Raw genomic sequence first — 57,671 nt, forward strand, 5'->3', positions numbered from 1 at the left:
TCCGCTTTTACAGCGGCTCACTTTTGAAAAGAGCGCAAAAGTAAGCAAAACGCTCTTGCCCCACCACTCGGCACCTCGCTTTGGCTCGGTGTGCCCGTAATCCGCCATGGATTTGGGGGGCCGCCGCCACGCGCCATCCATGGCGCGGGGCGGCTAAACCGGCATCCCTGCCGGTTTACCCCCCAAATCCCTGTCGAATTCCGGCCAGCGTGGTTTGACGGGGCGCCTAAGATCAAGATCAAGAGCGGCTCGCTTCGCATCGTGGTTACGGTCGGCAGCTACAAAGTTGTGTAGATACCTATGCCCCGATAGCGGTAGTTCAGCCAAGGAATTGGATACTGACCCACCGCTATCGGGAGCAAGCCCCCTCCCACAGTTTGACCCAGATCAACTTCAGGCCTTCGCCGGGCCGTTGCCGATTTGCCACACAAACGGTGGCTCTGTCCCGTTGATCACCCAGTCGCCCACGATCCGCGCCTTGTAGATCACCGGATTGTGCGAAGACACCGTCCGTGCGTTGCGCCAATGCCGGTCCAGCGCCTTGCCTTGGCGCACATCCGAGGCCCCTAAGGCGTTGAACAATTGGCTGGTGGCACGCTGGATCAAATCCGAAACCACCACTTGCGCCGTCGCCGACTCAATCTCAGCCGCCACATTGGCTTCGCGTTCGGCCACGTCATTGCCGCCAAAGCGCGCCAGATAAGCCTGTTGCGCCGGCACTGCGGCCTTCAACGCGCTGGCCTGGGCGGCGTATACCAACGCGGCGACTTCGCCCACCACCTGTTGCACCTGCGCATCCTGGCTGACGTGCGTTGCATTGCCATGGCTGTAGATGCGCCGGCGGTTGCGCACCTGGTGGGCCACGTCGCTGAGCGCAGCGCGACCGATACCGGCCAGTGTCGCCAGCAACACCAGTTGGTAGAACGCAGTCTGGTATTTGAAGCGGGTGGCAAAGTCGATCAGGTTTTCAGTTTCCACCACCGCGTCGGTAAACCGAGAGGTGCCGCTGCCGGTGGTGCGCTGGCCAAAACCGTCCCAGTCATCGCTCTGCACCACGCCTGGCTGATGGGTGCGGGTGGCGGCAATCACGGCGGCGCCGGTGTCGCTGCGTTGGGCGTAAACATCGATCCAGTCCGAGAACAGGCTGCCGGTGCTGTAGAACTTTTCGCCGTTGAGTTTCCAGCGGTCGCCGTCGGGGCTGACCTGGGTTACCACCTCACCGATGGCCACCGAGCCGATTTCGGTCCAGGCGCAGCCGACGATATCGCCATCGACAAAACGCTTGAACCACAGATCACGGCTTGCGCCGGGTGGCGCATTCAGGCGGTCTTCGGCAAATGCGAAGTGCCCGCGCAGGGCCTGGGGCACGTTGGAATCAGCCGCCGCCAGTTCAATCAGCAGTTCAAACAACTGCGGCAGTGACGCGCCATCGCCGCCGTATTCCACCGGCACGCGCACCGCGCCAAAGCCAGCGTCCTTGAGCCATTTAATGGGTTGGTGGGGCAGTGTGCGGCTATGCTCGCGCTCAACCGCACCCTCGGCGATGCGCTGGAAGATCGGCCGAAAACGTGCGGCCAGCGCAGGGTAATCGGCGCCGGTAGACAGCGGGTTGATGACCTGATGTTCAGTCATGGGTAGGGCTCCTGGCAGTGATCGAATGTGCTGGAGATTGCACAGTTCGTGCCGGGACTTTGCTCCCCTGTTTGCGGTGCGAGAGGGTGATTGGGTGTTGCTCCTGCAACAGCAGATCGACAAACCGCTGCGATCGGTGACATTGCCGGCAGGCTGATCAGATATCCGATTTTTTAACGCAGCGCCCATGGCGCGGGCATTTGCGGGTGACTGGCACGCTTGCTGCGTAAGCTACATGACATCCATTTGTGCGAGGTACCGTCCGATGAGTCAGCAAGCCGTGAAATTTGCCTATTGGGTGCCCAACGTCAGCGGTGGGCTGGTGGTCAGCAAGATCGAACAGCGCACTCACTGGGGCATCGACTACAACCGCAAACTGGCGCAGTTGGCCGAAGCCGCAGGCTTTGAATACGGCCTGACCCAGATTCGCTTCACCGCCGGTTATGGCGCCGAAAACCAGCATGAGTCCGTGGCGTTCAGCCATGCTTTGCTGGCGGCGACCACCACGCTCAAAGTGATCGCGGCGATCCTGCCAGGTCCCTGGCAACCGGCGTTGGCGGCCAAGCAATTGGCGACCATCGACCAGCTCACCAACGGCCGTATTGCGGTGAATATCGTCAGTGGCTGGTTCAAGGGCGAGTTCCAGGCCATTGGCGAACCCTGGCTGGAGCACGATGAGCGCTACCGTCGTTCAGAAGAATTCATCCGCGCCCTCAAAGGCATCTGGACCCAGGACGATTTCACCTTCAAGGGCGATTTCTATCGTTTCAACAACTACACCCTCAAGCCCAAGCCATTGGGCCAGCCAGAGGTTTTCCAGGGGGGTAGTTCACGGGCGGCACGGGACATGGCGGCGCGGGTCTCGGACTGGTACTTCACTAACGGCAACACCCCCGAAGGCATCAAGGCCCAGGTCGATGATATCCGCGCCAAGGCCGCTGCCAATCACCATTCGGTTAAGGTCGGCGTGAACGCCTTTGTGATCGCCCGCGACACCGAAGAAGAAGCCCGGGCCGTGCTGGCGGAAATCATCGACCAGGCCGACCCGGAAGCGGTCAACGCCTTTGGTGATGCCGCCAAGCAGGCGGGCAAGGCTTCGCCGGAAGGCGAGGGCAACTGGGCCAAGTCCAGCTTCGAAGACCTGGTGCAGTACAACGATGGCTTCAAGACCAACCTGATTGGCACCCCGCGGCAGATCGCCGAACGCATTGTCGCGCTCAAGGCCGTGGGCGTGGACCTGGTGCTCGCGGGCTTTCTGCATTTTCAGGAGGAGGTGGAGTACTTCGGCAAACGTGTTTTGCCGCTGGTGCGTGAGCTGGAAGCCACGGCCGATGCAGGCGCGAGCGGTTTTTCCAGGCACAAGGCAGCTGTGTGATCTTCGTAGTAGTCGTCGACCCAGGCAAAGCGCCGATAGCCATTGCGCTCATACAGGGAGAGTGCGCCGGGGTTGTCGGTGCGCACTTGCAGACGCAGGTACGCGCAATCGTTGGCCAGGGCGCAGGCTTCGATGTGCTCCAGTAACTGATGGCCCAGACCGATGCCTCGAGCGTGCTCGGCAATGGCGATGGAATACAAGCGCGCCAGCCGGGCGCCACGACGAAACAGCACCAGCCCATAGCCGAGCAGTTCACCGTGCTGTTGCACAAGCCACAACTGGCCATTGGCCCGGCTGATCATCCAGCGCAGACTGCGCGAAGACAGCCGATCACTGCTGAAACACTGCTGCTCCAACGCCACTAATGCAGGCACATCGTCGAGGGTTGCAACGCGAAAGAAAAGAGCCATAAGACCACCGTAAAAGTTGCGTAACGAAACGGGACTTCCCTAAAAGATCGTGCTTAATAGAAAAGGTCGAGTTCTCTAAAGCGGATCAACTATTATGTCGGCGGTACAAGGTCATTGGCGTCAAGTATCCGAGCAAACAGTTGCGGCGACAATAACGTCCAACGGTTATTTTTCCGCGCCACCCCGAAGTTCGAGCCAAGTGGTGATTATTGTCGAGCGCAAGGAAGATTGGGCCTCCTATTTTCCCAGCGAGGATATCGTCACCGCCCAGGAGTACCTGGAGCAGACCCGGGAAAACGAAACAGGCAAGCGCGTACAGGTAATCAACCTGTGCCGCAGCTACAAGTACCTGGGGCACGGCTACTACTGCTCGTTGCTGGCCGAGGCGCGTGGGCACAAGGTGATTCCATCGGTGCGCACCATCAGCGAACTGACCAGGAAAGCCCTGTATGGCCTGTCTCTGGATGATCTGGACAAAAGCCTGGAAAAGGCCCTGAGTCATCATCTCTACAGCAATACCGAAGGCTTTACCCTGACACTGTATTTCGGTCGGACCACGATAGAACCTTTGCAGGAGTTAGCGCGCCAGTTGTTTGAAACCTTTCCCTGTCCGATCTTGTTAGTTGAATTCCGTCAACATAACGGCTGGCATATCGAAGGCGTTAAGTCTGGCGTATTGCACAAGTTACGCGACGATCAGGAAGACCAATTCGCCCACGCCCTCGACAACTTCAGTCGCAAGGTCTGGCGTCAGCCGCGCTCACGTCGGTTGGCCCGTTATGACCTGGCAATTCTTCACGATCCTCAGGAGCAACTGCCTCCGTCCAACCCCCGCGCCCTGGAAAATTTCATACGGGTCGGCAAGGGCCTGGGCATTGATGTGGAGTTGATCGAGCGCAAGGATTACGCGCGCCTGGCCGAGTACGACGCCTTGCTCATCCGTGAGACTACCAGCGTCGATAACCATACCTACCGTTTCGCCAAGAAAGCCGAAAGCGAGGGGCTGGTGGTGATGGATGACCCCGCATCGATCCTGCGCTGCACCAACAAGGTCTATCTCACCGACCTGCTGAACAGCCATCAACTGGGCATGCCGGCCACCGAGATTCTTTACAAGGAGCGGCCGCAAGATTTCGAGCGCGTCGGCGAGCGCCTGGGTTTCCCACTGGTGTTGAAGATCCCCGATGGCTGTTTCTCCCGAGGGGTGATAAAGGTCGAAAGCCAGGCGGCGTTGCTCAAGGCCACGGCCGAGCTGTTCGAGCATTCGGTACTGCTGCTGGCCCAAGAGTTCTTCTACACCGAATACGACTGGCGCATCGGCGTGCTCAACCGTAAACCGATTTTCGCCTGCCAGTACTTCATGTCCAAGGGGCATTGGCAGATCTACAACCACAAGGCCATTGGCCAGGCCGTCAACGGTGAGTGTCGCACCCTGGCGGTCCACGAAGCGCCAAAAGCCGTGGTGGAACTGGCAGTGAAGACTGCCAACCTGATCGGCGACGGCCTCTATGGCGTGGACCTCAAGCAGTCCGGCGACAAAGTGGTGGTGATTGAGGTCAACGACAACCCCAACCTGGATGCGGGCATCGAAGATGCCTACCTGCAGGACGATCTGTATGGCTTGGTGCTGGAGGAGTTTGTGCGCCGCCTGGAGCTTAAACGCCAGGGTCAGGTGTGGTAACAATCAAGCAGACCGCTGAAACTCGCGGTTGCCAGGGCAGGAAGGCGAGCAACCTTTACCTGCCGTCGGACGGTTGATTCGATGCCAGTTAAACCGACATCCGGTTATGTTCAGGTTGTCCGCCGGAGTCTATAAATACCGTTCCCAGATGGGAATATAACGACGTTCATGATTCAGGCTCGCAACGTTGGGCCTGAAGCAGTTCCGTTGATGGAGCAGTTCAGCGTCACATTTGTGAGTGCACGTCTCTTTAATGGATTTAAGGAGACACGACATGACTGACTTAATAACTTTTGCCCTGCCTGAAGCTGTAACTGATAGCAAGGCCGATCGCCAATTGGGCCGAGCGCTCATAGATGCTTGGCGCAAAGACGGTATTTTTCAGATCAGCATCCATGACGAACAGGACCAGAAGGTCAAGCGCGCCATGGCAGCCAGCAAGGCTTTTTTCAAACTGCCCCGGGAAGAGAAGTCGCGCTTAGTCAGCAGTCTTACCTATGCAGGGTATGTTGCTTCTGGCGAAGAGGTCACGGCTGGCGAGCAGGATCAATCGGAAATTTTCACCATTTGCAAAGATCTGCCACTGGAGGATCAGCGCGTCGTAGACGGCTGGCCGTGCCACGGTCCCGTGCCATGGCCCAATGACGAATACCGCGACAGCATGAAAGCCTTCCTGGAGGAATTGGGTGACACGGGCGAAAAGTTGTTGAAGCTGGTGGCACTCGGACTGGGATTGGAAATAAATGCTTTGACGCAGCTTAGCCAGGATGGCTGGCACCATATGCGTGTTCTGCGTTTCCCTGCCGAGTCGGCGCAAACCTGCCGAGGTATTGGGGCCCATACCGACTACGGCATGCTGGTGATCGCTACTCAGGATGAGGTGGGAGGTTTGTATATTCGGCCTCCGGTCGACGGCGAACATCGCAAGCGCAACTGGTTGCCTGACGAAAGCACTGCAGGTTTATTCGAAAACGACGAGCCCTGGACGTTCGTGAAACCGGTACCGCGCGTGTTCACAGTGTTTCCGGGTGATATTTTGCAATTCATGACCGATGGACTTCTGCTCTCGACGCCTCACAAGGTCAAGCTAAACTCACGTGAGCGTTTTGCCATGGCCTACTTTCACGAGCCGAGTTTCAGCGTTTCAGCCAAGCCATTATTCAGTCAGAGCTGTACTGAACGTATTCATTACGGCACACATTTCACCAACATGTTTATGCGTTGCTATCCGCAACGGATAACGACCCAGTGCATTCTCAAGGAGAATCGCTTGAGCCACTTGGAAGGTATTAGTCTGGCCCACGCGCACCCTTGAGTTCGTTACGCTCCCGAGCGGGTAGGCCGCTCGGGAGACTTTTCAATGGCCGATCAGCGCCCATTGCTCAAGGTAGTGATTCCACCGGTTCTGCATCAGTTTGTTTTTGCAACGTGAGCACCTCAAACCCGTCCGCCGTCACTGCCACAGTATGTTCCCACTGCGCCGACAGACTGTTGTCCTTGGTCACCACCGTCCAGCCATCCTTGAGACTGCGCGTCTTGGCGCCGCCCTGGTTGAGCATGGGCTCCACGGTAAACACCATACCTTCGCGCAGAACGAGGCCGGTGCCAGGGCGGCCGAAGTGCAGGATCTGTGGCTCTTCATGCATCTGTTTGCCGATGCCATGGCCGCAGTATTCACGCACCACGCTGTAGCCGTTGGCCTGGGCGTGACTCTGAATCGCATGACCGATATCACCCAGGCGAGCGCCGGGCTTGACCTGGCGGATGCCAGCCCACATCGCCTCGAAGGTCATTTCCACCAGGCGTTTGGCCTTGGGCGCCACGTTACCGATCATGTACATCTTGCTGGAGTCGGCAATGAAACCGCCTTTTTCCAGGGTGATGTCGATGTTGATGATGTCGCCGTCCTTGAGGAACTGCGTGGCGCTTGGCATGCCATGGCACACCACTTCGTTGATCGAGGTGTTGATGCAAAAGGGGTAGTCGTACTGACCCAGGCTGGCGGGGCGGGCCTTGAGTTCGTGGCGGATGAAGGCTTCGACGGCGCTGTCCAGCTCAAGAGTGGAGAGGCCGGCGGCGACATAACCGTCGAGCATGTCGAACACCTGGGCCAGCAGGCGCCCCGACTCTCGCATCACGGCCAGTTGGGCGGCAGTCTTGATCATCAGCTGCGCCCCCGGATCAGGTCGGGCTTGTCCAGCAACAACTTGTTGATCAGCTCGTTGTAGGGCAGGTGCGGGTTGAGCTCGGCGAGCAGGCCGATCTTGATCCAGAACTCGGCCTGGGCGTTGATGGAGCGGTCCATGGCGGCGCTGGCCAGGCGAAGCTGTTCGTGCAGTTGGTCGGTGATTTTGACGATGCCCATGAGGTTCACTGTGTAGGTTTGATATACAAAGCGTATACGTTTCGTATGCTTTGCGTAAACCCCTGGTTCAAATGAGGCGCGCGATAGTTGCGACATGTTGCCGAAAAGAGCGTCGACACAGGTTGCTGTTTGAACTGACATGCAGGGTTAAACGTTTAATCGCAGTGGTTCGACGATTATTTAAAGGCTGCAATCGGCTTCATATTAATCGGCAGGTCGCTTATGAAGAAAAGTTACAACAATGCTGAGATTTGCCGAGTAGGCTGGGTGAGTACAGGCGTCTGCCAGGGTTGGCAAGACGGGGCAGGCTAGCGCCTGCCAGCCCATAAAAACTGATTGGCAGTCTCAAAAAAGGAGAGGTTGGCCATGCTTTCGGAACTGGAACTTCGCAGCATTATTGAAGGAAGTTTTCTGCCTAAACGGTGCGAATGCACCAAAGCCGAGGATGCTTCGTTGACGATCAAGGTGTATGACGACCGCGACCGTGACCGGGTGGACTTGGAAGTCAAAGGTATAAACGCCGACAAACTCGACAGCAGTCGAGCCATTTGCAACCTGATCGCCGGTTTGCGTGAAGACCTCAAGCACACCCAGACCCACACCCTGCGTCGAGCAGGAGGGCGCGGTTATTTCTAGTTAAGCCTTGAATTCAAGTTGACCCAGGGCCTGGCATTCGCCAGGCCCATTGTTATGCGCGTCAGCCCAGCTGATGACGGTACGGCAGGTCGGGGCCGGTCTTGGTACAGGTCAACGCGGCAGCCCGAATCGCAAAGCCGAGCATGTTATCAATCTGCACGCGCGTGAGCTGTTGCAGGCCAGTCACTGAGTCAAGCTGATGCTCGGTCAGCCAGGCAATCAACGCGGCCTGGAAGGTGTCGCCGGCGCCCACAGTGTCAGCCATCACCACCTTGACTGCCGGCGCCGACCAGTTGCCGTGCTGACGGCTGAATACGCTGGCGCCATCGCCGCCGCGGGTGAGGAACACCAGTTGGCAGCGGTGTTGCAGCCAACCGTGCAGCACACTTTCGGGTGACTGGTCGGGGTAGAGCAGGTGCAGGTCCTCATCGCTGACCTTGATCAGGTCGGCATGTGTGACCAGTTCGGCGACGCGATCACGCCATAGTTGGATGTCCGGCTGCGGGTTAAGGCGCACGTTAGGGTCCAGGCTGATCAGGCGCTTGCCGCTTTCGCGCTTGACCAGCGCCAGCAGGGTGTCCCCAATCGGTTGCACCACCAGTGAGAACGAGCCGATATGCAGCCCGCGCACCTCATCGCCGAGTACCGGCAAATGCGCGACTTCCAGCAACCGATCCGCACAGCCTTCGCCACGGAAGTTGTACTGCGGTGAGCCATTGGCGCCCACAGCGACCATCGACAACGTGGTCGGCGCGGCAAATTCCACCAGGAACTGCTCGCTGACCCCTTCATCTTTCAGCACCTGCAACAAGCGCCGGCCGAGGAAGTCGCTGGACAGGCCGCCGAACAACCCGGCTTCAATACCCAGGCGGCGCAGGCCCACGGCCACATTGAATGGCGAGCCCCCGGCAATCGCCTTGTAATTGACTTTGGCGGCCTGCCCGCTGGCATCCTCCTCGCTGAAAAAATCAAACAGCGCCTCACCACACACCAGATACATAGTCGTTCGCTCTTAAAGGGATGCCACGTGCTGTTGATAACGCTCATACGCCTGTTGATAGGCGCTGACACTCTCGGTTGCCGGCAAGGTACGGCTGGCCGGGTCGACGCTCACACATTTGTCGCACAGGCTGGCCAAGGGTTCGCCGCTCTGGCACCAGGCGGCCTGGATTGCCGCGCCCAGGGCGGCGGCTTCGCTCTGTTCGGTGCACACCACTTCGGTGTGCATGATATCGGCGACCATCTGCCGCCACACCGGGCTTTTCGAGCCGCCGCCGATCAGGCGGATGCTCTGGCTTTGCAGGCCGGTCTGGCGCAGCAGGTCAAGGCCATAGCGCAGGCCGAAGGTGGTGCCCTCAACCACGGCGCGGCACAGGTTGGCGCGGGTCAGGTTGGTCATGGTCAGGCCGTGCAGGCTGCCGGTGGCGTGGGGCAGGGCAGGCACGCGTTCGCCATTGAGAAACGGCAGCATGCAAACCCCGTCGGCGCCAATGGGGGCTTGTTCGACCAAGGCGTTGAACGCCTGCAAGTCGAGTTCGAACAGCTCGCGAATTACCCCGGTAGCGTTGGTCAGGTTCATGGTGCAGATCAGCGGCAGCCAGCCGCCACTGGACGAGCAAAAGGTCGCTACCGACGCCTGCGGGCTGACGTTGGGCTGGTCGGCAAACGCATACACGGTGCCTGATGAGCCCAGGCTCATGGTGATCACGCCGGGAGCGATATTGCCGGTGCCGATGGCGCCCATCATATTGTCGCCGCCGCCGCTGGACACCACGGCGTTGGGGTTGATGCCCAGGCGCTCGGCAATGGCCGGCAGGATCGTGCCCACCGCCTGGTCGGCTTCGATCAACTGCGGCAGCGCTGCCTCCAGGCGGCCGCCGGGGTCGATGTGCCTGAGCAGCGCCACATCCCAGGTGCGGCTGCGCACGTCAAAGTAACCGGTGCCCGAGGCGTCGCCGTACTCGGCGCAGGCGCGACCGGTGAGCCAGTAGTTGAGGTAGTCGTGGGGCAGCAGGATATGGGCGATGCGGGCAAATACGTCCGGGTGCTGTTCACGGGTCCAGAGCAGTTTGGAGACGGTGTAGCCCGGCGCGATGGCTACGCCCAGGCGTTCCAGGGAGCCGCTTTCGCCGCCCAGGTGTGCCAGCAGGCGCTCGTTCTCCGGCGCGGTTTCGGTGTCGCACCATAACTTGGCCGGGCGCAGCACTTCACCTTGTTCGTCCAGCAGCACCAGGCCGTGCTGCTGGCCGGAAACGCCGATGCCAAGGATGTCCTGGCCGTCCACCCCGGCTTGTTGCAGGGCGCGGTGGGTGGCTTCGGTGAAGGCGTCCAGCCATTCCTGGGTGTGTTGCTCGCGCCGGCCGTTGGCGCCGCTGATCAAGGTATGCGCGGCGGCGCCTAGGCCCAGCACCTTGCCGCTGGAGGCGTCGAGGACGATGGCCTTGGTGCCTTGAGTGCCGCAGTCGATTCCGAGGAACAGGTTTTGCTGGGTCATGATGGAGTGCTCAGCAGTATTATTTTTGGATTGGTAACCCGGTCAAGTGTGGGAGGGGGCTTGCTCCCGATGAGGGAGTGTCAGTCAAATACCTTTCTCTGACCTACCGCTATCGGGAGCAAGCCCCCTCCCACAGTTTTAATCCGGTTTGTTCAGGAGTTGTTGCAGGGTTTGGGTGACGCCTTTGTCGCGCAGGCTTGCATAGCACCGCTCAAACGCTGCCACAAACTCAGCGGACTTGGGAATAGCCGTGCCAAAAATCTCCTCTACCCCCAGCAACCGCTGGCTGATCAGTGTGTCATCACTCACCAGCCCCTGGCAGAACTCGGCCCTTGGATCGGGGATCTTGTAGCTCACGCCATTCTCATCCACCCCTTTCAAATACAAGGCCCAGGCCGCCACTACCAGCGCTGCACGCTCAGTCTCGCGGCCATCGGCAATCAAGCGATTGATGGTCGGCACGGTGAACTTGGGAAACTTCGACGAACCATCGGAACACACCCGTTCCAACTGGTCGGCAATCGCCTGGTTGGAAAAGCGCTCCACCAGCGTCTGCTTGTACGCCGTCAGGTCGATGCCCGGCACCGGCGCCAGGTTCGGCGTAACGTCCAGGTCCATGTACGCACGCATATACGCCACAAACAGCGGGTCGTTCATGGTCTCGTGGACAAACCGATAACCCTTGAGAAACCCCAGGTACGTGAGGGCCAGGTGGCTGCCGTTAAGCAGGCCGATCTTCATCTCTTCGTAAGGCGTGACGTCATCGGTGAACTGCACGCCGACCTTCTCCCAGGCCGGGCGACCGTTGACGAACTTGTCTTCCAGTACCCACTGCACAAACGGTTCGCACACCACCGGCCAGGCATCGTCGACGCCATGTTCATCATGCAGTTGCAGGCGGTGGGCGGTGCTGGTCATTGGCGTGATGCGGTCGACCATGGCGTTCGGGAAGCTCACGTTGGTTTTGATCCAGTCATGCAGCTCGGCGTTGTGTAGCGCGGCGAAGGCCAGCAGTGCCTTGCGCGTGACGGCGCCGTTGTGCGGCAGGTTATCGCAGGACATGACGGTAAATGCCGCAGTGCCGGCGGCGCGGCGTTGGGTGAGCGCTGCGCAGATAAAACCGAACACGGTTTTGGGTGTCTTGGGGTGCGCCAGGTCATGCTGGATCTGTGGCAGGTGGGCCATGAATTCGCCGTTGCTGTCATCAATGCAGTAGCCGCCCTCGGTGATGGTCAACGAGACGATGCGGATAGCCGGGTCAGCCAGTTTGTCGATCAACGCCTGGGCGCCGTCTTCGGCCAGCAGCATATCGCTGAGAGCGCCGATGACGCGTACTTCGGTGTCGTCGGTGTCACCTAGCTCATACAGGGTAAACAAGTAATCCTGGCCGGCCAGGTCGTCGCGAGCCTTGCGGTCCTCGGCGCGCAGGCCCACGCCACAAATGCCCCAGTCCAGGCCCTCGCCGGTATTCATCAAGGCGTCGGTGTAATACGCCTGGTGTGCGCGGTGAAAGCCACCGACGCCGATATGGGCGATGCCCTGGCGGGTGTCGGCAAGCGCATAAGCCGGGATTTTCACTTGCGGCGCCAACTGCGTGAGATTGTGTTTATTCAGTTTCATCTAAAAATACTCGCGGAGTCAGGCGGCTGCGCGCAGTGGGCGGGCCACCGCTACGCCGTCAGTGTCGAACAGATGGCAGTGCGCCGGGTCCAGGTGCAGGTGCAACGTCTCGCCGTACTGGCTGGCCATGTCGCCGCGAATCCGCATGGTCAGCGGTTCGCCATTGGCGGTGATGACGTGGCAGAAGGTGTCGCTGCCCAGGCGCTCGCCAACGTCAGCGGTGACGGTCAGGGTGGTTTGCCCTGGCGCGGCGATTTCCAGATGCTCGGGACGAATGCCCAGGGTCACCGCGCTGCCGACGCTCAAGGTCGCGCCACTCAACGGCAGGCTGATCAGGGTGCCAGCGTCCAATTGCACGTCGCAGCCATGGCGTTCGACACGCGTGACCTTGCCCTTGAGAAAGCCCATCTTCGGCGTGCCGAGAAAGCCGGCCACAAACAGGTTGGCCGGTTGGTGATACAGCTCCAACGGCGAGCCGACCTGCTCGATACGGCCACTGTTGAGCACCACCACCTTGTCGGCCAGGGTCATGGCTTCGACCTGGTCGTGGGTCACGTAGATCATGGTGGCTTGCAGTTCTTTATGCAGGCGCGCCAGTTCCAGGCGCATCTGCACGCGCAGCGCCGCGTCGAGGTTGGACAGCGGCTCGTCGAACAGGAAGATTTTCGGGTTACGCACAATCGCCCGGCCAATCGCCACGCGCTGGCGCTGGCCGCCGGACAGTTGCTTGGGCTTGCGCTCCAGCAGCGGCCCCAGTTCCAGGATGCGCGCCGCTTCGCTGACCTTGCTCTCGACCAGCTTCTTGTCGACACCGGCCAGGTCCAGGGCAAACGACATGTTCTTGCGCACGCTCATGTGCGGGTACAGCGCGTAGGTCTGGAACACCATGGCCAGGTCGCGCTTGGCCGGGGTCACTTCGGTGATGTCGCGGCCATCCAGTTCGATGGTGCCTTCCGTGACTTCTTCCAGGCCGGCGATCAGGCGTAGCAGGGTGGATTTGCCGCAGCCCGACGGGCCGACGAACACCACGAATTCCTTGTCGTTCACTTCAAGGTCAATGCCCTTGATGATCGAGAAACCTTCGAAGCCTTTTTGCAGATTCTTGATTTTCAGGTTGGCCATGATGGGCCTCCTTATCGAATTATTATTTGACGGCGCCGAAGGACAAACCGCGCACCAGCTGTTTCTGGCTGATCCAGCCAAAGATCAGGATCGGCGCGCAGGCCAGGGTCGAGACGGCGGACAACTTGGCCCAGAACAAACCTTCGGGGCTGGAGTAGGAGGCGATCAGTGCGGTCAACGGCGCAGCGCTCGACGAGGTCAGGTTCAGCGACCAGAACGCCTCGTTCCAGCACAGGATCAGCGACAGCAACACCGTGGAGGCCAGGCCACCCTTGGCGATCGGCAACAGCACGCGGACCATTTCCTGCCACAGGGTGGCGCCGTCCAGGCGGGCGGCTTCGAGGATGTCCTTGGGGATGTCCTTGAAGTAGGTGTACACCATCCACACCACGATCGGCAGGTTGATCAGGGTGTAGATGATGATCAGCGCGATACGCGTGTCCAACAGGCCAAGGCTCTTGGCCAACAGATAGATCGGCATCAGCACGCCCACCGGTGGCAGCATCTTGGTCGACAGCATCCACAGCAGCGTGCCCTTGGTGCGCTGGGTTTCGTAGAACGCCATGGAGTAGGCGGCCGGCACCGAGATCAGTAGGCACAGGGCAGTGGCGCTGAACGAAATCACCACCGAGTTCCAGGCGTAGGCGAAGTAGTTGTTGCGTTCGTTGATGTGCAGGTAGTTCTCCAGCGTCGGCGTGAAGATGAACTGCGGCGGGGTGGCGAACGCATCGATTTCAGTCTTGAAGCTGGTCAGCACCATCCAGAAGATCGGGAAGAAAATCAGGATCGCGATCGCCCAGGCCAACGTACCGAGTAGCAGGCTTTGCAGGCGGCGGGATTGTTGAAGTGTCATGGCGCGGCCCTCAAGGCTTGTCAGTCAGGTTTTTGCCGATCATCCGCACCAGGATGATCGCCGCGATATTGGCGATGACCACGGCAATCAAGCCACCGGCCGAGGCCATGCCCACGTCGAACTGCACCAGCGCCTGGTTGTAGATCAGGTAGGCGAGGTTGGTCGAGGCGTAACCCGGGCCACCGTTGGTGGTGGTGAAGATTTCGGCGAACACCGAGAGCAGGAAGATGGTTTCGATCATCACCACCACGGCAATCGGGCGGGCCAGATGGGGCAGGGTCAGGTGCCAGAAGATCGCAATGGCGCCGGCACCGTCCAGACGTGCAGCTTCCTTTTGCTCCTGGTCCAGGGACTGCATGGCGGTCATCAGCAGCAGGATCGCGAAGGGCAGCCACTGCCACGACACAATGATGATGATCGACAGCAGCGGGTAGTGCGCCAGCCAATCCACCGGCTCGGCGCCGAAGAACTTCCACACGGCGGCGAGGATCCCCGACACCGGGTGGAAAATCAGGTTTTTCCAGATCAGCGCGCCGACGGTGGGCATGATGAAGAATGGCGAAATCAACAGCACCCGCACGATGCCACGCCCCAGGAACTCACTGGCCTCCAGCAGCGCGCTGATCAACACGCCGAACACCACACTGATCAGCAACACGCTGCCCACCAGCAACAGGGTATTGGTAGCGCCGGGCAGGAAACCCGAGTCGGTGATGAAGTAGCTGAAGTTTTCCAACCCCACGAATTGGTTTTCGCCGGGGTAGAGCAGGTTGTAGCGGATCAGCGAAAAGTACAGGGTCATGCCCAGAGGCACGATCATCCACAGCAGCAACAAGGCCACCGAGGGGCTGACAAGGAACCAGCCGGGGTTGGCCAGGCGGTTTTTGGCGGGTGTATTCATTAGAATCAAGACCAGTCAGATACGAATCGGAGCGCGGTCAGTGTGGGAGGGGGCTTGCTCCCGATAGCGGTGTATCAGTCACACAATCATCAACTGGTAGATTGCTATCGGGAGCAAGCTCCCTCCCACATTTGACGGTGGTGAGGCAGGGGTTACTTGGGATAACCAGCCCGCTTCATTTCCCGCTCGGTGGTGGTCTGCGCGGCGGTCAATGCGGCATCCACCGTCTGCTGACCGGTCAACGCACCCGAGAAGAACTTGCCGACCTGGGTACCAATCGCCTGGAACTCCGGAATGGTCACCAACTGGATACCGATATACGGCACCGGCTTCTCGGTCGGCTTGGTCGGGTCGGCCACTTTCAGTGATTCCAGGGTCACCTTGGCGAACGGCGCGGCCTTCATGTACTCGTCGCTGTAGGTGGATTGGCGCGTACCCGGCGGCACATTGGCGATGCCATCGGTCTTGGCCACAAGCTGGCCGTACTCCTTGGAGGTGGCCCAACTGGTGAACACCTTGGCGGCGTCCTTGGCCTTGGAACTGGTCGGAATCGCCAGGCTCCAGGAGTACAGCCACGAGGTGCCCTTGTCGGTCTTCTCGTGTGGCGCAAAAGTGAAACCGACATGCTCGGCGACCTTGCTCTGGCTCTTGTCGGTGACAAACGAACCGGCGACGCTGGCGTCTACCCAGATCGCGCATTTGCCGCTGTTGAACAGCGCCAGGTTCTCGTTGAAACCGTTGCTGGACGCACCCGGCGGGCCGGATTTCTTCATGTTGTCGACGTAGAAGTTCAGCGCGTCCTTCCACTCGGGGCCATTGAATTGCGGTTGCCACTTCTCATCGAACCAGCGCGCACCGAAGCCGTTGGCCAGGGTGGTGATCAGCGCCATGTTCTCACCCCAACCGGCTTTGCCGCGCAGGCACAGGCCGTATTGCTCTTTGGACTTATCAGTAAGTTTGGCCGCGTATTCGCCGATCTGGCTCCAGGTCGGGTGCTCGGGCATGGTCAGCCCGGCGTCTTTGAACAGGTCGGTGCGGTAATAGGTGATCGAGCTTTCGGCGTAGAACGGCAGGGCGTACAGCGAACCCTTGACGGACAAGCCATCACGTACCGAAGGGAACACATCATCAAGGTCGTAGGAGGCCGGCAGGTCCTTCATCGGCTCCAGCCAACCCTTGGCGCCCCACAGTGCGGCTTCGTACATGCCGATGGTCAACACGTCGAACTGCCCGCCCTGGGTAGCAATGTCGGTGGTGAGGCGTTGGCGCAACACGTTTTCTTCGAGCACCACCCAGTTCAACTTGATCTCTGGGTGCTCGGCCTCGAAGGTTTTCGAGAGCTTCTGCATACGGATCATGTCGCTGTTGTTGACGGTGGCAATGGTCAGGGTTTGCGCGCCAAGGCTGACGGCGCTGAGGGTCATGCATGCAGTCATGCAGGAACAGGCAAGCAGAGCTTTTGCTGTGAACTTCATCGCGCACTCCATTTCCGCGCCCAGGGGGCTACAGAAGGACGGTTATTGTTGTTGTGTCTTCCTACAGGTAGCCAGGAAGAGTGTGCGTCGATTACAGCCTTGAAATGGGGTTGTGACAAATCCTTGGGCGCACGCGCACTGATACTTTTTTGCACTCGATGATCGTCCCCGTGGTGCGTGGGGACGATCGATGCCGTATTTAACGCTCGATATCAGCCAGTGCTCGCTCAGCCAGCAAGCGAGATACCTCGATCAACTGGGCAATCCCCAGCGCGCCTTCGCGCCGTGAGCCGTCGAGATCAAAGGCGAAATCGCAGGTGAGGGCGTGGGCAGAGGCGAGGGATTCGCTGAGGTTGACCAGTAGGTCTTGCGTGGAGATGCCGTCTTTTACGGTGAACAGCACGCTGGGTGTTGGATCGATTGGGGGATTTGGGGTGGGCTTGATCATGGTGGAACTCCTGATTTAAGTGGAGCTACCACTGATCGCCGCGACGCGATCGGGTGGTAGCTGTACGCAGGTTCGCGGACCGGAATCAGGAAACCGGCATACCCGAAGGTATCCCGCGCACAGCCACCATAAGGGCGCACAGTAGACGATAAAAAGACGTCAACTGAAAGCGGAAATGGCACTTTGCGTCTGATTAAACCGGGCCGCGACGCCCGACCGCTGCGTGTGCAGCGGTGTACGGAGACTAGAGATTGAGTGTCCTAGGGACAACCTCAAAACCTTGTAAGACGTTTCTGTTTCTCGACGCCTGCCGAGCGATCAACCTCAAGCCAAATTCTGCTCAGTCAGGCGCTGTACCGCCAATCGCCGGTAGTGGGACGGCGTCATCCCCTTAAGCTGCTGAAACCGCCGGTTGAAGTTGGAAATATTGTTGAACCCCGACTCAAAACACACATCCGTCACCGCCTTGTCCCCATCGGCCAGCAACTCGCAGGACTTGCTGATGCGCAGCCGATTGACGAATTCAATAAAAGTCCGCCCGGTGGCCTGCTTGAATACACGGGAAAAATACGTCGGTTTCATCCCCAGGTACTCCGCGACTTCCTCCAGCGGCAGCTCGCGCGCGTAGTGGGCAAAGATGTAGTCCACCGCACGGTTGGTGCGGTCGATGCTGTGTTCATCGGCTTGCTGTGGCGTGGTTACGCCGGACAGCAGCTGGTAGTCCTCACAGGCGCTCAATACCTCCAGCAGGATAAAGAAATGCCCCAGGCGCGCCATGCCGTGGGCGTCTTCAATGTGCTGCATGAGGGTCATGGCGTGGGCAATGGTCTTTTTGCAGCGGAATTCGATGCCGTACTGCGCGCGTTCGAGCAGCGGCGCCAGGCGTTTGAGTTCGGTGAAGATGTGGCTGCCGTGTTCGAACAACTCGTCGGTGAAGTTCACCAGCATGTCGCGCTTGGGGACCACTTCGCCTTCTTCCACCTGGCTGATCCAGTTGTGGGGCAGGTTGGGGCCGGTGAGGAACAGGCTTTGCGGGTAGAAGTTGCCGATGTAGTCACCGATAAACACCTTGCCGGAGCTGGCGACGATCAGGTGCAGCTCGTATTCCTTGTGGAAGTGCCAGCGCACCAGCGGGCAGGGGAAGCCGTGCTGGCGATAGATGATGGACAGACCGTTGTGATCGTCCATCAGCTCGTAGGAGGGATCGGTGATGCGCGTTGCTCGGGTCATGCTGCCGTCGCTTTATTGTGGTCGCTGCGTAGGATAATGCCCCGTCGCGCACGACCTCGCCAGCAGCAGTGTTTACAGGTTGCGGTTTTTTGCCTCGATCCACTGGGACATGTACTGGGTACTCTTGTGCGCGTGATGGCGCAGCATACTGCCGGTGAAGTTGTCCCGGCGATGGGCAGCGAGGTTGCGGCGGCATTGCTCCAGGCAGTCCACCAAGGCTGGCCCGTGCAGAGTCTGGTCATAGCGCCGGGCCAGCAGTTGGCGCCCGTGTTCCTGGGCCTGGGTCCAGCGCTCGTGGTCCTGGTAGAGGGCCACAGCAGCGGCGGCCAGGGCCGGGGCGTCGTGTTCGATCACGCCGGGCCAGGGTTGATCATCGCCCATGGCCTCGGCGCCGATCGGGGTGGTGACATTGGGGGTGCCGCAGAGCATGGCGTCGATCAACTTGCCCTTGATGCCCGCGCCAAAGCGCAACGGTGCCAGGCAGATGCGTGCGGCGGTCATGACTTGCAGCGCGTCTTCGGCCCAGTTCATCACATGAAAACCCTGTGCCGGGTTGTGCAGGGCGGTGGCCTTGGGTGGGGTGTAGGCGCCATAGATATGCAGCTGCGCGCCCGGCAACTGTTGGCGAATCAGCGGCCACAGGCTTTGCTTCATCCACAGCACCGCATCCCAGTTGGGCGCGTGGCGGAAGTTGCCGATGCTGAGAAAGTGCGCACGGTCTTCAAACGGCGCAAACGCGGCGTTGGGCGGTTGCAACATCAGCGGGCACCAATGGAGCAGAGCGGCGGGCACCTTGAACTGCTCGGTGAGCAGGCGGATTTCCACGTCGGAGATCATCAGGCTGATGTCACAGCGGTAAATCGCGGCGATTTCGCGCTTGGCCAGGTCGGTATCGGCCATGCGCTGGAACTCGTCCTCCAGCGCCGGCGCGAACAGGGCGCTGAAGTCGTCGCTGTCGGGGTTTGCTTTCACCTGCTCCTTGAAACGCTGGTGGCGGGCATCGCGCAGGCTTTGCAGGTCGGAGGTTTCCAGCACGCGCAGGGCGTTGGGGCAGCATTGCTCCACGCGCCAGCCGAATTGCTCCTCCATCATGAAACGGTCGAACAGTACGATATCCGGGGCCAGTTCGCGGATAAAGTCATCGAAACTGCTGTTATTCAGTTCGATGGCGCATTCGGCGATGCCAAGTGCCGGCAAGTCGGCCTTGTGTTCGCCGATGGTCGCAGGGCTGCTGAAGGTAATGTCCCAACCTTGCGTAAGAAAACTCTCAAGGATCTGCATCATATGCCCCCCCGCAGCCGAGGAGCGGGGCTCTGGCCAGACGTAACCAATGACCAGAACTTTGGTGGCAGGCTGATTCATCGACGACGGTTTCCTTGAAGGGCAGGCGAAAAGCGCGCAATTAAACCACAACCTGGCGACATGACAATTTGTGTCTGGCGGTAGGTAGCATCGGCACTTTGTGGTTAACTTCGGCCTCTCGAATTCGTTTAACCAAAAACCAGCATAAGGATTCCGTTCATGGCTCAAGTCACCCTCAAAGGCAACACGGTCCAGGTTGAAGGCGAACTGCCGAAAGTCGGCGCCAAAGCCGCAGATTTCACCCTGACCGCCGGCGACCTGTCCGACGCCACCCTGGCCACCTTTGCCGGCAAGCGCAAAGTGCTGAACATCTTCCCAAGCGTTGATACCCCAACCTGCGCCACTTCCGTGCGCAAGTTCAATGCCCAGGCCAACGATGTGGCCAACACCGTGGTGCTGTGCATCTCCACCGACCTGCCATTCGCCCAGGCGCGTTTCTGCGGCTCCGAAGGCCTGGAAAACGTGAAGAACCTCTCGGACTTCCGTGATTCGGATTTCGCCGTTGATTATGGTGTGGCGATTGCCGACGGCCCGCTCAAAGGCCTGACCGCTCGCGCTGTCGTGGTACTGGACGAAAACGACAATGTGCTGCACAGCGAGTTGGTCAAGGAAATCGCTGAAGAGCCAAACTACGATGCGGCCCTGGCTGTATTGAAGTAACTGTTTCTGCGCGTAACTGTCGTTTGGCAGTAACACGTATGATGCATGATTGCGGCCTGGCCTAGTCCAGGCCGTTTTTATTTGAGTGTCAGCGGTTTAGCGAAATAGCTGGCGGACTAAGATCAGACGTTAAAAGTTGTAAGCCCAAGGTAAATAGCCGGTAAAGGTGCTTTTCTAAACGCCCCCCAGTGCTTATCTTTCAGCCTCCCGAAGAAGAAGCTCTCATCCCCAATGGTTGATCACTCCATGCAATCCTCCTCCCGCAACTCCCGCCGCTGGCTGTTTGGCCTGCTTGTGCTGCTGGTTATCGCCGGCCTGTGCTGGAAATTCTGGCCCGGCGGCGCGGCTCACAAGGACGTTCCTGCGGGGCACACCGGCAAGACCGGCATGGCGCGCCCGGGCTTTGGCGGTTCCACCGGCCCGGTGCCGGTGCGCGTGGCGCCGGTGGTGCAGGGGGAGTTTGCGGTGTACTACAAGGCGCTGGGCACGGTCACCGCGCTCAACACCATTAATGTGCGCAGCCGGGTGGGCGGTGAGCTGGTGAAGATCGCCTTTGAAGAAGGCCAGATGGTCAAGGCCGGCGACCTGCTGGCAGAAATCGACCCGCGCAGCTACCAGAACGCCTTGCTCCAGGCCCAGGGCACATTGCTGCAGAACCAGGCGCAGTTGAAAAACGCCCAGGTCGATGTGGAGCGTTATCGCGGCCTGTACGCCCAGGACAGTATCGCCAAGCAGACCCTGGACACCGCCGAAGCGCTGGTCCTGCAATACCAGGGCACGGTCAAGACCAACCAGGGCGCGGTCGACGATGCCAAGCTCAACCTTGAATTCACCAGGATCCGTGCGCCGATCAGCGGCCGCGTTGGCCTGCGCCAGCTCGATGTCGGCAACCTGGTCGCAGCCAATGACACCACCGCCCTGGCGGTCATCACCCAGACCCAGCCGATCAGCGTGGCGTTCACCCTGCCGGAAAATACCCTGGAAACCGTACTGGCCCGTTACCACGCCGGCAACAAACTGCCCGTGGAAGCCTGGGACCGTAGCGACGTGAAAAAACAGGCGATCGGCGTGTTGCAGAGCCTGGACAACCAGATCGACGTCACCACCGGTACTTTGAAGTTCAAGGCGCGCTTTGATAACAAGGACCAGGCGCTGTTCCCCAACCAGTTCGTCAATGTGCACTTGCTTGCCGACACCTTGCATAACGTGGTGTTGGCGCCGTCGGCGGCGGTCCAGTTCGGCAACACCGGCACCTTTGTCTACAAGCTTGACGGTGACAACAAGGTCAAGGTCCAGCCCCTGGTGCTGGGTGACACCGACGGTGAGAACACCGTGGTCAAGGAGGGCCTGGTCGCAGGCGATCGCGTGGTGCTGGAAGGCACTGACCGTCTCAAGGACGGCAGCGAAATCGAAGTGGTCAACGAAAGCAAGGAAGTGCCGACCACGCCGACCGAACACCTGCAAGGCAAGCCCGCGGCAAAAGGGGAGACCGGCGCTGACGCCGGCAAGGCGCAAAAGGTCGGTTCATGAACCTGTCACGCCTGTTTATCCTGCGCCCGGTCGCCACCACGCTGAGTATGCTGGCGATTGTATTGGCCGGGATCATTTCGTACCGATTGTTGCCGGTATCGGCCTTGCCCCAGGTGGACTACCCGACGATCCGGGTGATGACCCTGTACCCCGGCGCCAGCCCAGACGTGATGACCAGTGCGGTCACTGCGCCGCTGGAGCGTCAGTTCGGGCAGATGCCCGGGCTGACCCAGATGGCGTCCACCAGCTCGGGCGGTGCGTCGGTGCTGACCCTGCGTTTCAACCTCGACGTCAATATGGATGTCGCCGAGCAACAGGTGCAGGCCGCAATCAACGCCGCCACCAACCTGTTGCCCAAGGATTTGCCGGCGCCGCCGGTGTACAACAAGGTCAACCCTGCCGACACCCCGGTGCTGACCCTGGCGATTACTTCCAAGACCATGCTGCTGCCCAAGCTCAATGACCTGGTCGATACGCGCATGGCGCAGAAAATCGCCCAGATCAGCGGCGTCGGCATGGTCAGTATTGCCGGTGGCCAGCGCCAGGCCGTGCGTATCAAGGTCAACCCCGAGGCCCTGGCGGCCAATGGCTTGAACCTGTCGGATGTGCGTGCGCTGATCGCCGCCTCCAACGTCAACCAGCCCAAGGGTAACTTCGACGGCCCCACCCGCGTGTCGATGCTCGATGCCAACGACCAGTTGGTCTCACCCCAGCAATATGCCGAGCTGATCCTGGCCTACAACAATGGCGCACCGTTGCGCCTCAAGGATGTGGCGCAGATCGTCGACGGCGCCGAAAACGAACGCCTCGCGGCCTGGGCCAACGAAAACCAGGCGGTACTGCTCAACATCCAGCGCCAGCCGGGCGCCAACGTGATCGAGGTAGTCGACCGTATCAAGGCGCTGCTGCCGAGCATCACCGACAACCTGCCGGCCGGCCTGGACGTAACGGTGCTTACCGACCGTACCCAGACCATCCGCGCCTCGGTGAAAGACGTACAACACGAGCTTCTGATTGCCATCGCCCTGGTGGTGATGGTGACGTTCCTGTTCCTGCGTCGGGTCAGCGCCACGATCATTCCGTCCATCGCCGTGCCGCTGTCTCTGGTGGGTACCTTTGGCGTGATGTACCTGGCGGGGTTCTCCATCAATAACCTGACGCTGATGGCCCTGACCATCGCCACGGGGTTCGTGGTGGATGACGCCATCGTTATGCTGGAGAACATTTCTCGCTATATCGAGGAGGGCGAGACGCCGATGGCGGCGGCGCTCAAGGGCGCCAAGCAGATCGGCTTCACCCTGATTTCCCTGACCTTGTCGCTGATTGCGGTACTGATCCCACTGCTGTTCATGGCTGACGTGGTCGGGCGGCTGTTCCGCGAGTTCGCCATCACCCTGGCGGTGGCGATCCTGATTTCGCTGGTTGTGTCCCTGACCCTTACGCCGATGATGTGCGCGCGCTTGCTCAAGCGCGAACCGAAGGAAGAAGAGCAGGGACGTTTCTACAAGGCCAGCGGCGCCTGGATCGATTGGCTGATCCAGGCCTATGGCCGCAAGTTGCAGTGGGTGCTCAAGCACCAGCCGCTGACCCTGCTGGTGGCCATCGCTACCCTGGGGCTTACGGTGGTGCTGTACCTGGTGGTGCCCAAGGGCTTTTTTCCGGTGCAGGACACCGGGGTGATCCAGGGTATTTCCGAAGCGCCGCAGTCGATTTCCTTTGCGGCGATGAGCCAGCGTCAGCAGGAGCTGGCGAAGATCATCCTTGCTGATCCCGCGGTCCAGAGCCTGTCGTCCTACATCGGTGTGGACGGCGATAACGCCACCCTCAATAGTGGCCGCTTGCTGATCAACCTCAAGGCCCACGGCCAGCGCGACTTGAGCGCAGCCGAGGTGATCACCCGCTTGCAACCGCAAATCGACAAGCTGGTGGGCATCCGCCTGTTCATGCAGCCGGTGCAGGACCTCACCATCGAGGACCGCGTCAGCCGTACCCAGTACCAGTTCAGCATGTCGTCGCCGGACGCCGAGTTGCTGGCACTGTGGAGTGGCAAGCTGGTGCACGCCCTCAGTCAACAGCCGGAACTCACCGACGTTGCCAGCGACTTGCAGGACAAAGGCTTGCAGGTGTACCTGGTGATCGACCGCGACGCGGCCTCGCGCCTGGGTGTGAGTGTCTCGACCATTACCGACGCGTTGTATGACGCCTTTGGCCAACGGCAGATCTCTACCATCTATACCCAGGCCAGCCAATATCGCGTGGTGCTGCAGGCTCAGTCCGGCGAAACCCTCGGCCCGGCCGCGCTCAACCAGATCCATGTGAAGACCACCGACGGCGGCCAGGTGCGGCTGTCGAGCCTGGCCCATGTCGAGCAGCGCCAGGCGCAGTTGGCGATTGCCCATATCGGCCAGTTCCCGGCGGTGATGATGTCGTTCAACCTGGCCCCCGGCGTCGCCCTGGGCAAGGGTGTGGAGCTGATCAACCAGACCCAGAAGGACATTGGCATGCCGGTGGGCGTGCAAACCCAGTTCCAGGGTGCCGCCCAGGCGTTCGAGGCGTCCCTGTCGAGCACCTTGCTGCTGATCCTGGCCGCGGTGGTCACCATGTACATCGTGCTGGGCGTGCTTTACGAGAGCTATATCCACCCGATCACTATCCTTTCGACCTTGCCGTCGGCGGCGGTGGGGGCCTTGCTGGCCCTGCTGCTCAGTGGCAATGACCTGGGCATGATCGCGATCATCGGCATCATCCTGCTGATCGGTATCGTGAAGAAGAACGCGATCATGATGATCGACTTCGCCCTCGACGCCGAGCGTAATCAGGGCCTGGACCCACAGACGGCGATTTACCAGGCGGCGCTGTTGCGTTTCCGGCCGATCCTGATGACCACCCTGGCCGCGTTGTTCGGTGCGGTACCGCTGATGCTTGCCAGCGGTTCCGGCGCGGAGTTGCGCCAACCGCTGGGTTTGGTGATGGTCGGTGGCTTGCTGGTGAGCCAGGTGTTGACGCTGTTCACCACGCCGGTGATCTACCTGTACTTTGATCGCCTTGGCCGGCGCTGGCGCAAAGAGCCGCAACGCCTGGAGCCGGTTGAGCCATGAACCTGTCCGGACCTTTCATTCGCCGGCCGGTAGCGACCATGCTGCTGAGCCTGGCGATCATGCTGCTCGGTGGCGTCAGCTTCAACCTGTTGCCGGTGTCGCCGCTGCCGCAGATCGACTTTCCGGTGATCGTGGTGTCGGCCAGCCTGCCCGGCGCCAGCCCCGAGGTGATGGCGTCCAGCGTGGCGACGCCATTGGAGCGTTCATTCGGTTCGATTGCCGGTATCACCACCATGAGCAGTTCGTCGAGCCAGGGCTCGACTCGGGTGATCCTGGCCTTTGATTCCGACCGCGATATCAACGGTGCGGCGCGGGAAGTGCAGGCGGCGATCAATGCCTCGCGCAACCTGTTGCCCAGCGGTATGCGCAGCATGCCCACCTACAAGAAGATCAACCCGTCCCAGGCACCGATCATGGTGTTGTCGCTGACCTCCGACGTGCTGCAGAAGGGCCAGCTGTATGACCTGGCGTCGACCATCTTGTCCCAGAGCCTGTCCCAGGTGCCAGGCGTGGGTGAAGTGCAGATCGGCGGCAGCTCCCTGCCGGCAGTGCGCATCGAGTTGGAACCCAAGGCCCTCGACCAGTACGGCGTGGCCCTGGACGATGTGCGCAATACCATCGCCAATGCCAACCAGCGCCGGCCCAAGGGCTCCCTGGAAGACGCTGAGCGCAATTGGCAGATCCAGGCCAACGACCAGCTGGAAAAAGCCAAGGACTACGCGCCGCTATTGATCCGCTACCAGGACGGTGCGGCCCTGCGCCTGGGCGATGTGGCGAAGATCACCGATGGTGTGGAAGACCGCTACAACAGTGGCTTCTTCAATAATGATTCGGCGGTGCTGCTGGTGATCAACCGCCAGTCCGGCGCCAACATCATTGAAACGGTCAGGCAGATAAAGGCCCAGTTGCCGGCGTTGCAGGCAGTGCTGCCGTCCAGCGTCAAGCTCAGCCTGGCGATGGACCGCTCGCCAGTGATCACTGCCACCCTGCATGAAGCGGAAATGACCCTGCTGATTGCCGTGGGCCTGGTGATCCTGGTGGTGTACCTGTTCCTGGGCAACTTCCGTGCTTCGCTGATCCCGACCCTGGCGGTGCCGGTGTCGCTGGTGGGCACCTTTGCGGTGATGTACCTGTACGGGTTTTCGCTGAACAACTTTTCGTTGATGGCGCTGATCCTGGCCACCGGGCTGGTGGTGGACGATGCCATCGTGGTGCTGGAGAACATTTCCCGGCACATCGACGAGGGTGTGCCGCCGATGAAGGCGGCGTACCTGGGGGCCGAAGAGGTCGGCTTTACCTTGTTGTCGATGAACGTGTCGCTGGTGGCGGTGTTCCTGTCGATCCTGTTCATGGGCGGGATTGTCACCAACCTGTTTCGCGAGTTTTCCATCACCTTGTCGGCGGCGATCATCGTCTCGCTGATTGTCTCGCTGACCTTGACGCCGATGCTCTGCGCCCGCTGGCTCAAGCCTCATGACAAGACCCGGCAGACCGGTTTGCAGCGCTGGAGCCAGAAGGTCAACGACCGCATGGTCGCCGGCTATGCCACCAGCCTGGACTGGGTGTTGCGGCACCGGCGCCTGACCTTGCTCAGCCTGTTGATTACCGTGGGGGTGAATGTCGCGCTGTATGTGGTGGTGCCAAAAACCTTCATGCCTCAGCAGGACACCGGCCAATTGATCGGGTTTGTGCGCGGTGACGATGGCCTGTCGTTCAGCGTGATGCAGCCGAAGATGGAAGTCTTCCGCCAGGCGGTGCTCAAGGACCCGGCGGTGCTCAGCGTGGCGGGCTTTATCGGTGGCAACCAAGGCACTAACAACGCAGTGATGCTGGTGCGCCTAAAACCCATCAGTGAACGCAAGATCTCTGCCCAGGCGGTGATCGAGCGTCTGCGCAAAGAGGTGCCGTTGGTACCGGGCGGGCGCCTGTTCCTGATGGCCGACCAGGACCTGCAGTTCGGCGGCAGCCGCGACCAGACCAGCGCGCAATATTCCTACATCCTGCAAAGCGGCGACCTGGCCGCGTTGCGCCTGTGGTACCCGAAAGTGGTCGCGGCGATGCGTGAGTTGCCCGAGCTGACTGCCATCGACGCTCGCGAAGGCCGGGGCGCGGCGCAGGTCACGCTGATCGTCGATCGGGACCAGGCCAAGCGTCTGGGCATCGACATGGACATGGTCACGTCGGTACTCAACAACGCCTACAGCCAGCGGCAGATTTCCACCATCTACGATAGCCTCAACCAGTATCAGGTGGTGATGGAGGTCAACCCCAAGTATGCCCAGGACCCGATCACCCTGAACCAGGTCCAGGTGATTACTGCCGATGGTGCGCGGGTGCCGTTGTCGACCATTGCCCATTACGAGAACAGCCTGGCCGACGATCGCGTCAGCCATGAAGGCCAGTTCGCTTCCGAAAACATCGCCTTCGATATGGCGCCCGGGGTGACGGTAGAGCAGGGCACCGCGGCCATCGAGCGAGCGATTGCCAAGGTCGGCCTGCCTGAAGATGTGATCGCCAAGATGGCCGGCACCGCCGACGCCTTTGCGGCCACGCAGAAGGGCCAGCCGTTCATGATTCTCGGTGCGCTGGTGGCGGTGTACCTGGTGCTGGGCATTCTGTATGAAAGCTATATCCACCCGCTGACCATTCTCTCGACCCTGCCGTCGGCGGGTGTTGGCGCGTTGCTGGCGATCTACCTGCTGGGCGGCGAGTTCAGTCTGATTTCGTTGCTGGGCTTGTTCCTGCTGATCGGTGTGGTGAAGAAAAACGCGATCCTGATGATCGACCTGGCGCTGCAACTGGAGCGCAACGACGGCATGAGCCCGCTGGAATCGATCCGCAGCGCCTGTCTGCTGCGCCTGCGACCCATTTTGATGACCACCCTGGCCGCCATCCTCGGCGCCTTGCCGTTGCTGCTCGGCACCGGCGATGGCGCGGAAATGCGCCATCCGTTGGGCCTGACCATTATTGGTGGCCTGGTCTTCAGCCAGATCCTGACCCTTTACACCACCCCGGTGGTCTACCTCTATCTCGACCGCGCGCGCCACCGCTTCAATGCCTGGCGCGGCGTGCGTACCGATGCTGCCCTGGACACTGCGCTATGACCGATTCAACCAAATTATTGTGGCGAGGGAGCAAGCACCCTCGCCACAACAACACAATGAAGTTATTGGCCGTGATGATGTGTGGGGTGTTGCTCAGCGCCTGCGCCATTGGCCCTGACTACAAGCGCCCGGAGGTCATCGAACCGGTGCAGTTCAAAGAAGCCCAGGGCTGGCGCCAGGCCAACCCCAGCGATTCCCTGGCCCGTGGCGCCTGGTGGGAGCTGTATGGCGACCGCCAACTCAATGAGCTGGTAGAGCGCCTCAACACGTCCAACCAGACCGTTGCCCAGGCCGAAGCGCGCTTTCGCCAGGCCAAGGCGCTGGTGCGCAGTTCCCGCGGGGCGTTTTACCCCAGCGTCGACCTGAGCGTGGGTAAAACCCGCGCCAGCCAGGGTACCGGCAGCAGCAGCGCCAGCCTCAGCAGTTCCAGCAGTGGTATCCGCGACACCCTCAATGCGCAGTTGGGCGTGAGTTGGGAAGCCGATATCTGGGGCAAGTTGCGCCGTGGACTAGAGGCCAATGAAGCCAGCGCCGAGGCCAGCTCGGCAGACCTGGCCGCGATGCGCCTGAGCCAACAGTCGGAACTGGTGCAGAGCTACCTGCAACTGCGGGTCATGGACGAACAGACGCGCCTGTTGCAAGCCACCCTGGACACCTACCAGCGTTCATTGAAAATGACCGAAAACCAGTACCGTGCCGGGGTGGCCGGCAAGGATGCCATCGCCCAGGCGCAAACTCAGCTCAAGACCACTCAGGCCAGCCTGATCGACCTGATCTGGCAGCGCGCCCAACTGGAAAACGCCATTGCCGTGCTGATCGGCGAAGCCCCGGCCAACTTCAACCTGGCGGTGAGCAAAGACATTCCGGCGCTGCCGCAAATACCAGTGAGCCTGCCGTCCCAGTTGCTGGAACGTCGCCCCGATATTGCCTCGGCCGAACGCTCGGTGATCGCCGCCAACGCCAACATCGGCGTGGCCAAGGCGGCCTATTACCCGGATCTCAGCCTGAGCTTGCAGGGCGGCTACTCCAGCAGCACGTATGAAGATTGGATCAGCCTGCCGAACCGCTTCTGGTCGGTGGGGCCGAAACTGGCGATGACCCTGTTCGATGGCGGCCAGCGCTCGGCGGAAGTCGACCGCACCGTGGCCAGCTATGACGAGACCGTGGCCAAGTACCGCCAGACCGTACTGGATGGGTTCCGTGAAGTGGAAAACTACATGGTGCAACTCAAGGTGCTGGCGGACGAAGCTGTGGTCAGCAATGAAGCGCTGGAATCGGCGCGTGAGTCGTTGCGCTTGACCGAGAACCAGTACAAGGCGGGTCTGATCGCTTACCTGGATGTGGTGACTGTGCAGGCGACGGCCTTGAGCAACGAGCGCACCGTGTTGACCTTGTTGCAGTCGCGGCTGGTGGCGAGTGTGCAGTTGATTGCGGCGTTGGGTGGTGGCTGGGACGGCCAGACGTCTCTGGCCGAGAAGGAGTGAGCGAATACCTGGGCATCCTGTAGGAGCGAGCTTGCTCGCGAAGAACACACAGACACCGCGTTTCCCCCGGTTTCGCACGTCATCGTTGACGATCTTCGCGAGCAAGCTCGCTCCTACAGTGGGGAGGCCCCTTTCCACAGGTATTGAAAAATACCCGCATTAAGCCAGCAGATTGACGCCAAAAAATGACTAATGGCTATCTGCTTAATTAATCACCTGCCCCAGAATCATTCTCGCTACAATCGCCCGCTTTGCCACCCGGCATGGGCTTTTACGCCCTGTTGCCTGCGAGAAGCCCCATGTTGATCGGTAGCTATTCAACCTCCCTGGTCGTGATTTCCCTGTGCGTTGCAATGCTGGCGTCCTACACCGCGTTGGACCTGGCCGGGCGTATCGCTACGACGAAGGGGCGTGCCGTTTACCTATGGATTACCGGCGGCGCAGCAGCCATGGGCGTGGGCATCTGGTCCATGCACTTTATCGGCATGTTGGCCCTGCGCCTGCCGTTTGCCCTCGGGTTTGACCTGGGCATCACTGCGCTGTCGCTGTTGATCGCTGTGTTATCCAGTGGCTTCGCCTTATGGCTGGTCAGCCAGCCACGTCTGCCGGCCTGGCAACTGGCGTTCGGTGCGCTGGTGATGGGTGCCGGTATCGCCAGCATGCACTACACCGGCATGGCAGCGATGCGCATGACCCCGGGTATCGACTACGACCCGACCTTGTTCGGCGCTTCGTTGTTGATCGCGGTAATGGCCTCCGGCGCCGCGCTGTGGATCGCCTTCAACCTGCGTCGCAATACGCCTTACGTGCGCCTGGCGCGGGGTGCGGCGGCGGTGGTGATGGGCGTGGCCATTGTCGGCATGCACTACACCGGGATGGCCGCGGCGCAGTTTGCCGATGACAGTTTCTGCGGTGCCGCGCTAACGGGCTTGAGCGGCAAGGGCCTGGATAACCTGGTCTTGGTGACCTCCCTTGCGGTGTTGGTCATAGCGTTGTTGACCTCCTTGCTGGATGCCCGCCTGGAGGCGCGCACCGCTGTACTCGCCGATTCCTTGACCCTGGCCAACCAGGAACTGACCCACCTGGCACTGCACGACATGCTCACCGGCTTGCCCAATCGCACACTGCTGGCGGATCGCATTCAACAAGGCATTCAGGCGGTGTACGAGCAGGGCGGTTGCTTTGCGCTGATGTTTATCGACCTGGACGGCTTCAAGCCGGTCAACGATGCCTTCGGTCATCACATGGGCGATCAACTGCTGCGCGAGGTTGGCCTGCGTCTGCGCGAGGACTTGCGCAGCCAGGACACCCTGGCCCGTATTGGCGGTGACGAGTTCGTGTTGCTGGTGCAATTGACCCAGCCGGACGATGCCATGGGCCTGGCCGAGCGTCAGGTCGGTCTGATCAACCGCGCTTTCACGGTGGCCGAGCATGAGCTGAAAATCTCCGCGAGTATCGGTATCGCCATGTTCCCGGGCAACGGTAATAACCCCCAGGAGCTGTTGATGAACGCCGACGCGGCGATGTATCACGCCAAGGGCATGGGCAAGAACGGCTACAGCTTCTTCGATGCGTCAATGAACACCAATGCGCGCAAGCAACTGCAATTGTTGCAGGACCTGCGCAATGCCCTTGAACTCGGCGAGTTTCGCTTGTATTACCAACCAAAGTTCGATGCGGTGAGCGGTATTGCCGTGGGGGCCGAGGCGTTGTTGCGCTGGGAGCATCCGCAACAGGGCTTGTTGCTGCCGGCAGCTTTTATCGCGCTGGCGGAGAAAACCGGGCTGATCATTGCCATCGGTGAATGGGTACTCGACGAAGCCTGCCGCCAGATGAGCCTGTGGTACGCACAGGGTTATCAGAGCTGGCGCATCGCCGTGAATCTTTCGGCGCTGCAGTTCTGTCATGCCGGGTTGGTCAACAGTGTTGCGGCTGCTCTGGAGCGCCACCAATTACCCGCCAACAGCCTCACGCTGGAGATCACCGAGACCACTGCCATGAGCGATGCCGATGCGAGCATGACGGTATTGCAGCAGCTCTCGGACATGGGCGTGGACCTGTCCATCGATGACTTTGGCACCGGTTACTCCAGCCTGATGTACCTCAAGCGCCTGCCGGCCAACGAGTTGAAGATCGACCGCGGCTTTGTACGCGACCTGGAGCACGACAGCGACGACGCCGCCATCGTCTCGGCCATTGTCGCCCTCGGCCAGGCCCTGGACTTGCGGATCGTTGCCGAAGGCGTGGAAACCGATGCGCAGCAAAATTTCCTTACCCGCCTGGGGTGTGATTCCTTGCAAGGCTATTTGTTGGGGCATCCATTGCCGGCCGACAATTTCATGGCAAACATCCTCGCCGGCGAAGATGCGCCAGCGCCTGACAAAAGCCATCAGTGACGGGTATTCTTGGATCCAACCCTAACCATCAGGTTGAATCAGGAGACCGTAGCCATGGACAAAGTCGTCATCATCACCGGAGGCAGCCGCGGGATTGGCGCCGAGACGGCCTTGCTGGCTGCTCGCGAAGGTTATCGCATCTGCATTAACTATCAGTCGGACGAGAAGGCTGCCCATGCCGTGCTTGAACAAGTGCGCGGCCTCGGCGCCCAGGCCATTGCGGTGCGCGCTGATGTCAGCATCGAAGATGAAGTGATAGCGCTGTTCAATCGCGTGGATGCCGAATTGGGGCGTGTCACGGCGCTGGTCAACAACGCCGGTACTGTGGGGCAAAAGTCGCGGGTCGACGAGATGTCCGAGTTTCGTATCCTGAAGATCATGAAGACCAACGTGCTGGGCCCGATCCTGTGCGCCAAGCACGCGGTGCTGCGTATGTCGCCTCGGCATGGCGGGCAGGGTGGCAGTATCGTCAACGTGTCCTCGGTGGCGGCGCGGCTGGGGTCGCCAGGTGAGTATGTGGACTACGCTGCGTCCAAGGGCGCTCTGGATACCTTCACCCTCGGTCTGTCCAAAGAAGTCGCAGGTGAAGGCATTCGAGTCAACGCGGTACGCCCTGGTTATATCTTTACCGATTTCCACGCCCTGAGCGGCGACCCGGACCGCGTCAGCAAGTTGGAGTCCGGTATCCCCATGGCGCGTGGCGGGCGTCCGGATGAAGTGGCTGAGGCGATTATCTGGTTGCTGTCGGACAAGGCCTCATACGCCACCGGCACCTTTTTAGACCTAGGGGGCGGACGCTGAAAAGCAGCTTACTGCCCGAGGTTTTGCAGCACGTCGTAGCCGTTTTCCGCGAATGCTACAAGTAGACGGGCTTCTGAGTTCTTTCGGGTGGAATAGCCGGCGTTGTGAAAGCCATTGATCTTGCCGTCGTGTCGTTCGCTGTTACCGACGCGGCGATCATTCACATTGTCGAGGACGTTAATCACTCTCGCCAGGTTATAGGCCGCGTGGGCCCTGGCCTTGGCATCAGGGTTGGCGAATGTCCAGTCCCCCAGTCGGCGCTTGAGCAAGTCTGTCACCGGGTAGCTATCGCGGCGCTTGAACAGGTGCTTGAGCGCAGGATTGGCGTTGATGATCTGCCGGGTGGTACGACGGTCACCGACGGGAGGTTCTTCGGGCGCAGTCGGCGCAATAAGCCAGTTATTTTCAGGGCGACCTTCGCCAAGCCGATAGGCGGTCGATGCCGCAAGAGGGTTGATGCGCATGACGATCTCGACATGAGGATAGGCATAGCTAGGTGGTTCCTGATGGCACACGGTTCCACGGGCTGTGTTTCTCGCCGTTAAAAAGACCGCACTATCCGCCCCAGCGTCTCCATGGCCTTTTCCGAGGCTTCGTTCCATGGGCTGCCATAGTTCAAGCGTATGCAGTTTCTGAAGCGCTGGGTCGCTGAAAAAATCGGCCCCGGTGCGATGCTGATGCCTTGGGCCAGGGCCATCTGGAACAATTTCAGCGAGTCGGTTTGCTCCGGCAATTCCAACCACAGAAAATAACCGCCCGCTGGCTGGCTGACCCGTGTCTGGGCCGGGAAGTAGCGGGCGATGGCCGCCAGCATGGCGCTTTGCTGTTCTTCCAGGGCATAGCGCAATTTGCGCAGATGCCGGTCATAACCGCCGTGTTGCAGGTAGTCGGCAATCGCCGCCTGGGCCGGCATCGACGGGCACAGCGAGGTCATCAGTTTCAGGCGCTCGACCTTCTGCGCAAAGCGCCCGGCCGCGACCCAGCCGACGCGGTAGCCCGGTGCCAGGCTCTTGGCAAAGGAACCGCAGTGCATCACCAGCCCTTCGGTATCAAACGCCTTGGCCGGTTTTGGCGCGTGTTGCCCGTAGTACAACTCGGCATAGACATCATCTTCGATCAACGGCACCTGATGGCTGCGCAACAGCTCTACCAGCGCCTGTTTTTTTGCTTCGGGCAGGGTGGCGCCCATGGGGTTCTGGAAGCTGGTCATGGTCCAGCAGGCCTTGATTGGGTAGCGCTCAAGACTTTGTGCCAAGGCGTTCAGGTCAATACCATCGCGCGGGTGCACCGGGATTTCCACGGCCTTGAGTTTCAGGCGTTCCAGCACTTGCAGGCAGGCGTAGAACGCCGGTGCCTCGATCGCAACCAGGTCGCCCGGTTCAGTCACGGCTTGCAGGCACAGGTTCAGCGCTTCGAGGGCACCGTTGGTAATCAGCAGCTCCTCCATGGGCAGCATCAGGCCGCCGACCATGTAGCGCAGGGCAATCTGTCGGCGCAGTTGCGGGTTGCCCGGCGACATGTCGGTGACCACCAGGCGCGGGTCCATTTCGCGGCTGGCGCTGGCCAGGGAGCGGGCCAGGCGCGGCAACGGGAACAGCATCGGGCTGGGGAAGGCCGAGCCGAAGGGCACTGTATTAGGGTCTTTGATGGAGTCGAGTACCGAAAACACCAATTCACTGACGTCCACATGGGTGGACTCATGCACCTGCTCGCTCACCACTGGCTCGGAAAACGGGCTCGGCGCATGGGTGTTGACGAAGTAGCCCGAACGCGGCCGCGCGCGAATCAGGCCACGGCGTTCCAGCAAGTAATACGCTTGGAACACGGTAGACGGGCTGACGCCGTAGGTCTGGCTGGCATAGCGCACCGACGGTACGCGCTGACCTGGGCCAAGGACGCCGGAGCGGATCAGTTCTGCGATGTCATCGGCGAATTTTTCGTAGCGTTTCATGGCAGCCTTAAACAGTTTTCAGTCTGTACGCCGGGTAAGTGTGTGTGGGAGCTTGCCCGCGATTAGCATAGGTATCTACACATTTTTGGTACGGCGCTGTACCTGTGGCGAGGGAGCTTGCTCCCGTGACGACCAGTCAGCCAGCGCATATCTATCTGATGCTCCGAGATCCAAATGTGGGAGCGGGCTTGCTCGCGAAGGCGGCCAGGCAGCCGACACAGTTATACCGAGTACATATCCATTGCTGCGGTAACGGCCACTTATGGTTCCGCTCTTACAGCGGGTCACTTTCGAAAAGCCGGAATGCCGGCCCAGAATCCCTGTCGAATTCCGGCCAGCGCGGTTTGACGGGGCGCTTAAGATCAAAAACAGATCAAGATCAAGAGCGGCTCGCTCCGCATCGTAGTTACCGTCGGCTTCTACAACCTAAAAAATTGTGTAGATACCTATGTCCCGATGAGGGGGGGTCAGTAACCAAAACTGTTCTGACCCACCGCTATCGGGAGCAAGCCCCCTCCCACATTGGCGGATTGTCAGCGGTTCAACGGCGCGACGAAGCGACTGTCTGCGGCGCTGTAGATCCAGGGCTCATCCACATCTGTCACCTTGAAGCGCAGGCTCTGCGAGCTGCTCGCCGGCTTCTCGGCCAGCAGTGCCACTGACACCGGCATATCGACGATTTCTCCGGGCGCCAGGCTGATCCGGGTCTTGCCTTGCAACTGGAACCCGTCGGCATCCACCAGTTCCACCCGGTAGTCCTGGCGTTGCTGGGTCTTGTTGATGACCTTGAGGCTGTAGATGTTCTCGATCAAACCCTGGCTGTTTTCGCGAAACATGCCGCGGTCCTTGGTGACATCCAGCGACACCATCGGCCGTTCAATCAAGGCCACCACCAACGCGGCAATCATTACCAGCAGTACGGCACTGTAGCCGATCAGGCGTGGCCTGAGCAGATGAGTCTTGCCACCCTGCAGTTGGTGTTCACTGGTGTAGCTGACCAAACCCCGGGCATAGCCCATTTTGTCCATGATCGAGTCGCAGGCATCGATGCAGGCCGCACAGCCGATACATTCCATTTGCAGGCCGTCGCGGATATCGATGCCGGTAGGGCAAACCTGCACGCACAGCTGGCAATCAATGCAATCACCAAGCCCTGCATCGGCTGGCTGCACTTCGCGTTTGCGCGGGCCACGGCGTTCGCCGCGGGCGGTATCGTAGGAAATGGTCAGGGTGTCTTTATCAAACATTACGCTTTGGAATCGCGCATACGGGCACATATGCATGCACACCGCTTCGCGTAACCAGCCGGCATTGATGTAGGTAGCGCCCGTGAAAAACAGCACCCAGAACAAGCTCACCCCGCCGATTTGCCAGGTCAGCAGTTCGACGGCGAGAGGGCGGATGGGCGTGAAGTAGCCGACAAAGGTCAGCCCGGTCAGCACGCTGATGCCCAGCCACAGCGTATGTTTGGCTGAGCGTCGCGCGAGTTTGTTCAGGCTCCACGGGGCCGCCTGCAGCTTGATACGCTGGTTGCGCTCGCCCTCGGTGATCTTTTCACACCACATGAACAGCCACGTGAACGAGCTTTGCGGGCAGGTATAACCGCACCAGACGCGGCCGGCAAACACCGTGATCGCAAACAGGCCGAAGGCACAGATGATCAGCAGCGCCGAGAGCAGGATAAAGTCCTGCGGCCAGAAGGTGGCGCCGAAAATGTGGAACTTGCTGTGCGCCAGGTCCCACAGCACGGCCTGGCGCCCACCCCAGTTCAGCCATACGGTGCCGAAAAAGGCCAGGAACAGCAAAGCCGCTCCACTGACACGCAAGGTGCGGAACAGGCCGGTAAAGCTGCGGGTATGGATCAGGTTATCGCTGGATTTGGCCTTCACCTTCTTTGGGTGTATGGGCTCAAAGGTTTCCAAGGTTGGGATTCGTTCGCTCATGGTCGTTCGCTCATCAGCCTCCATCAGGCCAATGCACTATGGGCGACAGGCTGTTTGCATAACAGACTCAGGTATGGCGATATAAAGCGGATCAGATGGGCTGGATGTACCCATCTGCGTCAATGTGCTGAACCCCAGCGTCAATAAGGTGCAGCGATCGATCGAAGGGGCTGACGCAGATCAATTAAATCACCGAACCCGGTTCGTCGGCCTTCACATGCTGACGGCCATCGGTGGCGCCTTCAACCGTCAGGGCGTCCGCCTCGGCTTCGGTGATGTAGATGCGAGAACCCGCCAATTCCAGATAAGACATGGCTTTGTCGTGATCGGTAAGGATGGTCACCCGGGTGGCGGGCAGGCTTTGTTCCTGGCCGTTTTCGTCGAGCGTGAAGTAGCACAGATGATTTTCGATGCGTACGGTCATGACGATCTCCGTTTTGTGAACTGTGCAGCGTTAGGCGACTGCCATGCGCACGGGTTCCGGGCAACTGACTGGCGGTCTGTGCGGTCTATTCTTTACTCATAATAAAAGGAGCGCATCCATGGACGTCTGGTGGCAACAAGTGTGGCAAACCCTGCAAGCCGAGTTCGCCGACATCACCGATGCCCGGCAACTCACTCAAGTGACTGTGCGCCTGCTGATCGCTGCGATCCTGGGTGGCATCCTGGGTTTTGAGCGTGAACACAAGGGCAAGGCGGCGGGCGTGCGCACTCATATGCTGGTGGCGCTTGGCGCGGCGCTGTTCGTGCTGGTGCCGCAGATGTCCGGCAACCAGGCAGACGCCATGAGCCGGGTGGTTCAAGGGGTGATTGCGGGCATCGGCTTCCTTGGCGCCGGCACTATCCTCAAGGGCAAGGAAGATGAAGAGGGCCAGCATGTGAAGGGCCTGACCACGGCTGCCGGGTTGTGGATGACCGCCGCCATCGGGGTGGCGGCGGGCATGGGGCGCGAATCGACGGCAGTACTCAGTACGTTGCTGGCCCTGGCGGTGTTCAGCATCATGCCGAGAATCGTCAAGTTAGTGGAAAAGTGATACCCAGCCATCAGGTCACGATGTTGCTTTGGCGCACCTCACCAAACACCTTCAGTGCAAAGGGTGGCTTGCCTGGAGCATCAGCAATGACTACCACGCTGACTTTGTTATTGGGCGAATATTGAATCTGTATCTCCCCGATCGACTCTGGGCGGCGCTCAACCCATCGCAGCGGGGTGTTCAACTGTTTCTGAATGCCGGTCAGGTTCAGTTTGTCTTGGGATTTGAAATTCCGGATCTCTTGAGGAGACTCGAGTGTGGATTCACTGGCAGAGCGGAAGCTGTAGGTTGCAGAGCTGTCGTGGCCAGTGTCGGAGGCCGATGGCGGTGGCGTGGCATCTGCTTGTGACGCGTCGAGCTTTTCCTTGGCCAGCGAATCGCAGGTATTGCTTAAGGTTTTATAGGTCGAGTCCATCCTGGAATAGTGTTGTTTGATTTTGGCTAACTCTGCGAGTGAGTTATCGAGACGGCCAAAAGAGCTCGAGGCGTCGCCGTCAAATGCCCCGAGCAGGGCCTCGATATTTTTAAAGGCGAATTTATTCATTACCTCTTCTGTTGTTTTGTGCTTGGCTGAGTTCAGGTTCCTGGCACCGGCATTGAGCACGACGCTCATCTCTTCAAATTTTTTGCGGTTCGCTTTGGCGTCGGGCCCACGTAACGCTGCGCGCCTGTTTTCTGGCTGAAAAATCCATTCGAGTTCGGACTTGATCGCACGAGATTGGGCAGAGTCCGGATTGCCCTGTAGCGCGTTGATTGTTTCCGGGGTCAATAGTGTATGAGTATCGCTCACGCGTTTCGTCGCGTCTGCGTGTTGCTCAGGAGAGGTCTGATTGGAACGCGTGTCAGGCGATTGCTGTGCACGGTCCGGTGCCTTGGGCGTAACGGACCAGTTCGGGCCAGCGTTGAGCAACGCGTCCACCTGCTGCTGTGTGGGCCGGCCCTGAGCTTGGGCGCCGCTGGAGTGTCCAGGTGGCGATGGCTGCGTGCGGGAAAAGTGCTGAGGGTTGATAGTCGACATGGTGTCCTCGCGATAGGATCAGAACTTCCCATCGGAAGATGGGTTGAGTGCGAGGTAAATATATAAACCTGCAGTCACGCGAGCATTCAGGCTTGTTCCCAGTGTCTGTAGGAGAGTTCGATTTTTTGCGGCTCGCTCGAGTTGAAGAACAGCCTGGCCCCTCCCGAGCGAACCTCCATCATTGTGACTCAGACGATGACCGGCGGCGTGGTCGTGGGCGGTTCTTGCGCTGCGGGTGGCTCATCTTCAGGGGGTTCCTGCTTTGGCGCTGGCGTCGGCTCCGAAGGCGGCAAGGGCGGGGCATCGATATTCGGATCTTCGGGCTCAGGGGGTATTGGGATATTCATCAGTGTGGCCTCCTTTGTGCTTGGCTCTATGGGTGGACCATTGCCTTGGGGAATTGATTCCCCGCCCGGCGGCCACATATCCACCTGAACTTTTGCCGCGCGCCCAGGCTCGGACTTTAAACGGCTCTGCTCAGGGAGAGCGTCGCCGTACTTGAATTCGGATCAAGCAAAGAGCGTCCACGGGGCGTAAGGGGAAGATGCTCGATGACTGCTGAAATACTGGCTCCAGAGGGCTGCGCACTGCCGTTGTCGCAAGCGCTGTTGTTACCCAGGATCGCTATCGAAAGCACCATGCCGGTGATCGACAAAGGGGAATTTGCCGTCAAGGCCGTGGTCGGCCAGCGCGTCAATGTCACCAGTAAGGTGTTCGCCGATGGCCACGACAAACTGGCGGTGCTGATCCGCTGGCACGCGCTGGAGGATGAAAGCTGGCACAGCGTGGTCATGACCGATGTCGGTAACAATGGCTGGGAGGGCGCGTTCACCGTCGCCCACCTCGGTCCGCATGAATACTGCATCGAGGCATGGATCGATACCTTCGCCAGCTTCTGCTATGAACTGCGCAAGAAACACGAGGCCGGGGTGCCGGTCAGCCTTGAATTGCAGGAGGGCCGTAGCCTGGTGTTGCAGGCCGCCGAGCGCAGTGACAACGAATTGCGCGATCGCTTGATGTTGCTGCACCACGAATTGTCGGGCCTGCTGGAAACCGAGCAGGTGGCGTTGTTCCTGCACGAAGACAGTGCACACCTGATGACCCAGGCCGATCATCGCGCTTATCTGAGCATCAGCCCCGCCTACCCGATTGACGTAGAGCGTGAGGCGGCGCAGTTCGCCAGTTGGTATGAGCTGTTTCCCCGCTCGATCACCGACGATCCGGCCCGCCACGGCACATTCAATGACGTGCACTCGCGCTTGTCGATGATCCACGACATGGGCTTTGACGTGCTGTATTTCCCGCCGATCCATCCCATCGGCCGCAGCCATCGCAAGGGTAAGAACAACTCACTCACCGCCGGCCCCGATGATCCGGGCAGCCCCTATGCCATCGGCAGCGAGGAGGGCGGGCACGAGGCGATTCACCCGCAACTGGGCAGTCGTGAGGATTTCCGTCGCCTGGTGAAAGCCGCTGCCGACTACGGCCTGGAAATTGCGCTGGACTTTGCCATCCAATGCTCCCAGGACCATCCGTGGCTTGAACAGCACCCTGGCTGGTTCAACTGGCGCCCCGATGGCACGATTAAATACGCAGAGAACCCGCCGAAAAAGTACCAGGACATCGTTAACGTCGATTTTTATGCGGCGGATGCGATTCCGGGCTTATGGACAGAGCTGCGCGATATTGTGGTGGGTTGGGTGGAAGAGGGCGTGAAGACCTTTCGCGTCGATAATCCCCACACCAAGCCGCTGCCATTCTGGCAATGGCTGATCAGTGATGTCAGGTCCAGATACCCTGAGGTGATCTTCCTCGCCGAGGCCTTTACGACTCCGGCGATGATGGCGCGCCTGGGCAAGGTCGGCTATTCCCAGAGCTACACCTACTTCACCTGGCGCAATACCAAGGCCGAGTTGAGCGAGTACCTGACGCAATTGAACCAGTCGCCGTGGCGCGAATGCTACCGGCCGAACTTCTTCGTCAATACACCTGATATCAACCCAGGCTTTTTGCACCAGTCCGGGCGCGCCGGCTTCTTGATTCGTGCCGCGCTGGCGGCCATGGGCTCGGGCCTGTGGGGCATGTATTCAGGCTTTGAACTGTGCGAAGCCGCGCCAGTGCCGGGCAAGGAGGAATACCTGGATTCGGAGAAGTACGAAATCCGCCCGCGGGACTTCACCGCCCCCGGCAACATCATTGCCGAGATCGCCCAACTCAACCGTATCCGTCGGCAGAACCCGGCCCTGCACACACACCTGGGGCTCAAGCTCTACAACGCCTGGAACGACAACATCCTGTATTTCGGCAAGCGCAGCGAAGATGGCAGCAACTTCATTCTGGTGGCAGTCAACCTCGATCCCTTTAACGCTCAGGAAGCCCATTTTGAACTACCGCTGTGGGAGCTGGGCCTGCCGGATGACGCCCAGACCCAGGGTGAAGACTTGATGAACGGCCACCGTTGGACCTGGTACGGCAAGACCCAATGGACACGGCTTGAACCGCAGATGCCCTTTGGAATCTGGCGCATCACCCATTCCCCAGGCTGATGGAGTTCCCCTGTGGGAGCTGGCTTGCCTGCGATAGCGATTTGTCAGCCACCATTTCAGGTACTGACAGACCGTTATCGCAGGCAAGCCAGCTCCCACACTGGATCGCATTCCGTCTGCAGAACTTTAGTGTTTTCAGGAGTTCCCGATGGCGAAGAAACCCAAGACAGCCACCTTCATCAAAGACCCGCTCTGGTACAAGGATGCGGTGATTTACCAGGTTCACGTCAAATCCTACTTTGACTCCAACAATGATGGCATCGGTGACTTCCCCGGGCTGATTGCCAAGCTCGACTATATTGCCGACCTTGGCGTGAACACCATCTGGCTATTGCCGTTCTACCCCTCGCCACGTCGCGATGACGGCTACGATATTGCCGAATACCGTGGCGTGCACAGCGACTACGGGACCATGGCCGATGCCAAACGCTTCATCGCCGAGGCGCATAAACGCGGGCTGCGGGTAATTACCGAGCTGGTGATCAACCACACCTCCGACCAGCACCCCTGGTTCCAGCGTGCGCGCAAGGCCAAGCCGGGTTCGGCCGCGCGGGACTTCTACGTGTGGTCGGACGATGACCAGAAGTACGACGGCACGCGCATCATTTTTCTCGATACCGAAAAATCCAACTGGACCTGGGACCCGGTCGCCGGCCAGTACTTCTGGCACCGCTTCTACTCCCACCAGCCCGACCTCAACTTCGATAACCCGCAAGTCATGAAGGCCGTACTGTCGGTGATGCGCTATTGGCTGGACCTGGGCATTGACGGCCTGCGTCTGGACGCCATCCCCTACCTGATCGAACGCGACGGCACCAACAACGAAAACCTGGCTGAAACCCACGACGTCCTCAAGCAGATTCGCGCCGAAATAGATGCCCATTATCCCGACCGAATGCTGCTGGCTGAAGCTAACCAATGGCCCGAAGACACGCAGCTGTATTTCGGTGAGCGCAAAGGCGATGACGGCGATGAATGCCATATGGCCTTCCACTTCCCGCTGATGCCGCGCATGTATATGGCGCTGGCCCAGGAAGACCGCTTTCCCATCACCGATATTCTGCGCCAGACCCCGGAGATTCCCGCCAATTGCCAATGGGCGATCTTCCTGCGCAACCATGATGAGCTGACCCTGGAGATGGTCACCGACAAAGAACGAGACTACCTGTGGAACTACTACGCCGCAGACCGCCGCGCCCGAATCAACCTGGGTATTCGTCGACGCCTGGCGCCGCTGATGGAGCGTGATCGTCGCCGTGTCGAGTTGCTCAACAGCCTGTTGTTGTCGATGCCGGGCACACCGACTTTGTATTACGGCGATGAGATCGGCATGGGTGACAACATCTACTTGGGCGACCGCGACGGTGTGCGTACGCCGATGCAGTGGTCTATCGACCGCAATGGCGGCTTCTCCCGTGCCAACCCGGCCAGCCTTGTATTGCCGCCGATCATGGACCCGCAATACGGTTATCAATCGGTCAACGTCGAGACCCAGGCCCAGGACCCGCATTCGTTGCTGAACTGGACCCGGCGCATGCTCGCGGTGCGCAAGCAGTCCAAGGCCTTTGGCCGTGGCAGCCTGAAAATGCTCTCGCCGACCAATCGGCGCATCCTGGCTTACACCCGTGAATACACGGGGGAAGACGGCCACACCGAAATCATCCTGTGCGTGGCCAATGTGTCGCGCAGCGCCCAGGCGGCGGAGCTGGACTTGTCTGCCTTCGCCGGCATGGTGCCGGTGGAGATGCTCGGCGGTAATGCCTTTCCACCGATTGGCCAGCTGAATTTCCTGCTGACCCTGGCGCCCTATGGCTTTTATTGGTTTGTGCTGGCGACGGAAAACCAGATGCCAAGCTGGCATGTGGAACCGGCGCAGAGCATGCCCGACTTCACCACTCTGGTACTGAAAAAACGCATGGAAGAATTACTCGAAGAGCCTTGCCGCACCAGCCTGGAACAAACCTCATTGCCAGCCTGGTTGCCCAAACGTCGCTGGTTTGCCGGCAAAGACACGGCGATCGACAGCGTGCGCATCGCTTACGGCGTACGTTTTGGCGACCCACAGCACCCGGTATTGCTCAGTGAAGTCGAGGTCAGCAGCGGCGGTCAGGTCAGCCGTTATCAACTGCCGTTGGGCTTTCTCGGCGAAGATCAGGTGAGCAGCGCCTTGCCCCAGCAATTGGCCCTGGCCCGGGTGCGACGTACCCGCCAGGTAGGGTTGGTGACCGATGCCTTCAGCCTTGAGCCTTTCATCCGTGAAGTCATCCAGGCCATGGAGGCAGGGACCGTGCTCAACTCCAGTGAGGGCGATCTGCGGTTTGAGGCGACCGGACACCTGGCCGGGCTGCAACTGACTCACGAATCGCCGGTGCGTTACTTGTCTGCCGAGCAGTCCAACAGTTCGGTGGTGGTGGGCGAAAGCCTGGTGCTCAAGCTGATTCGCAAAGTCAGCGCCGGGGTACACCCGGAGCTGGAAATGAGCGCCTACCTGACCGCCGCCGGCTACCCGAATATCTCGCCTTTGCTGGGCTTTATGAGCCGCCGCGACGCGCAGGGGCAGGACAACCTGCTGATGATTGCCCAGGGCTACCTGAGCAACCAGGGCGATGCCTGGAGCTGGACCCAGAACAACCTGGAACGGGCGATCCGCGACGAGTTGGCCGAGGCCATTTCTGAACAGGAGCAGCACTACAACGCACTTGGCGAACTGGCGGATTTCGCCGCGGCGCTCGGCCAGCGCCTGGGGGAAATGCATGGGGTGCTGGGTGCGCCAACGGATGACAAGGACTTCCAACCGCAAGTCACCACCGCCAAGGATACTCAGGCCTGGGCCAAGGATGTCGGCGCGCAGATCGAGCGTGCGCTGCAATTGCTCAAGCTTCATCAAAGCCAGTTGAACCCCGCTGACCAGGCGTTGGTCAGTGAGTTACTGGTACACAAAAAAGCCATCGCCGGGCATGTCCAGGCGTTGGCGAAGGCCACGGTCGGCGGGCTGCGGATTCGTGTCCACGGTGACTTGCACCTGGGCCAGGTGCTGGTGGTCAAGGGCGACGCGTACCTGATCGACTTTGAAGGCGAACCTGCGCGGCCGTTGCATGAGCGGCGCGGCAAGCACAGCCCCTATAAAGATGTGAGCGGGGTGCTGCGCTCCTTTGACTACGCGGCGGCCATGGCCCTGAATGTGCAAGCAGTGGATCAGACACCGCAAGCCAACACTGCGCGCAAGCGCGTCACCGATCGCTATCTGAGTGAAGCCCGCGAGGCATTTACTCAGGCTTATCAGACGGCGACGTCTACACTGGCGCATGATTGGCAGGATGCCAACGGCCAGGACGCAGCGCTGACGTTGTTCAGCCTGGAAAAGGCCGCGTACGAAGTGGCCTACGAAGCGGAAAATCGCCCGACCTGGTTGCCGGTGCCCTTGCAAGGGCTGCATGGCTTGCTGAGCGGGCTTACACCTAAATCGAAACCTGTACGCGGTGGGGAGACGTCATGAGTTTTACACATAAAGAACCGCTGCAGCCCAAGTTGACTGCATTGCCGGCGTCCAAGGACGTCGAAGCGCTGGTACGCGCCGAACACCCGGATCCGTTCTCGATCCTGGGCCCGCATGACGACGAGCAGGGCGGGCAGTTTATTCGCGCCTTTCTGCCAGAGGCGCTCAGCGTTCAGGTACTCAGCCGGGATGGCGGTGAAGTGCTGGGTAGCCTCGAGGCAACCCAGGTGCCAGGCTTGTTTGTCGGGCAGTTCAGCACGCGCCAACCGTACCTGTTGAAAATCCAGTGGGCGGGCGGTGAACAGATTACCGAAGACCCCTACAGCTTCAGTCAATTGCTGTTGGGGGAAATGGACCTTTACCTGTTTGCCGAAGGCAATCACCGCGACCTGGGCAGTTGCCTGGGGGCCCAGGTGACCAGTGTCGATGGCGTGCAAGGTGTGCGCTTTGCGGTGTGGGCACCGAATGCGCGGCGGGTTTCGGTAGTGGGCGATTTCAATATCTGGGACGGTCGCCGCCATCCGATGCGCCTGCGTCACCCCTCCGGTGTGTGGGAGATTTTTATCCCGCGTTTGCAGCCGGGCGCTGCCTACAAATACGAAATCCTCGGGGCCCATGGGATCCTGCCGCTCAAGGCCGACCCGGTGGCGCTGGCCACCCAACTGCCGCCCGACACGGCCTCCAAGGTCGCCGCACCGTTGCAGGTGGACTGGCAAGACCATGAGTGGATGCAAGCCCGGGGTGACAAGCAGAAATCCACGGCGCCGTTGTCGATCTACGAGCTGCACGTGGGCTCCTGGCAGTGCGAGCTGGACGAGACCGGCGAGGTCGCCCGTCAATACGGCTGGCGTGAACTGGCGGAGCGCTTGATCCCCTACGTGCAGCAACTGGGCTTCACCCATATCGAGCTGATGCCGATCATGGAGCACCCCTTTGGTGGTTCCTGGGGCTATCAGGCTTTGTCGCAATTCGCCCCGAGTGCACGCTTTGGATCGCCCGAGGATTTCGCCTGGTTCGTCAATGCCTGTCACCAGGCGGATATCGGCGTGATTCTCGATTGGGTGCCGGCGCATTTCCCCACCGATACCCACGGCCTGGCGCAGTTCGACGGCACGGCGCTGTACGAGTACGCCAACCCGCTGGAGGGCTTTCACCAGGACTGGGACACGCTGATCTACAACCTGGGCCGTACGGAAGTGCACGGCTTCATGCTGGCCTCGGCCCTGCACTGGCTCAAGCATTTTCATGTGGATGGGCTACGGGTGGATGCGGTGGCTTCGATGTTGTACCGCGATTATTCGCGCAAGGCCGGCGAGTGGGTGCCCAACCGCCATGGCGGGCGCGAGAACCTGGAAGCCATCGATTTTCTGCGGCATTTGAACGACGTGGTCGCCCTTGAAGCGCCCGGCGCGCTGGTGATCGCCGAGGAATCGACGGCATGGCCGGGGGTCAGCCAGCCTACCCAGCAAGGTGGCCTGGGGTTCAATTACAAGTGGAACATGGGCTGGATGCATGACTCGCTGCACTACATCCAGCAAGACCCGGTCTACCGTGCCCATCATCACAACGAGCTGAGCTTCGGCCTGGTATATGCCTGGTCCGAGCGGTTTATCTTGCCGATCTCACACGACGAAGTGGTGCACGGCAAGCACTCGCTGATCGACAAGATGCCGGGAGATCGCTGGCAGAAGTTTGCCAATCTGCGCGCCTATCTGAGTTTCATGTGGATGCACCCGGGCAAGAAGCTGTTGTTCATGGGCTGCGAATTTGGCCAGTGGCGCGAATGGAACCACGACCAGCAACTGGACTGGTATCTGCTGCAATACCCTGAGCACCGTGGTGTGCAGAAGCTGGTGGGCGATTTGAACCGCCTGTACCGCGAGGAGCCGGCGCTGCATGAACAGGATGATGCTCCCCAAGGCTTCCAGTGGCTGATTGGCGATGATGCGATCAACAGTGTTTACGCCTGGCTGCGCTGGAGCAAGGACGGCCGGCCGGTGCTGGTGGTTGCTAACTTCACCCCGGTGCCGCGTGAAGGCTACGCGGTTGGGGTGCCGTTCGGCGGGCGTTGGAGTGAGGTGATCAACAGTGATGCGGACACTTACGCCGGTTCCAACTTTGGCAATGGGGGAGAGGTGTTCACCCAGGATGAGCCGCGTCATGGGCAACCGATGTCGCTGTCGTTGAACCTGCCGCCGCTGGGCGTGTTGATTCTGCGTCCGCAGGAGCTGTAAGGGCACTGGATTGGCGGATGCAGTTGTTCCCGATACTGGCAGGGTGCCACAATGGCGCCTTTGCCGTCGCAATCGACACAGGCGCATTGCATGAACAGCCTTGGGCATGGGCAAGATCAGGATCCCATCATCGAGCAGCAAGTGCGAACCGACCGGTTGCACCAACTGTTTCGCCAGTCGTTCTCGGCCGTCTTCGGTAGTTATCTGGGCGCCGCCATGCTCTGCTGGCTGTGCTGGGATCGCTTCGATCATCGAATCATTCTGGTATGGCTGGTGCTGCTGGGTTGCTCGTCACTGCTGCGCCTGCACATGTTCGTGCAGTGGTTTCGCTGCCCTGACAGCGAGCGCACCCCAAAGCGTTGGGAGCGGCGTTACTGGATCACGCTGATGTTGTCGGCTGGCATCTGGGGAGGTGGGGCGCTGGCGGTGATGCCGGTTGATGACCGAGTGTCCCAGGTACTGGTGATGCTCTTTACCGTAGGAATGTCAGTCAGTGCGGTGTCCTGCTACTCGGCCTTTCGCTACATGACCTTGAGTTCGATGGCGTTGGTGCTGTTGCCCTGTACGCTGTGGCTGTTGTTCCAGCCGGCGCCGATGCAAGTGGGTGTGGCCCTGGCGGTGCTGGTGTTTTCATCTTTTGTGGTGACGGCCACCTGCAAACTGTCCGATGCGCTGGAAAAAGCCTTCCGCCTGACTCGGCAAATGGAGCGTACACACCGTCTTTCAACCCGCGCGGCCCAAACCGATGAGCGCGACGGGTTTGAAGACCTGCACCGCTAAGGCTCAAGGTCTTGATCAGGTGGCCGTAGCGGTCTGATCCTTGGACATCGCCCTCACCAACGCCCTGGCGACCTGTTCGGCGGAGTAGGGTTTGGCGAGGAACTCAAACCCCTCATAACCGCTGTCCGCCAGCTCTTCGCTGTAGCCTGAGACAAGTACCACCGGCAGGTCCAGACGCCGCTCACGCAGCAGTCTGGCCATCGCAACGCCGGTCATCCCCGGCATGACCACATCCGAAAAAATCGCGTCGAAGGCTCGGGCGTCGTTGCCAGCGAGGGCCAGTGCCTGCTCGGCATTGGTCGCCCAAGTGGTCTTGTAGCCCAGGTCCTTGAGGATCTGGCTGGCGAAACGTCCCACTTCCAGGTTGTCTTCTACGATCAGAACATGCCGTTGGGCAGCCTCCTGCGGCGGTACAAGTTGCTCCTGTTCGTCCTGCTGCGGGGCGGGTTCGCCTTCCACTTGGGGCAAATACAAGGTGAACACAGTGCCCTGGCCGAGGGTACTTGCCACATCGATGTTGCCGCCCGATTGTTTGGCAAAGCCGAAGACTTGCGACAGGCCCAGTCCGGTGCCTTTGCCAACGGCCTTGGTGGTGAAGAACGGCTCGAAGATACGGTCGATGGTGTCGCCGGCAATACCGGTGCCGGTGTCGGTCAGAGAGATGCTGATGTACGGCAGGCGCGACTCGGCGTCACCGCGGATGCGCGGCAGCGCTTGCTGTGTGGCGACCTTGAGGGTCAGGGTGCCCTGGCCGTCCATTGCGTCGCGAGCATTGAGTGCGATGTTGAGCAGCGCGGTTTCGAGCTGGCTGGGGTCAATGCGTGCGTAGCACGGCTGATCGGGCAACTGCACCTGTACATGAATGCGGGCGCCGGTGACACTTTCAAGCATCTCGCCGATGTTGCGTACCCGCTGGCTGACATCCAATACCTGCGGGTTCAACGGCTGGCGACGGGCGAAGGCAAGCAATTGGCTGGTGAGTTTACTGGCCCGCTCCACGGTGTCGGAGACGACGCTCATGTAGCGCTGGCGACGCTCTTGCGACAAGTTCGGTTGGCGCAGGAAGTCCACTGACGAGCGAATGATGGTCAGCAGGTTGTTGAAGTCATGGGCGACGCCGCCGGTCAGTTGGCCGATGGCTTCAAGCTTCTGTGACTGGCGCAGCGCGGCCTCGGCCTGGGCCAGCGCGAGGGTGCGTTCTTCCACGCGCTGCTCCAGTGTGGCGTTGAGTTCGGTGTAGGCCGCCAAACCCTCGCGTACGGCGGCATCGGCGCGCACGCGTTCGATGTGCGCCCAGGACCGTTCGGTCACTTCACCCAACAACGCCAGATCGTAGGGCGACCAGTAGCGGGGCTGTTTGTCATGCACGGCCATCAGCGCCGTGAGACGTCCATCCTTGATCAGCGGCACGCAGATGGTAGCCGTGACGCCCAGCGCCTGGAAGGTTGCCGACTCATCGGCGGGCAGTTCGATCAGGTTATCGCGGATCACCAGGGGCTGACCGGCCCGCAGAGCCCTCACCGCGCGTTCGCCGAACGCCGCCAGGCTGTAGTGGCCGATGATGCTGGGTGAGCCCTGCGCCGCCCAGTCGCCACGGATAGTGAAGCCATCTTCATCCTCATCCATATCGGCATAGGCGCAAATCGACACTTGCAGGTGTTGCGCCAGCAGTTGGGTGGTCGATGTCATGATGGCTTCGGCGTCGGTGGCGCTGGCCACGGCGTTGCCGATGGCATCCAGCACCGCCAGGCGACGGGCGAGGAATACGGTGGAGGTGGTCTCGGTCACCGTATCGAGCATGCCCACCACGTTGCCTCGGGAGTCGCGGATAGGGCTGTAGCAAAAAGTGAAATACGCCTGTTCCGGCGCGCCATTGCGCTTGAGCATCAGCGGGAAGTTTTCAATATAGGTGGCATGACCGTCGAACGCCGCGCTGGCGATGGGGCTTATCTCGCTCCAGGCCTCGTGCCACACCTCGCTGAAAGGGCGGCCCAGTGCCTCCGGCTTGTTGCCCAGAATCGGCCGGAATGCATCGTTGTAGAGCGTAATCAACTCAGGCCCCCAAACAATGGCCTGGGGAAACCTGGAAGCGAAGCACAGCGCGACGGTGGTCTTCAATACATCGGACCACTGCTCCAGCGGGCCGAGGGGCGTACTGGCCCAATCATGCTGGCGGACCCGCTCGGCCATGTCGCCGTTGCCTTGCAGCCAATTCATCATGGGGTCAACACCTTATCTGCCGCGGTTCGACTATTGCCTGAAACCTCAGGTTGCCAAGCAACAGACCTGAATGACTGCTCCCAGTTCAGCGCGAATATCCAGGTTATTGAGCGGCGAATACACCTGTCCAATAGATGCCCGCATCGCTTTTTGGGTCCATCGCGTAGGCCGCGCCCAATTCGCGAAATTGCGGGTTCATCAGGTTGGCGCAATGGCCGGGGCTGGCGAGCCAACCGTCCACGACCTTGCGAGGGGTATCGAGGCCGGCGGCGATATTTTCGCCGATGTTCTTCGCGATATACCCGGCCAGTTCGGCGCGGTCACCGGGAGTACGACCGTCGTGGTCCAGGTGGTCGAAGAAGTTGCCGTTGGCCATGTTGCGCGTGTGGCTGTTGGCCGCGCTGGCCAGGGTGTCGTTCCACGACAGCGGCGTGGTCGCGCTGAACGCCTGGGTGCCGCATTGATGTGGTTCGGCGCGCGCAGCGTTGACCAGGTTCAGCAGTTGCTTGCCTTCGGTCTGCCAGTCGCCCAGGCCACTGGTCAGCAGCGGGCGGGCCAGCACGATGCGCCAATCCTGGCCGCTGTTGCTGACGCCGATGTCGACATATTGCGGGTCCAGTACGACCCGGCAGAAGCTTTCGCGCACTGCTTTCATGGCGGCGTCGGCATCCTTGGGCCCGGACAGGCTGATGGCCTGCACGTTGACCATAGGGTACGCAGCCCGCGCCAGCGACTGCTGCAAGTCGCCGACATTGGAGGCCGGCAGCACCAGCCGTGTGTCGCTGGTCAGCGGTGGCAGTTCCTGTGAACCCTGGTCACCGCAGCGTTGCACCTGGCTGCGGTATTGGTTGATCTGTTGGACTAACTGACTTTCTTCATTCGCCATCGCGCTGGCGCAGAACACCGTAGTGGCGGCCAGCGTCGTAAGACCCATCATCAATGACAGAACGCGCATGGACGTTACCCTTGAGCTTGAAAGTGCCCATGATGCGCGATCCAGGTGCATCCATGCACCCGTTGGTCCGAACTTTTTTCTTCAGTTCTTGAATGTCGAGTGTTTTGCACCCTGATCGCAGAGGGCGAACACCACCACCAGCAGGGCGGAAATCGCGAGGATAACCACCACGCCATCGGTGGAATGAGTGGCCGAGGCCGCCACCATCGACAGCGCGCCCAGCGGTGCCAGGCCACCGGCAATCGCGGTGCCGATTTCGCGCCCGGTGCCGAAGCCCGATGAGCGCGTCTGGGTCGGGAATTGCCGGCTCAGGAACGAGCCCTGGGGCGCAAACATCATCGGCGCAAGGATACCGGTGCCCACACCGATGGCCAGATAGATCATCAGGCTTTCACCACTGTTGAGCAGGGCCAGGAACGGGTAGGCGAACAGCAGCGAGCACAGACCGCCGAGCATCAACACAATCTTGCTGCTCCACTTGTCGCACAGCCAGCCAAAGCAAGGCACGGCCACGATGGCCACCAGGCTGGCGATGGTCACCGACAGGGAGGTGACGTGTACATCCACACCTTTGAATTGGGTCAGGTACGCCAGGGAGAAGGTCTTGAAGATATAGCTCAGGGCGTTGTAGCCAATCGCGACAAAGAACACCACGGCGAGGCCCTTGAGGTCGTTCTTGAACAACGCTTTAAGGGGCGACGGCTTGGCCTTGGCTTTTTCCTTGCTCAGTTCCTCGAACTGCGGGGTTTCCGGAATGCTGTTACGCACCCACAGACCCACGCCCACCAGCACGATGCTGCAGATAAACGGGATGCGCCAACCGCCGGCCAGCAAGAACTCGTTACCGTTGATGGTCAGCAGGTAAATGGTCAGTGAGGACAGCAACAGGCCCAGGTTCAGCCCCAGTGCCGGCCAGGCACCTTGGCTGCCGCGCTTGCCATGGGAGGCGTGTTCGTAGGAAGTTACCGCGGCGCCCGACAGTTCAGCACCCGCGCCCAGCCCCTGGATGATGCGGATGAACACCAGCAGGATCGGCGCCCAGATACCAATGGAGGCATAGCTGGGGATCAGGCCGATCAGCGTGGTGCACACGCCCATCAGGCAGAAGGTCAGCACCAGCACCTGCTTGCGTCCGAACTTGTCACCCAGGTAGCCGAACAGAATGCCGCCGAAAGGGCGGGCGATAAAGCCGATGGCAAAGGTGGAAAAGGCCATCAGCGTGGCCGTTTTCGGGTCGCTGTTATCGAAGAAGATCTTCGAAAACACAATGGCCGCCATGGTGGCGTACAGGTAAAAGTCGTACCACTCCAGCATCGAGCCAAAGATGGTGGCGGCGGCCACTTTGCGCAGGCGCTTGCGGGTTTGTTCGGGCGTTTCGGTGCCGGGGATGGAGGCGGATGCCGACATGCTGGATTTCCTTCTGGTCTTTGTAGTTATTTTTGGGTGAACGGGCAGTACGGGTATTACTGAGGCTGGAACAGACGGTCGGCGATCATCGCGCCGATGGGCATGGCCGAGGTGGCGGCCGGTGAAGGTGCGTTGCACACGTGGAGCATTCGCGGGGTTTGGGCGAACAGGAAATCGTGTACCAGGCTGCCGTCGCGCATGACTGCCTGGGCACGGATACCGGCCTCGTAGGGCAGCAAGTCGTCGAGGGTCAGAGAAGGGCAGTACTTGCGGCACTGCTCCAGGTAGCCGGACTTGAACAAAGAGTTTTTCATCTCGGTGGTGCCGGAGCCGAGGTTCTGCCAGAGGGTTTTCCAGAAACCCGGGAAGCTGGCGTATTGCGCCACATCGCGCCAGTTCACCGAGAACTTGCGGTAGTTCTCGCGGCCCAGGCCCAGCACGGCATTCGGGCCGACGGTGACACTGCCGTCGATCATGCGTGTCAGGTGCACGCCGAGAAACGGCAACTGCGGGTCGGGGATCGGGTAGATCAGGTGGTTGACGATGTTGTTCTTTGCCGCCGGCAAGCGGAAGTACTCGCCGCGAAACGGGATGATCTGATGGTCGATACTGATCCCGGCCAGGCGAGCCAGGCGGTCCGATTGCAAACCGGCGCACACCACCAGGTGCCGCGCCTGCCAGGTTTCGCCCTGGGTATGGACCGTGACTTTATCGGTGTCTTCGTGGATCGCAGTGACCGTGCGTTCCAGGCAGATCTGCCCGTCGTTGCGGCGAATCACCTGGGCCATGGTCTCGCACACCTGGCGGTAATCGACAATGCCGGTGGCATCGAGAAACAAGCCGCCCAGGCCGACGATGTTTGGTTCACGCTCGCGCAGTTGCTCGGCATCCAGGCGCTCGACCTGCATACCGTTGAGCTGGGCGCGGGCGTGCAGGGCTTCCATGCGTTGCATTTCCAGGGGGCTGGAGGCCACCAGCAGCTTGCCGCACACCTCGAACTTGATCCCGTGTTCGCGGCAGAACTGCTTGGTGGCTTCGGCACCGCGCTTGCACAGGTCGGCCTTGAGGCTGCCGGGGGCGTAGTAAATGCCGGCGTGGATCACGCCGCTGTTGTGGCCGGTCTGGTGCTTGGCCAGCACCGGCTCCTTTTCCAGGATCACCAGTGATGCGCCGGGTTGGCGCTTGAGCAGTTCCATGGCAGTGGCGAGGCCGACGATGCCGCCGCCGATAATGCAAAAGTCGTGAATCATTGCTGGGAGTACCTAAGGTTAGACATTTTGGTCTGCTTATCAGGTTGTCAGACTAATGTTTTTGTTAAAAAAATGGCGTGTCCGGGGACACGCTTTAAAAAGTCGATCAGTTGATGGGAGGCAGTTCCAGTTGCAAGCGCCGTGCGGATGCACGCAGATGGGCCTCTGCACTGGCAGCGGCGCGTTGGGCATCACCGTCGGCGATGGCCTGATAGAGCTGCTGGTGTTCCTGGGTCGCATCGGCCGAGCCGGTGGCGAAGCGCGAGGCAGAGTTTTCCCAGGCGGTCTTGCGTGCGCTCGCCAGCTGGCTTCTGAGGAAGTCATGGAAGGCCACGAAGTAGTCATTCTTGCTGGCGTCGGCAATGGCGCGGTGGAATTCCACATCGGCCAGGGCTGCGGCTTCAAATTCGTCGCGATGGTCCTGCATGGCCTGCAAGGCGCTTTCCATGCGTTGCAGGTCGGCGGCGTCACGGCGCTGGGCGGCAATCGAGGCGGCTTGGGTTTCGATCCACAGGCGCACTTCGAACATCTGCGCCAGGTCAGGCCGTCGCCCATTTTGCTGCGGGAAACGGAACACCGTGCCGGCCGGGGTCTGCGAAATGAACGACCCCAACCCCCGGCGGGCGGTGAGAACACCGTCGGCCTTGAGCTGGGCAATGGCCTCGCGCACCACAGAGCGGCTGACGTTGAGCTGTTCAGCCAATTGCTGTTCGGTAGGCAGGCGCGACTCCGGAGCCAGTTGGCCGGATTCGATTTCTGCGCGAATGGCGCTGACAACCCGTACGACAAGCGAGTCGGGGCGCTGGAGCTCAAGCATGATGAAACCTTGGTAATCAGGTTGTCAGACAATAGTCGTTACGAATTTAGCTTGTCAATATGTGTGCAACACGATCAGTGCAGCAAGATAGGCGGCAAGGCCCGTTACCTGCGTTCACTGTGCGGGCCATGAGCGGCCTACAACAGGTACAATCGCCGCTGCCTTGACGCGAAACTCCAGGAATTTGCATGTTCAGCCTTACCCGTTACACCACGCCGTGCCCCGAATCGGTCAATAGCCAGATCCTGCAGATGGTGGTGGACAACCTCACCGACATCAGCAGTGTCGCGCTGGCGCCAAGTAACTTGCTCTACAACATCTACCAGTACGCCATCGGGTTTGAGGTGCACTTGTACCTTGAGGCGTTGAATGGCGAGAAGGGCATCGCCGTCGAGCTGGTCGTGGCGATGCAGGACGAAACCGTTGTCGGTTTTTGCCTGTATCTGCCGGTCAAGAACGACCCTCAAGCCTGCGGCATTGCCTTTATGGCGGTGCAGGCCGGCTTTCGTCGCCAAGGCGTGGCGAAGCTAATGCTAGGCGATGTGCTGGCGCGCTATCCCCACGCCGAACTGGCCTGTGCGGTGGAGAAGGTGCCAGCATTCGAGGCCATGGGGTTTCAGGTGCGCGGCGCACGTGGCACCCAAGTGCTGATGAACACCCGGGACTACGGCACCGATGGCTTGATGGGGGTGTTGGATGTGGCAGCGATCTATCGTTCGCTGGAAGTGCGCCAGATTCATACCTACCTGCTGCAAAAGCACGGCAAGCGCGCCATGGTCGACGCTGAAAAACAGCGTGACCGGCATCTGGATCAGTTGACGCGCAAGGTGCAGCTGTACATCCAGCAGCGGTTTCCTACGATTTGACCCGCTGGACCATCCCCAGGATGGTCGCCAGCAATTCCTGCTGGGCCTCCTCACGGCTGATCTCGCCATTGGCTGCCGCATGAGACAGGGCTTCCGCCGCACCGAGCATAGCGCGCAAGCCGGCCTTGGAAACACCGCCGCCCGAGGCGAACGGTGACAGTGCGTTGGAGCACTTTTCCAGGAAGATCGCCTCATATTCGCGCTTGAGCACCGCCAGCTCCGGCGAGCCGCTCAGCGCGGCAATCACTCCGGGGATTTCCCGGCCCTGCAACAGCACGCAATCGACATACGCCGAAGCGATCACCCATGACCGGTCCTCTAGCGTCGCCTTACTGGTGTCGATGGCCTCGGTAAAGACCTGGTCCTGGCGCGCATCGAAATCGGCATACAAAGCAGCCAGCAATCCCGCACGCGTGGTGAAGTGGTCGTAGACCACCGGCTTGGTCACACCTGCCAGCTCCGCCAGGCGGCCCAGGGTCAGGGCGTCGGTGCCTTCCTCGCGCACCAATTGCCACGCCACATCGAGTAATTGGCGCTGGCGATCTTCACGGGACAAGCGCCGACGTGGGGCAGGGGATTCACTGCTTGACATGCTTATATACCAAAAGTAACTTAAGGGGGCGTAACTTACTAAACGTAGCTTAATCCTGTCAGGAGTTAAAGTCATGCACGCCTTGATCGTAGTTGCTCATCACGACCGGAAATCGCTCACCCATAGCGTAGCGGCTCAGGTAGGCGCCGGTTTGACCGCCGCCGGCCACACCTTCGAAATCGCCGACCTTGCCGCCGAAGGGTTCGATCCACGCTACACCGCCGCCGACCATCAGGTGCACCGCGCTCATGCAACTCCGCCGGCCGATGTGCTGGCCGAACAGGCGCGTATCGAGCGCGCCGACGCGCTGGTGGTGGCTTTCCCGATCTACTGGTGGTCGATGCCGGCGTTGCTCAAAGGCTGGGTCGACCGCGTGTTCGTCAACGGCTGGGCGATTGATTATGGCCCCGACACACCCGTCGTGAAAAAACTGCGCCACTTGCAGGTGCACCTGCTGGCCCTCGGGGGCGCGGATGACAGCGCTTTCGATCGGCACGGCTATGCCAAGGCCATGCACACCCAGATCGATTACGGCATCTTTGATTACTGCGGGGCGCAGGTGCTGACGTCCAAGCTGCTGCTGGATTCGGAGAGCGGGGGCGCCCAGGCGCACTTGCACACGGCCAAAGCTGTGGGGCAGGGGATGTTCCAGCGCGAGACAGTCGCGGGGTGATTCAGGTGTCGCGAAACAGGTCGTGGGCATCGAGCAAGCGGTAGGCAATCTCGGGGCGTTTTTCCAGGCCGCGGCGGATCGACGCCGGGATCGATTGACGAGTCTTGCGGCACATGCCCGGCAACTCGTCGATAACGATCTGGATCCCGCGCATACTCTTGACCTCGGTATGCCCAGGCGCAATGTGCACGCGGATGCCCAGTTGCTCGTACATCCGCTGCTGCATGTGTTCAAGGTCTTGCAGACTCTTGAGGTTTTCAAGGCGTTCGAGCAGGATTTTTTCCTGCTGTCGCGTCAACTGGAGGATGCGCAGGTCCGCGCCGGGCGCCTCCAGCAGTTGTTCACGCTCGCACACACAGGCGCCGGGAGGGCAGGGTTGGCGAATGGTCATTGACGCTCCCGGCGAAGTTTCACGATCGGCGTGTCAGTAGGTCAATTGAACGCCCAGGCTGCCCAAGGCTTTCCAGTACTCAGGGTAGGTCTTGGCCACGCAGTCCGGGTCCTGGATGCGAATCCCCGAAACTTTCAGCCCGGCCAGGGCAAAGCACATGGCGATGCGGTGGTCGGCGTGGGTGTCGATCAGCGCCGTGCACGCGGTGCCGGCCAGGGCTGGGTCGCTCGCCACCAGCAGGTCGTCGCCCTCAATGCTCGCCAGGCCTGGGCGGATCTCATTGAGGCCGTCGTGCAGTGCCTGTACACGGTCACATTCCTTGACGCGCAGGTTCGCCAGTTCAGTAAAACGCACCGGGGTGTTGTTGAAAGCGGCGAGCACGGCCAGGGTCGGGATTGCGTCCTGCATTTGCGAACCGACCACCGTGGCTTGCATGTTCGGGAACTGGGCGATCACAGCCTGGGCCTGGGCGTCCGGCTGGGTGAAATCCCGGGCTGCGACACCGATGTCGATACGGCCAGCGGTCAGCACTTCGGCGGCCCACAGGTAGGTAGCGGCCGAGGCGTCGGGTTCGATCAGGTAATCCTGGGCGGTGTAGCCGGTCGGGGCGACGCGCCAGGTGGTATCGTCCACGGCTTCAACCTGGGCGCCAAAGGCGCGCATGCAATCCAGGGTCAGGTCTACGTAGCCACGGGCGCCGATGTCTTTGCCGGTCAACGCCACTTCAATCGGCGCCTCACCACAGGCCGCGAGCATCAGCAGGGCCGATACATACTGGCTGGACAAGCCGCCATCGATCTCAAAGCGCCTGGCTTGTACCT

At 60.4% G+C, this 57,671-nt stretch carries 44 protein-coding genes and 2 pseudogenes (1 of these 46 running past the window's edge); 18 read left to right on the forward strand and 28 right to left on the reverse strand.

What is annotated here, in order from left to right; genetic code table 11:
* Positions 1–393: 393 nt before the first annotated feature.
* Positions 394–1,632 carry an acyl-CoA dehydrogenase family protein gene (locus E3O56_RS20055; protein ID WP_248128877.1) on the reverse strand — a complete coding sequence of 413 codons (1,239 nt, stop codon included), beginning with the start codon at positions 1,630–1,632 and terminating at the stop codon, positions 394–396.
* Between the two features lie 265 nt (positions 1,633–1,897).
* Here E3O56_RS20055 and sfnG point away from each other — a divergent pair, with 265 nt between their 5' ends.
* Positions 1,898–3,007 (forward strand): dimethylsulfone monooxygenase SfnG, encoded by a 1,110-nt coding sequence (gene sfnG / locus E3O56_RS20060; RefSeq protein ID WP_032875795.1) that lies wholly within the window; start codon positions 1,898–1,900, stop codon positions 3,005–3,007.
* On the opposite strand, the pseudogene E3O56_RS20065 reads toward sfnG, so the two are convergent.
* Positions 2,980–3,417, reverse strand: a pseudogene (locus tag E3O56_RS20065) (GNAT family N-acetyltransferase); the annotation flags it as partial. The gene sfnG and the pseudogene E3O56_RS20065 sit on opposite strands and share 28 nt — an antisense overlap.
* 94 nt (positions 3,418–3,511) lie before the next feature.
* Here E3O56_RS20065 and E3O56_RS20070 point away from each other — a divergent pair.
* Together E3O56_RS20070 and E3O56_RS20075 are read left to right on the forward strand one after the other, a co-directional pair.
* Positions 3,512–5,098 carry a RimK family protein gene (locus E3O56_RS20070; protein ID WP_148854500.1) on the forward strand — a complete coding sequence of 529 codons (1,587 nt, stop codon included), beginning with the start codon at positions 3,512–3,514 and terminating at the stop codon, positions 5,096–5,098.
* A gap of 274 nt (positions 5,099–5,372) precedes the next feature.
* A complete protein-coding gene (locus E3O56_RS20075; protein ID WP_032875787.1) occupies positions 5,373–6,413 on the forward strand; it encodes a 2-oxoglutarate and iron-dependent oxygenase domain-containing protein in 1,041 nt (346 codons plus the stop codon).
* Positions 6,414–6,480: 67 nt separating this feature from the next.
* On the opposite strand, the gene map is transcribed toward E3O56_RS20075, so the two are convergent.
* Both map and E3O56_RS20085 read right to left on the reverse strand, forming a co-directional pair.
* Positions 6,481–7,263 (reverse strand): type I methionyl aminopeptidase, encoded by a 783-nt coding sequence (map, locus tag E3O56_RS20080; protein WP_032875785.1) that lies wholly within the window; start codon positions 7,261–7,263, stop codon positions 6,481–6,483.
* A complete protein-coding gene (locus E3O56_RS20085) occupies positions 7,263–7,463 on the reverse strand; it encodes a ParD-like family protein (protein ID WP_003190946.1) in 201 nt (66 codons plus the stop codon). Before E3O56_RS20085 ends, map begins: the two co-directional genes overlap by 1 nt.
* 366 nt (positions 7,464–7,829) lie before the next feature.
* Between E3O56_RS20085 and E3O56_RS20090 the strand changes: the two genes are divergently transcribed.
* Positions 7,830–8,099: a DUF1652 domain-containing protein gene (locus tag E3O56_RS20090; RefSeq protein WP_032875782.1), complete on the forward strand. Its 270-nt coding sequence runs from the start codon at positions 7,830–7,832 to the stop codon at positions 8,097–8,099.
* A 61-nt stretch (positions 8,100–8,160) separates the two neighbouring features.
* On the opposite strand, the gene E3O56_RS20095 is transcribed toward E3O56_RS20090, so the two are convergent.
* The 10 genes from E3O56_RS20095 to E3O56_RS20140 form a co-directional block, all read right to left on the reverse strand.
* Positions 8,161–9,099: a carbohydrate kinase gene (locus tag E3O56_RS20095; RefSeq protein WP_248128878.1), complete on the reverse strand. Its 939-nt coding sequence runs from the start codon at positions 9,097–9,099 to the stop codon at positions 8,161–8,163.
* A gap of 12 nt (positions 9,100–9,111) precedes the next feature.
* Positions 9,112–10,593, reverse strand: coding sequence for a xylulokinase (xylB, locus tag E3O56_RS20100; RefSeq protein WP_103734295.1), 1,482 nt, complete (start codon positions 10,591–10,593; stop codon positions 9,112–9,114).
* A gap of 138 nt (positions 10,594–10,731) precedes the next feature.
* Positions 10,732–12,213: a mannitol dehydrogenase family protein gene (locus E3O56_RS20105; protein WP_103734294.1), complete on the reverse strand. Its 1,482-nt coding sequence runs from the start codon at positions 12,211–12,213 to the stop codon at positions 10,732–10,734.
* An 18-nt stretch (positions 12,214–12,231) separates the two neighbouring features.
* Positions 12,232–13,335 carry a sn-glycerol-3-phosphate ABC transporter ATP-binding protein UgpC gene (gene ugpC, locus E3O56_RS20110; protein WP_248128879.1) on the reverse strand — a complete coding sequence of 368 codons (1,104 nt, stop codon included), beginning with the start codon at positions 13,333–13,335 and terminating at the stop codon, positions 12,232–12,234.
* A gap of 22 nt (positions 13,336–13,357) precedes the next feature.
* Positions 13,358–14,188 carry a carbohydrate ABC transporter permease gene (locus E3O56_RS20115; RefSeq protein ID WP_248128880.1) on the reverse strand — a complete coding sequence of 277 codons (831 nt, stop codon included), beginning with the start codon at positions 14,186–14,188 and terminating at the stop codon, positions 13,358–13,360.
* A gap of 10 nt (positions 14,189–14,198) precedes the next feature.
* On the reverse strand, positions 14,199–15,089 hold the full coding sequence (locus E3O56_RS20120) for a sugar ABC transporter permease (protein WP_005788581.1): 891 nt from the start codon (positions 15,087–15,089) through the stop codon (positions 14,199–14,201).
* Between the two features lie 152 nt (positions 15,090–15,241).
* On the reverse strand, positions 15,242–16,564 hold the full coding sequence (locus tag E3O56_RS20125; RefSeq protein WP_005788580.1) for a sugar ABC transporter substrate-binding protein: 1,323 nt from the start codon (positions 16,562–16,564) through the stop codon (positions 15,242–15,244).
* 199 nt (positions 16,565–16,763) lie between these two features.
* On the reverse strand, positions 16,764–17,012 hold the full coding sequence (locus E3O56_RS20130) for a DUF6124 family protein (RefSeq protein WP_032875771.1): 249 nt from the start codon (positions 17,010–17,012) through the stop codon (positions 16,764–16,766).
* A 324-nt stretch (positions 17,013–17,336) separates the two neighbouring features.
* Entirely contained in the window at positions 17,337–18,242 is a 906-nt protein-coding gene (locus E3O56_RS20135; protein WP_032875768.1) for an AraC family transcriptional regulator, read from the reverse strand.
* Positions 18,243–18,314: 72 nt separating this feature from the next.
* Positions 18,315–19,604, reverse strand: a complete 1,290-nt coding sequence (locus tag E3O56_RS20140; RefSeq protein ID WP_103734286.1) for a glycosyltransferase family 4 protein — start codon at positions 19,602–19,604, stop codon at positions 18,315–18,317.
* Between the two features lie 159 nt (positions 19,605–19,763).
* Between E3O56_RS20140 and tpx the strand changes: the two genes are divergently transcribed.
* From tpx to E3O56_RS20175, 7 genes are all read left to right on the forward strand, one after another.
* Positions 19,764–20,264: a thiol peroxidase gene (gene tpx, locus E3O56_RS20145; protein ID WP_032875762.1), complete on the forward strand. Its 501-nt coding sequence runs from the start codon at positions 19,764–19,766 to the stop codon at positions 20,262–20,264.
* 231 nt (positions 20,265–20,495) lie between these two features.
* Positions 20,496–21,794: an MdtA/MuxA family multidrug efflux RND transporter periplasmic adaptor subunit gene (locus E3O56_RS20150; RefSeq protein ID WP_248128881.1), complete on the forward strand. Its 1,299-nt coding sequence runs from the start codon at positions 20,496–20,498 to the stop codon at positions 21,792–21,794.
* Positions 21,791–24,892: an MdtB/MuxB family multidrug efflux RND transporter permease subunit gene (locus tag E3O56_RS20155; RefSeq protein ID WP_032875755.1), complete on the forward strand. Its 3,102-nt coding sequence runs from the start codon at positions 21,791–21,793 to the stop codon at positions 24,890–24,892. Before E3O56_RS20150 ends, E3O56_RS20155 begins: the two co-directional genes overlap by 4 nt.
* A complete protein-coding gene (locus tag E3O56_RS20160; RefSeq protein WP_248128882.1) occupies positions 24,889–27,996 on the forward strand; it encodes an efflux RND transporter permease subunit in 3,108 nt (1,035 codons plus the stop codon). The genes E3O56_RS20155 and E3O56_RS20160 overlap by 4 nt, the downstream gene beginning before the upstream one ends.
* A 56-nt stretch (positions 27,997–28,052) precedes the next feature.
* Positions 28,053–29,480 carry an efflux transporter outer membrane subunit gene (locus E3O56_RS20165; RefSeq protein ID WP_228309817.1) on the forward strand — a complete coding sequence of 476 codons (1,428 nt, stop codon included), beginning with the start codon at positions 28,053–28,055 and terminating at the stop codon, positions 29,478–29,480.
* 299 nt (positions 29,481–29,779) lie between these two features.
* A complete protein-coding gene (locus E3O56_RS20170; RefSeq protein WP_032875746.1) occupies positions 29,780–31,876 on the forward strand; it encodes an EAL domain-containing protein in 2,097 nt (698 codons plus the stop codon).
* Between the two features lie 54 nt (positions 31,877–31,930).
* Entirely contained in the window at positions 31,931–32,677 is a 747-nt protein-coding gene (locus E3O56_RS20175; RefSeq protein ID WP_032875743.1) for an SDR family oxidoreductase, read from the forward strand.
* Between the two features lie 8 nt (positions 32,678–32,685).
* Here the strand turns inward: E3O56_RS20175 and E3O56_RS20180 are convergent, their stop codons facing one another.
* The 4 genes from E3O56_RS20180 to E3O56_RS20195 all read right to left on the reverse strand — a co-directional run bounded on the left by E3O56_RS20180 (position 32,686) and on the right by E3O56_RS20195 (position 36,995).
* On the reverse strand, positions 32,686–33,141 hold the full coding sequence (locus E3O56_RS20180; protein ID WP_032875740.1) for a hypothetical protein: 456 nt from the start codon (positions 33,139–33,141) through the stop codon (positions 32,686–32,688).
* Between the two features lie 77 nt (positions 33,142–33,218).
* Entirely contained in the window at positions 33,219–34,628 is a 1,410-nt protein-coding gene (gene mapR, locus E3O56_RS20185) for a GntR family transcriptional regulator MpaR (protein ID WP_005788562.1), read from the reverse strand.
* A gap of 533 nt (positions 34,629–35,161) precedes the next feature.
* Positions 35,162–36,571, reverse strand: coding sequence for a cytochrome c oxidase accessory protein CcoG (gene ccoG, locus E3O56_RS20190; protein WP_248128883.1), 1,410 nt, complete (start codon positions 36,569–36,571; stop codon positions 35,162–35,164).
* Positions 36,572–36,755: 184 nt separating this feature from the next.
* Positions 36,756–36,995: a DUF3203 family protein gene (locus tag E3O56_RS20195; protein WP_005788559.1), complete on the reverse strand. Its 240-nt coding sequence runs from the start codon at positions 36,993–36,995 to the stop codon at positions 36,756–36,758.
* Positions 36,996–37,113: 118 nt separating this feature from the next.
* On the opposite strand from E3O56_RS20195, the gene E3O56_RS20200 reads away from it, so the two are divergent.
* Positions 37,114–37,605, forward strand: coding sequence for an MgtC/SapB family protein (locus E3O56_RS20200; RefSeq protein ID WP_103734282.1), 492 nt, complete (start codon positions 37,114–37,116; stop codon positions 37,603–37,605).
* A 10-nt stretch (positions 37,606–37,615) separates the two neighbouring features.
* Here E3O56_RS20200 and E3O56_RS20205 read toward each other — a convergent pair whose 3' ends face one another.
* The gene (locus tag E3O56_RS20205; protein ID WP_248128884.1) at positions 37,616–38,623 is read right to left on the reverse strand and encodes a M10 family metallopeptidase C-terminal domain-containing protein; all 1,008 of its coding nucleotides are present in this window, start codon (positions 38,621–38,623) and stop codon (positions 37,616–37,618) included.
* Positions 38,624–38,811: 188 nt separating this feature from the next.
* The gene (locus E3O56_RS20210) at positions 38,812–38,970 is read right to left on the reverse strand and encodes a hypothetical protein (protein WP_164699486.1); all 159 of its coding nucleotides are present in this window, start codon (positions 38,968–38,970) and stop codon (positions 38,812–38,814) included.
* A gap of 204 nt (positions 38,971–39,174) precedes the next feature.
* Between E3O56_RS20210 and E3O56_RS20215 the strand changes: the two genes are divergently transcribed.
* The 4 genes and pseudogenes from E3O56_RS20215 to E3O56_RS20230 form a co-directional block, all read left to right on the forward strand.
* Positions 39,175–41,169, forward strand: a complete 1,995-nt coding sequence (locus tag E3O56_RS20215) for an alpha-1,4-glucan--maltose-1-phosphate maltosyltransferase (RefSeq protein WP_248128885.1) — start codon at positions 39,175–39,177, stop codon at positions 41,167–41,169.
* A 148-nt stretch (positions 41,170–41,317) separates the two neighbouring features.
* Complete coding sequence (gene treS, locus E3O56_RS20220; protein ID WP_248128886.1) at positions 41,318–44,665, forward strand: maltose alpha-D-glucosyltransferase; 3,348 nt, start codon at positions 41,318–41,320, stop codon at positions 44,663–44,665.
* Positions 44,662–46,899, forward strand: coding sequence for a 1,4-alpha-glucan branching protein GlgB (glgB, locus tag E3O56_RS20225; protein ID WP_248128887.1), 2,238 nt, complete (start codon positions 44,662–44,664; stop codon positions 46,897–46,899). Before treS ends, glgB begins: the two co-directional genes overlap by 4 nt.
* 51 nt (positions 46,900–46,950) lie before the next feature.
* Positions 46,951–47,649, forward strand: a pseudogene (locus E3O56_RS20230) (GGDEF domain-containing protein); the annotation flags it as partial.
* 45 nt (positions 47,650–47,694) lie between these two features.
* Here E3O56_RS20230 and E3O56_RS20235 read toward each other — a convergent pair.
* The 5 genes from E3O56_RS20235 to E3O56_RS20255 all read right to left on the reverse strand — a co-directional run bounded on the left by E3O56_RS20235 (position 47,695) and on the right by E3O56_RS20255 (position 54,328).
* The gene (locus E3O56_RS20235) at positions 47,695–49,899 is read right to left on the reverse strand and encodes a GAF domain-containing protein (protein ID WP_032875724.1); all 2,205 of its coding nucleotides are present in this window, start codon (positions 49,897–49,899) and stop codon (positions 47,695–47,697) included.
* 103 nt (positions 49,900–50,002) lie between these two features.
* The gene (locus E3O56_RS20240) at positions 50,003–50,854 is read right to left on the reverse strand and encodes a CAP domain-containing protein (RefSeq protein ID WP_005788547.1); all 852 of its coding nucleotides are present in this window, start codon (positions 50,852–50,854) and stop codon (positions 50,003–50,005) included.
* 81 nt (positions 50,855–50,935) lie between these two features.
* Entirely contained in the window at positions 50,936–52,261 is a 1,326-nt protein-coding gene (locus E3O56_RS20245; protein ID WP_032875721.1) for an MFS transporter, read from the reverse strand.
* Between the two features lie 56 nt (positions 52,262–52,317).
* Positions 52,318–53,511: an L-2-hydroxyglutarate oxidase gene (gene lhgO, locus E3O56_RS20250; protein WP_032875718.1), complete on the reverse strand. Its 1,194-nt coding sequence runs from the start codon at positions 53,509–53,511 to the stop codon at positions 52,318–52,320.
* A gap of 106 nt (positions 53,512–53,617) precedes the next feature.
* Positions 53,618–54,328 carry a FadR/GntR family transcriptional regulator gene (locus E3O56_RS20255; protein ID WP_248128888.1) on the reverse strand — a complete coding sequence of 237 codons (711 nt, stop codon included), beginning with the start codon at positions 54,326–54,328 and terminating at the stop codon, positions 53,618–53,620.
* 188 nt (positions 54,329–54,516) lie between these two features.
* Here E3O56_RS20255 and E3O56_RS20260 point away from each other — a divergent pair, with 188 nt between their 5' ends.
* Positions 54,517–55,194 carry a GNAT family N-acetyltransferase gene (locus tag E3O56_RS20260; protein WP_103734275.1) on the forward strand — a complete coding sequence of 226 codons (678 nt, stop codon included), beginning with the start codon at positions 54,517–54,519 and terminating at the stop codon, positions 55,192–55,194.
* On the opposite strand, the gene E3O56_RS20265 is transcribed toward E3O56_RS20260, so the two are convergent.
* Positions 55,184–55,786 carry a TetR/AcrR family transcriptional regulator gene (locus E3O56_RS20265; protein ID WP_248128889.1) on the reverse strand — a complete coding sequence of 201 codons (603 nt, stop codon included), beginning with the start codon at positions 55,784–55,786 and terminating at the stop codon, positions 55,184–55,186. The two genes, E3O56_RS20260 and E3O56_RS20265, sit on opposite strands and share 11 nt — an antisense overlap.
* A 73-nt stretch (positions 55,787–55,859) precedes the next feature.
* Between E3O56_RS20265 and E3O56_RS20270 the strand changes: the two genes are divergently transcribed.
* The gene (locus tag E3O56_RS20270) at positions 55,860–56,459 is read left to right on the forward strand and encodes an NAD(P)H-dependent oxidoreductase (RefSeq protein WP_005788541.1); all 600 of its coding nucleotides are present in this window, start codon (positions 55,860–55,862) and stop codon (positions 56,457–56,459) included.
* Between the two features lies 1 nt (position 56,460).
* Here the strand turns inward: E3O56_RS20270 and E3O56_RS20275 are convergent, their stop codons facing one another.
* A complete protein-coding gene (locus E3O56_RS20275; RefSeq protein ID WP_005788540.1) occupies positions 56,461–56,850 on the reverse strand; it encodes a hypothetical protein in 390 nt (129 codons plus the stop codon).
* A gap of 33 nt (positions 56,851–56,883) precedes the next feature.
* A protein-coding gene (aroA, locus tag E3O56_RS20280) for a 3-phosphoshikimate 1-carboxyvinyltransferase (RefSeq protein WP_248128890.1) crosses the window boundary here: on the reverse strand, positions 56,884–57,671 show its 3' portion. The gene runs 469 nt beyond the window's last position; the window shows 788 of its 1,257 coding nt (coding positions 470–1,257); its start codon lies off the right edge, out of view; the stop codon is at positions 56,884–56,886.

Source organism: Pseudomonas sp. W2Aug9, from assembly GCF_023127755.1.
GTDB lineage: Bacteria > Pseudomonadota > Gammaproteobacteria > Pseudomonadales > Pseudomonadaceae > Aquipseudomonas > Aquipseudomonas synxantha_A.

Bases quoted from the DNA above. Each gene is read 5' to 3' on its own strand.
- E3O56_RS20055 (WP_248128877.1), bottom strand. From the start codon at position 1,632: ATGACTGAACATCAGGTCATCAACCCGCTGTCTACCGGCGCCGATTAC.
- E3O56_RS20075 (WP_032875787.1), top strand. From the start codon at position 5,373: ATGACTGACTTAATAACTTTTGCCCTGCCTGAAGCTGTAACTGATAGC.
- E3O56_RS20150 (WP_248128881.1), top strand. From the start codon at position 20,496: ATGGTTGATCACTCCATGCAATCCTCCTCCCGCAACTCCCGCCGCTGG.
- ccoG (WP_248128883.1), bottom strand. From the start codon at position 36,571: ATGAGCGAACGAATCCCAACCTTGGAAACCTTTGAGCCCATACACCCA.
- lhgO (WP_032875718.1), bottom strand. From the start codon at position 53,511: ATGATTCACGACTTTTGCATTATCGGCGGCGGCATCGTCGGCCTCGCC.
- E3O56_RS20120 (WP_005788581.1), bottom strand. From the start codon at position 15,089: ATGAATACACCCGCCAAAAACCGCCTGGCCAACCCCGGCTGGTTCCTT.
- E3O56_RS20160 (WP_248128882.1), top strand. From the start codon at position 24,889: ATGAACCTGTCCGGACCTTTCATTCGCCGGCCGGTAGCGACCATGCTG.
- E3O56_RS20270 (WP_005788541.1), top strand. From the start codon at position 55,860: ATGCACGCCTTGATCGTAGTTGCTCATCACGACCGGAAATCGCTCACC.
- E3O56_RS20215 (WP_248128885.1), top strand. From the start codon at position 39,175: ATGACTGCTGAAATACTGGCTCCAGAGGGCTGCGCACTGCCGTTGTCG.
- E3O56_RS20095 (WP_248128878.1), bottom strand. From the start codon at position 9,099: ATGTATCTGGTGTGTGGTGAGGCGCTGTTTGATTTTTTCAGCGAGGAG.
- E3O56_RS20260 (WP_103734275.1), top strand. From the start codon at position 54,517: ATGTTCAGCCTTACCCGTTACACCACGCCGTGCCCCGAATCGGTCAAT.
- xylB (WP_103734295.1), bottom strand. From the start codon at position 10,593: ATGACCCAGCAAAACCTGTTCCTCGGAATCGACTGCGGCACTCAAGGC.
- E3O56_RS20195 (WP_005788559.1), bottom strand. From the start codon at position 36,995: ATGACCGTACGCATCGAAAATCATCTGTGCTACTTCACGCTCGACGAA.
- E3O56_RS20070 (WP_148854500.1), top strand. From the start codon at position 3,512: ATGTCGGCGGTACAAGGTCATTGGCGTCAAGTATCCGAGCAAACAGTT.
- E3O56_RS20115 (WP_248128880.1), bottom strand. From the start codon at position 14,188: ATGACACTTCAACAATCCCGCCGCCTGCAAAGCCTGCTACTCGGTACG.
- E3O56_RS20175 (WP_032875743.1), top strand. From the start codon at position 31,931: ATGGACAAAGTCGTCATCATCACCGGAGGCAGCCGCGGGATTGGCGCC.
- E3O56_RS20125 (WP_005788580.1), bottom strand. From the start codon at position 16,564: ATGAAGTTCACAGCAAAAGCTCTGCTTGCCTGTTCCTGCATGACTGCA.
- E3O56_RS20265 (WP_248128889.1), bottom strand. From the start codon at position 55,786: ATGTCAAGCAGTGAATCCCCTGCCCCACGTCGGCGCTTGTCCCGTGAA.
- E3O56_RS20240 (WP_005788547.1), bottom strand. From the start codon at position 50,854: ATGCGCGTTCTGTCATTGATGATGGGTCTTACGACGCTGGCCGCCACT.
- E3O56_RS20200 (WP_103734282.1), top strand. From the start codon at position 37,114: ATGGACGTCTGGTGGCAACAAGTGTGGCAAACCCTGCAAGCCGAGTTC.
- E3O56_RS20165 (WP_228309817.1), top strand. From the start codon at position 28,053: ATGAAGTTATTGGCCGTGATGATGTGTGGGGTGTTGCTCAGCGCCTGC.
- E3O56_RS20130 (WP_032875771.1), bottom strand. From the start codon at position 17,012: ATGATCAAGCCCACCCCAAATCCCCCAATCGATCCAACACCCAGCGTG.
- E3O56_RS20205 (WP_248128884.1), bottom strand. From the start codon at position 38,623: ATGTCGACTATCAACCCTCAGCACTTTTCCCGCACGCAGCCATCGCCA.
- ugpC (WP_248128879.1), bottom strand. From the start codon at position 13,335: ATGGCCAACCTGAAAATCAAGAATCTGCAAAAAGGCTTCGAAGGTTTC.
- E3O56_RS20155 (WP_032875755.1), top strand. From the start codon at position 21,791: ATGAACCTGTCACGCCTGTTTATCCTGCGCCCGGTCGCCACCACGCTG.
- E3O56_RS20090 (WP_032875782.1), top strand. From the start codon at position 7,830: ATGCTTTCGGAACTGGAACTTCGCAGCATTATTGAAGGAAGTTTTCTG.
- sfnG (WP_032875795.1), top strand. From the start codon at position 1,898: ATGAGTCAGCAAGCCGTGAAATTTGCCTATTGGGTGCCCAACGTCAGC.
- E3O56_RS20245 (WP_032875721.1), bottom strand. From the start codon at position 52,261: ATGTCGGCATCCGCCTCCATCCCCGGCACCGAAACGCCCGAACAAACC.
- E3O56_RS20275 (WP_005788540.1), bottom strand. From the start codon at position 56,850: ATGACCATTCGCCAACCCTGCCCTCCCGGCGCCTGTGTGTGCGAGCGT.
- E3O56_RS20085 (WP_003190946.1), bottom strand. From the start codon at position 7,463: ATGGGCATCGTCAAAATCACCGACCAACTGCACGAACAGCTTCGCCTG.
- treS (WP_248128886.1), top strand. From the start codon at position 41,318: ATGGCGAAGAAACCCAAGACAGCCACCTTCATCAAAGACCCGCTCTGG.
- E3O56_RS20180 (WP_032875740.1), bottom strand. From the start codon at position 33,141: ATGCGCATCAACCCTCTTGCGGCATCGACCGCCTATCGGCTTGGCGAA.
- tpx (WP_032875762.1), top strand. From the start codon at position 19,764: ATGGCTCAAGTCACCCTCAAAGGCAACACGGTCCAGGTTGAAGGCGAA.
- E3O56_RS20210 (WP_164699486.1), bottom strand. From the start codon at position 38,970: ATGAATATCCCAATACCCCCTGAGCCCGAAGATCCGAATATCGATGCC.
- E3O56_RS20135 (WP_032875768.1), bottom strand. From the start codon at position 18,242: ATGACCCGAGCAACGCGCATCACCGATCCCTCCTACGAGCTGATGGAC.
- E3O56_RS20255 (WP_248128888.1), bottom strand. From the start codon at position 54,328: ATGCTTGAGCTCCAGCGCCCCGACTCGCTTGTCGTACGGGTTGTCAGC.
- E3O56_RS20235 (WP_032875724.1), bottom strand. From the start codon at position 49,899: ATGATGAATTGGCTGCAAGGCAACGGCGACATGGCCGAGCGGGTCCGC.
- map (WP_032875785.1), bottom strand. From the start codon at position 7,263: ATGATCAAGACTGCCGCCCAACTGGCCGTGATGCGAGAGTCGGGGCGC.
- E3O56_RS20105 (WP_103734294.1), bottom strand. From the start codon at position 12,213: ATGAAACTGAATAAACACAATCTCACGCAGTTGGCGCCGCAAGTGAAA.
- mapR (WP_005788562.1), bottom strand. From the start codon at position 34,628: ATGAAACGCTACGAAAAATTCGCCGATGACATCGCAGAACTGATCCGC.
- E3O56_RS20170 (WP_032875746.1), top strand. From the start codon at position 29,780: ATGTTGATCGGTAGCTATTCAACCTCCCTGGTCGTGATTTCCCTGTGC.
- glgB (WP_248128887.1), top strand. From the start codon at position 44,662: ATGAGTTTTACACATAAAGAACCGCTGCAGCCCAAGTTGACTGCATTG.
- E3O56_RS20140 (WP_103734286.1), bottom strand. From the start codon at position 19,604: ATGAATCAGCCTGCCACCAAAGTTCTGGTCATTGGTTACGTCTGGCCA.